57 protein-coding genes (2 of these 57 cut by a window edge) are annotated in these 57,671 nt (G+C 35.4%); 43 read left to right on the top strand and 14 right to left on the bottom strand.

Annotated features, from left to right (window positions below):
- From I0Q91_RS05015 to I0Q91_RS04940, 16 genes are all read left to right on the top strand, one after another.
- Positions 1 to 433, top strand: the 3' portion of a protein-coding gene (locus tag I0Q91_RS05015; RefSeq protein ID WP_270453299.1) for a DUF4652 domain-containing protein. Its footprint begins 197 nt before the window's first position; the window shows 433 of its 630 coding nt (coding positions 198–630); its start codon lies off the left edge, out of view; the stop codon is at positions 431 to 433.
- Positions 434 to 453: 20 nt separating this feature from the next.
- Positions 454 to 1,815, top strand: coding sequence for an MATE family efflux transporter (locus I0Q91_RS05010; protein WP_270453298.1), 1,362 nt, complete (start codon positions 454 to 456; stop codon positions 1,813 to 1,815).
- 13 nt (positions 1,816 to 1,828) lie between these two features.
- Complete coding sequence (locus I0Q91_RS05005; RefSeq protein ID WP_270453297.1) at positions 1,829 to 2,617, top strand: inositol monophosphatase family protein; 789 nt, start codon at positions 1,829 to 1,831, stop codon at positions 2,615 to 2,617.
- A 78-nt stretch (positions 2,618 to 2,695) separates the two neighbouring features.
- Positions 2,696 to 2,935, top strand: coding sequence for an AbrB/MazE/SpoVT family DNA-binding domain-containing protein (locus I0Q91_RS05000; RefSeq protein ID WP_270453296.1), 240 nt, complete (start codon positions 2,696 to 2,698; stop codon positions 2,933 to 2,935).
- A gap of 148 nt (positions 2,936 to 3,083) precedes the next feature.
- Positions 3,084 to 4,643, top strand: coding sequence for a permease family protein (locus I0Q91_RS04995; RefSeq protein ID WP_270453294.1), 1,560 nt, complete (start codon positions 3,084 to 3,086; stop codon positions 4,641 to 4,643).
- A 109-nt stretch (positions 4,644 to 4,752) separates the two neighbouring features.
- Complete coding sequence (locus I0Q91_RS04990) at positions 4,753 to 5,199, top strand: deoxycytidylate deaminase (RefSeq protein ID WP_270453293.1); 447 nt, start codon at positions 4,753 to 4,755, stop codon at positions 5,197 to 5,199.
- 18 nt (positions 5,200 to 5,217) lie between these two features.
- Positions 5,218 to 5,709: a phosphatidylglycerophosphatase A family protein gene (locus I0Q91_RS04985; RefSeq protein ID WP_270453291.1), complete on the top strand. Its 492-nt coding sequence runs from the start codon at positions 5,218 to 5,220 to the stop codon at positions 5,707 to 5,709.
- Between the two features lie 4 nt (positions 5,710 to 5,713).
- Positions 5,714 to 6,322: a molybdenum cofactor guanylyltransferase gene (mobA, locus tag I0Q91_RS04980; RefSeq protein WP_270453289.1), complete on the top strand. Its 609-nt coding sequence runs from the start codon at positions 5,714 to 5,716 to the stop codon at positions 6,320 to 6,322.
- Position 6,323: 1 nt separating this feature from the next.
- Complete coding sequence (gene mobB, locus I0Q91_RS04975; protein WP_270453288.1) at positions 6,324 to 6,827, top strand: molybdopterin-guanine dinucleotide biosynthesis protein B; 504 nt, start codon at positions 6,324 to 6,326, stop codon at positions 6,825 to 6,827.
- Between the two features lie 267 nt (positions 6,828 to 7,094).
- Positions 7,095 to 8,090 carry an ornithine cyclodeaminase, nickel-pincer nucleotide-dependent gene (locus I0Q91_RS04970; protein ID WP_270453287.1) on the top strand — a complete coding sequence of 332 codons (996 nt, stop codon included), beginning with the start codon at positions 7,095 to 7,097 and terminating at the stop codon, positions 8,088 to 8,090.
- Positions 8,091 to 8,116: 26 nt separating this feature from the next.
- On the top strand, positions 8,117 to 8,311 hold the full coding sequence (locus I0Q91_RS04965) for a PspC domain-containing protein (RefSeq protein WP_270453285.1): 195 nt from the start codon (positions 8,117 to 8,119) through the stop codon (positions 8,309 to 8,311).
- Between the two features lie 27 nt (positions 8,312 to 8,338).
- Positions 8,339 to 9,001: a hypothetical protein gene (locus I0Q91_RS04960; RefSeq protein WP_270453284.1), complete on the top strand. Its 663-nt coding sequence runs from the start codon at positions 8,339 to 8,341 to the stop codon at positions 8,999 to 9,001.
- Entirely contained in the window at positions 8,964 to 9,359 is a 396-nt protein-coding gene (locus tag I0Q91_RS04955) for a GerW family sporulation protein (RefSeq protein ID WP_270453283.1), read from the top strand. Before I0Q91_RS04960 ends, I0Q91_RS04955 begins: the two co-directional genes overlap by 38 nt.
- 127 nt (positions 9,360 to 9,486) lie before the next feature.
- Positions 9,487 to 11,541 (top strand): methyl-accepting chemotaxis protein, encoded by a 2,055-nt coding sequence (locus I0Q91_RS04950; protein WP_270453282.1) that lies wholly within the window; start codon positions 9,487 to 9,489, stop codon positions 11,539 to 11,541.
- A gap of 129 nt (positions 11,542 to 11,670) precedes the next feature.
- Positions 11,671 to 12,018 carry a metalloregulator ArsR/SmtB family transcription factor gene (locus I0Q91_RS04945; RefSeq protein WP_270453281.1) on the top strand — a complete coding sequence of 116 codons (348 nt, stop codon included), beginning with the start codon at positions 11,671 to 11,673 and terminating at the stop codon, positions 12,016 to 12,018.
- 14 nt (positions 12,019 to 12,032) lie between these two features.
- Positions 12,033 to 12,179, top strand: coding sequence for a hypothetical protein (locus tag I0Q91_RS04940; protein WP_270453279.1), 147 nt, complete (start codon positions 12,033 to 12,035; stop codon positions 12,177 to 12,179).
- 14 nt (positions 12,180 to 12,193) lie between these two features.
- Here the strand turns inward: I0Q91_RS04940 and aroB are convergent, their stop codons facing one another.
- From aroB to I0Q91_RS04900, 8 genes are all read right to left on the bottom strand, one after another.
- A complete protein-coding gene (aroB, locus tag I0Q91_RS04935) occupies positions 12,194 to 13,288 on the bottom strand; it encodes a 3-dehydroquinate synthase (RefSeq protein WP_270453277.1) in 1,095 nt (364 codons plus the stop codon).
- 14 nt (positions 13,289 to 13,302) lie between these two features.
- Positions 13,303 to 14,508 (bottom strand): chorismate synthase, encoded by a 1,206-nt coding sequence (gene aroC, locus I0Q91_RS04930; RefSeq protein ID WP_270453275.1) that lies wholly within the window; start codon positions 14,506 to 14,508, stop codon positions 13,303 to 13,305.
- Entirely contained in the window at positions 14,501 to 15,343 is an 843-nt protein-coding gene (locus I0Q91_RS04925) for a prephenate dehydrogenase (protein WP_270453274.1), read from the bottom strand. Before I0Q91_RS04925 ends, aroC begins: the two co-directional genes overlap by 8 nt.
- A 1-nt stretch (position 15,344) precedes the next feature.
- On the bottom strand, positions 15,345 to 16,367 hold the full coding sequence (gene aroF, locus I0Q91_RS04920; protein ID WP_270453273.1) for a 3-deoxy-7-phosphoheptulonate synthase: 1,023 nt from the start codon (positions 16,365 to 16,367) through the stop codon (positions 15,345 to 15,347).
- A 19-nt stretch (positions 16,368 to 16,386) separates the two neighbouring features.
- Entirely contained in the window at positions 16,387 to 17,673 is a 1,287-nt protein-coding gene (gene aroA / locus I0Q91_RS04915) for a 3-phosphoshikimate 1-carboxyvinyltransferase (RefSeq protein ID WP_270453272.1), read from the bottom strand.
- Between the two features lie 277 nt (positions 17,674 to 17,950).
- Positions 17,951 to 18,889, bottom strand: a complete 939-nt coding sequence (locus I0Q91_RS04910) for an ABC transporter ATP-binding protein (RefSeq protein ID WP_270453269.1) — start codon at positions 18,887 to 18,889, stop codon at positions 17,951 to 17,953.
- Positions 18,873 to 19,388, bottom strand: a complete 516-nt coding sequence (locus tag I0Q91_RS04905; RefSeq protein ID WP_270453268.1) for a hypothetical protein — start codon at positions 19,386 to 19,388, stop codon at positions 18,873 to 18,875. Before I0Q91_RS04905 ends, I0Q91_RS04910 begins: the two co-directional genes overlap by 17 nt.
- On the bottom strand, positions 19,381 to 20,382 hold the full coding sequence (locus I0Q91_RS04900; RefSeq protein ID WP_270453267.1) for an ABC transporter permease: 1,002 nt from the start codon (positions 20,380 to 20,382) through the stop codon (positions 19,381 to 19,383). Before I0Q91_RS04900 ends, I0Q91_RS04905 begins: the two co-directional genes overlap by 8 nt.
- Before the next feature lie 572 nt (positions 20,383 to 20,954).
- Between I0Q91_RS04900 and I0Q91_RS04895 the strand changes: the two genes are divergently transcribed.
- From I0Q91_RS04895 to I0Q91_RS04875, 5 genes are all read left to right on the top strand, one after another.
- Positions 20,955 to 21,482, top strand: a complete 528-nt coding sequence (locus I0Q91_RS04895) for a hypothetical protein (RefSeq protein ID WP_270453265.1) — start codon at positions 20,955 to 20,957, stop codon at positions 21,480 to 21,482.
- A gap of 205 nt (positions 21,483 to 21,687) precedes the next feature.
- A complete protein-coding gene (locus I0Q91_RS04890; protein ID WP_270453264.1) occupies positions 21,688 to 22,362 on the top strand; it encodes a hypothetical protein in 675 nt (224 codons plus the stop codon).
- A complete protein-coding gene (locus I0Q91_RS04885) occupies positions 22,362 to 22,952 on the top strand; it encodes a DNA-3-methyladenine glycosylase (protein WP_270453263.1) in 591 nt (196 codons plus the stop codon). The genes I0Q91_RS04890 and I0Q91_RS04885 overlap by 1 nt, the downstream gene beginning before the upstream one ends.
- 17 nt (positions 22,953 to 22,969) lie before the next feature.
- Positions 22,970 to 24,196, top strand: a complete 1,227-nt coding sequence (locus I0Q91_RS04880) for a sensor domain-containing diguanylate cyclase (protein WP_270453262.1) — start codon at positions 22,970 to 22,972, stop codon at positions 24,194 to 24,196.
- A gap of 16 nt (positions 24,197 to 24,212) precedes the next feature.
- Complete coding sequence (locus I0Q91_RS04875; RefSeq protein ID WP_270453261.1) at positions 24,213 to 25,100, top strand: patatin-like phospholipase family protein; 888 nt, start codon at positions 24,213 to 24,215, stop codon at positions 25,098 to 25,100.
- Here the strand turns inward: I0Q91_RS04875 and I0Q91_RS04870 are convergent.
- Entirely contained in the window at positions 25,074 to 26,033 is a 960-nt protein-coding gene (locus I0Q91_RS04870; RefSeq protein ID WP_270453260.1) for an alpha/beta fold hydrolase, read from the bottom strand. The genes I0Q91_RS04875 and I0Q91_RS04870 overlap by 27 nt on opposite strands.
- 147 nt (positions 26,034 to 26,180) lie before the next feature.
- Here I0Q91_RS04870 and I0Q91_RS04865 point away from each other — a divergent pair, with 147 nt between their 5' ends.
- The 5 genes from I0Q91_RS04865 (at position 26,181) to I0Q91_RS04845 (ending at position 31,823) form a co-directional block, all read left to right on the top strand.
- On the top strand, positions 26,181 to 27,881 hold the full coding sequence (locus I0Q91_RS04865; protein WP_270453259.1) for a 2-oxoacid:acceptor oxidoreductase subunit alpha: 1,701 nt from the start codon (positions 26,181 to 26,183) through the stop codon (positions 27,879 to 27,881).
- Positions 27,874 to 28,725, top strand: a complete 852-nt coding sequence (locus I0Q91_RS04860) for a thiamine pyrophosphate-dependent enzyme (protein ID WP_270453257.1) — start codon at positions 27,874 to 27,876, stop codon at positions 28,723 to 28,725. Before I0Q91_RS04865 ends, I0Q91_RS04860 begins: the two co-directional genes overlap by 8 nt.
- A gap of 14 nt (positions 28,726 to 28,739) precedes the next feature.
- Positions 28,740 to 30,440 (top strand): thiamine pyrophosphate-binding protein, encoded by a 1,701-nt coding sequence (locus I0Q91_RS04855; RefSeq protein WP_270453256.1) that lies wholly within the window; start codon positions 28,740 to 28,742, stop codon positions 30,438 to 30,440.
- 91 nt (positions 30,441 to 30,531) lie between these two features.
- Positions 30,532 to 31,632: a cyclic di-GMP phosphodiesterase gene (locus tag I0Q91_RS04850; protein WP_270453255.1), complete on the top strand. Its 1,101-nt coding sequence runs from the start codon at positions 30,532 to 30,534 to the stop codon at positions 31,630 to 31,632.
- Positions 31,633 to 31,652: 20 nt separating this feature from the next.
- Positions 31,653 to 31,823, top strand: coding sequence for a hypothetical protein (locus I0Q91_RS04845; RefSeq protein WP_270453253.1), 171 nt, complete (start codon positions 31,653 to 31,655; stop codon positions 31,821 to 31,823).
- A gap of 21 nt (positions 31,824 to 31,844) precedes the next feature.
- Here I0Q91_RS04845 and I0Q91_RS04840 read toward each other — a convergent pair whose 3' ends face one another.
- From I0Q91_RS04840 to I0Q91_RS04825, 4 genes are all read right to left on the bottom strand, one after another.
- Complete coding sequence (locus I0Q91_RS04840; protein ID WP_270453408.1) at positions 31,845 to 32,981, bottom strand: MFS transporter; 1,137 nt, start codon at positions 32,979 to 32,981, stop codon at positions 31,845 to 31,847.
- A 165-nt stretch (positions 32,982 to 33,146) separates the two neighbouring features.
- Complete coding sequence (locus I0Q91_RS04835) at positions 33,147 to 33,359, bottom strand: hypothetical protein (RefSeq protein ID WP_270453252.1); 213 nt, start codon at positions 33,357 to 33,359, stop codon at positions 33,147 to 33,149.
- Between the two features lie 137 nt (positions 33,360 to 33,496).
- Positions 33,497 to 34,699 (bottom strand): coenzyme F420-0:L-glutamate ligase, encoded by a 1,203-nt coding sequence (locus I0Q91_RS04830; RefSeq protein WP_270453250.1) that lies wholly within the window; start codon positions 34,697 to 34,699, stop codon positions 33,497 to 33,499.
- 10 nt (positions 34,700 to 34,709) lie between these two features.
- On the bottom strand, positions 34,710 to 35,615 hold the full coding sequence (locus I0Q91_RS04825; RefSeq protein WP_270453248.1) for a TraB/GumN family protein: 906 nt from the start codon (positions 35,613 to 35,615) through the stop codon (positions 34,710 to 34,712).
- Between the two features lie 132 nt (positions 35,616 to 35,747).
- Here I0Q91_RS04825 and I0Q91_RS04820 point away from each other — a divergent pair, with 132 nt between their 5' ends.
- The 10 genes from I0Q91_RS04820 (at position 35,748) to I0Q91_RS04775 (ending at position 46,299) form a co-directional block, all read left to right on the top strand.
- Positions 35,748 to 37,103, top strand: coding sequence for a hypothetical protein (locus tag I0Q91_RS04820; protein WP_270453247.1), 1,356 nt, complete (start codon positions 35,748 to 35,750; stop codon positions 37,101 to 37,103).
- An 11-nt stretch (positions 37,104 to 37,114) separates the two neighbouring features.
- Positions 37,115 to 38,245 carry a DUF362 domain-containing protein gene (locus tag I0Q91_RS04815; RefSeq protein ID WP_270453246.1) on the top strand — a complete coding sequence of 377 codons (1,131 nt, stop codon included), beginning with the start codon at positions 37,115 to 37,117 and terminating at the stop codon, positions 38,243 to 38,245.
- A 120-nt stretch (positions 38,246 to 38,365) separates the two neighbouring features.
- Positions 38,366 to 40,987, top strand: coding sequence for a diguanylate cyclase (locus I0Q91_RS04810; protein WP_270453245.1), 2,622 nt, complete (start codon positions 38,366 to 38,368; stop codon positions 40,985 to 40,987).
- 322 nt (positions 40,988 to 41,309) lie between these two features.
- The gene (locus tag I0Q91_RS04805; RefSeq protein ID WP_270453244.1) at positions 41,310 to 42,665 is read left to right on the top strand and encodes an MATE family efflux transporter; all 1,356 of its coding nucleotides are present in this window, start codon (positions 41,310 to 41,312) and stop codon (positions 42,663 to 42,665) included.
- A 150-nt stretch (positions 42,666 to 42,815) separates the two neighbouring features.
- Positions 42,816 to 43,121 (top strand): NifB/NifX family molybdenum-iron cluster-binding protein, encoded by a 306-nt coding sequence (locus I0Q91_RS04800; protein ID WP_270453242.1) that lies wholly within the window; start codon positions 42,816 to 42,818, stop codon positions 43,119 to 43,121.
- A 23-nt stretch (positions 43,122 to 43,144) separates the two neighbouring features.
- Positions 43,145 to 43,474 carry a NifB/NifX family molybdenum-iron cluster-binding protein gene (locus tag I0Q91_RS04795; protein WP_270453240.1) on the top strand — a complete coding sequence of 110 codons (330 nt, stop codon included), beginning with the start codon at positions 43,145 to 43,147 and terminating at the stop codon, positions 43,472 to 43,474.
- A 31-nt stretch (positions 43,475 to 43,505) separates the two neighbouring features.
- Positions 43,506 to 43,778: a DUF5320 domain-containing protein gene (locus tag I0Q91_RS04790; RefSeq protein ID WP_270453238.1), complete on the top strand. Its 273-nt coding sequence runs from the start codon at positions 43,506 to 43,508 to the stop codon at positions 43,776 to 43,778.
- Between the two features lie 107 nt (positions 43,779 to 43,885).
- Positions 43,886 to 45,619 (top strand): nucleotide-binding protein, encoded by a 1,734-nt coding sequence (locus tag I0Q91_RS04785; RefSeq protein WP_270453236.1) that lies wholly within the window; start codon positions 43,886 to 43,888, stop codon positions 45,617 to 45,619.
- 21 nt (positions 45,620 to 45,640) lie between these two features.
- Positions 45,641 to 45,988 (top strand): DUF134 domain-containing protein, encoded by a 348-nt coding sequence (locus tag I0Q91_RS04780; protein WP_270453234.1) that lies wholly within the window; start codon positions 45,641 to 45,643, stop codon positions 45,986 to 45,988.
- 2 nt (positions 45,989 to 45,990) lie between these two features.
- Positions 45,991 to 46,299, top strand: coding sequence for an MTH1187 family thiamine-binding protein (locus I0Q91_RS04775; protein WP_270453232.1), 309 nt, complete (start codon positions 45,991 to 45,993; stop codon positions 46,297 to 46,299).
- A 16-nt stretch (positions 46,300 to 46,315) separates the two neighbouring features.
- Here the strand turns inward: I0Q91_RS04775 and I0Q91_RS04770 are convergent, their stop codons facing one another.
- On the bottom strand, positions 46,316 to 46,819 hold the full coding sequence (locus I0Q91_RS04770; RefSeq protein WP_270453231.1) for a hypothetical protein: 504 nt from the start codon (positions 46,817 to 46,819) through the stop codon (positions 46,316 to 46,318).
- A 240-nt stretch (positions 46,820 to 47,059) separates the two neighbouring features.
- Between I0Q91_RS04770 and I0Q91_RS04765 the strand changes: the two genes are divergently transcribed.
- From I0Q91_RS04765 to I0Q91_RS04735, 7 genes are all read left to right on the top strand, one after another.
- On the top strand, positions 47,060 to 48,583 hold the full coding sequence (locus I0Q91_RS04765) for a glutathione ABC transporter substrate-binding protein (RefSeq protein ID WP_270453230.1): 1,524 nt from the start codon (positions 47,060 to 47,062) through the stop codon (positions 48,581 to 48,583).
- A 153-nt stretch (positions 48,584 to 48,736) separates the two neighbouring features.
- Complete coding sequence (locus I0Q91_RS04760; protein WP_270453229.1) at positions 48,737 to 49,147, top strand: FMN-binding protein; 411 nt, start codon at positions 48,737 to 48,739, stop codon at positions 49,145 to 49,147.
- A 100-nt stretch (positions 49,148 to 49,247) separates the two neighbouring features.
- Positions 49,248 to 51,893, top strand: a complete 2,646-nt coding sequence (locus I0Q91_RS04755) for a sigma 54-interacting transcriptional regulator (RefSeq protein ID WP_270453227.1) — start codon at positions 49,248 to 49,250, stop codon at positions 51,891 to 51,893.
- Between the two features lie 476 nt (positions 51,894 to 52,369).
- Entirely contained in the window at positions 52,370 to 53,377 is a 1,008-nt protein-coding gene (locus I0Q91_RS04750) for a hypothetical protein (RefSeq protein WP_270453226.1), read from the top strand.
- A 190-nt stretch (positions 53,378 to 53,567) separates the two neighbouring features.
- The gene (locus I0Q91_RS04745; protein WP_270453225.1) at positions 53,568 to 54,569 is read left to right on the top strand and encodes a hypothetical protein; all 1,002 of its coding nucleotides are present in this window, start codon (positions 53,568 to 53,570) and stop codon (positions 54,567 to 54,569) included.
- Between the two features lie 219 nt (positions 54,570 to 54,788).
- Complete coding sequence (locus I0Q91_RS04740) at positions 54,789 to 55,835, top strand: SAM-dependent methyltransferase (protein WP_270453223.1); 1,047 nt, start codon at positions 54,789 to 54,791, stop codon at positions 55,833 to 55,835.
- Positions 55,836 to 56,042: 207 nt separating this feature from the next.
- Positions 56,043 to 57,671 carry the 5' portion of a glycoside hydrolase family 3 C-terminal domain-containing protein gene (locus I0Q91_RS04735; RefSeq protein WP_270453221.1) on the top strand. The gene runs 714 nt beyond the window's last position, so 1,629 of the gene's 2,343 nt are visible here — the first part of the coding sequence; its start codon is at positions 56,043 to 56,045; the stop codon falls past the right edge of the window.

Below are 57,671 nucleotides of genomic sequence, written 5' to 3'. Positions count from 1 at the left end.
AATGCCATCAGAACCGATAATATCTCCTGCTGGCAATAAGCTGGCCTTTATCGCTCCTTTTCAATGGGAGACTGTTGGCTCGATTTATATATATGATTATGAATCTAATTCTTTAAATGAACTATTAAGTGCTGATCAGATTGAAGCCCAGAACAGTCCAAAGGGTATCTGGTGGTATAATGATGATTATTTACTTGCTATTATTGGCTATGCCTATGGAACTGTTTCAGTTGGTGGGGATCTTTTCTTAGTTGAGATAGAGACTGGAAACCCGAGAAGGGTTATTGGTCTGACAGAGTATCAGGAAGTTAAATCAATTAGTCTTGATGATCAATATATCTATCTTGAGATAGCTGAATTTGATGAAAATTTTAATGAGTATCAGATAATTGAGGATAGAATTAATCGTAATAGACTTGATGATGTGATTTAATTTTTGAAAGGATTGATATTTTGAAATCACCTATCGATAATAAACAGGAAATAATTGGACAACCTATTTTGCCAACATTATTAAAATTATCCTGGCCAATTATAATAGGTCAGGGGATGCATTTGATGTATCAATTAGCTGACACATTCTGGGTAGGCAGGCTAGGCCCAGAATATCTAGCTGCTATTTCTCTTTCTTTTCCGCTATTATTTATAGTTTATTCTATGGGAGCTGGATTTTCTGTGGCAGGTGTGGCTTTAGTCTCTCAATATACCGGGGCTGAGCGGCCTAAAATGGCCAGTAAAGCAACCGGGCAGATATTTGTTCTGGCAATTTTAATATCTATAGTTTTTACTGCAGCTGGTTTATATTTTAGCGAGGATATGTTTATTTTGATCGGGGCAGAAGAGGAGGTTTTGCCTCTTGCTTTAGAATATTTTAGAATTTATGTTTCTGGTATTCCAATAATCTTTATCTATTATATCTTTTCATCGGTTTTAGAAGGTATTGGGGACACAATAACCCCGATGAAAATTAAAATTTTTACTGTTGTTTTAAATATTATATTAGATCCCTTTCTGATATTTGGCTGGAGTTTCTTTCCAGAGTTAGGGATCGGCGGTGCAGCTCTGGCTACTGTTTTATCCAGGCTGGCTGCTGGTATAGTTGGGATTTATATTATGTTCTGGGATCTTTCAGCTATTAAATTAAAGCTTAGAGATTTTTATCCTGATCTGGCAATGATTAAAAAGATTGTAAAAATAGGTACTCCTGCTGCATTAGGAGATTCAGCAATGGCGATTGCTTTGACTGTGATGACAGCTATTGTTGCTGAGTTTGGAACATTGACCCTGGCAGCCTGGGGGATAGCCAATAGGATTACTGCTGTGATCAGAATGCCTGCCTTTGGAATGGGCAGGGCTACTGGGATTATGGTCGGCCAACATTTAGGGGCTAAACAACCCTCTGAAGCTAATAAAGTATCCTGGCTGGGAACAGCTGTAACCTTTGGTACAATGTTAATTGTTGCTATTATATTTTTATTTGTTTCTCCAGGTCTTGTCAGTTTATTTACAGAAGACAGCGCTGTTATAAGTATTGGCGCTGAATATCTTAGAATTTCTGCCTTTGCCTTTGCCTTTTTAGGAGCTCAGATAGTTTTAAGTGGTGCTTTAAATGGGGCCGGGAAAACTATACCTCAGACTTTTTTCAGACTTTTGACACTCTGGGTATTTCAAATACCTTTATCTTATATATTTGCCAATCAATTTGGTTTTGGCAGGCAGGGTGTCTGGTGGGGGATTTTTGTTGCTAAAGTTATTGGTCTATTAATCTTAATGGGCTGGTTTAAGAAAGGGACCTGGCAGACCAGGGAGATATAAAGGAGCTGAAAATATGAATGATTTACAGAAGGAATTAGAAACTGCTTCAAAAGCTGCAAGACAGGCTGGAAAATTAATTGTCAGCAAAATTGATAAGAGACCTGAACGCTGGCAGAAGGCTCCAGGTGATTTTGTTAGTTCAGTTGACCTGTCAGCTGAAGAGATTGTAGGGGAGAGAATTAAAGAGGCTTTTCCAGATGATGGTATTATGTCTGAGGAAGATTTGAATTTTGGTCTGGAGAAAAAAAGATTCTGGATTCTCGATCCCCTTGATGGCACAATGAATTATCTCAGAAAGATTCCTTTTTTTTCAGTATCACTGGCTTTATTTAAAAATCATGAGGTTATATTAGGAGTTGTATATGACCCCTACCATGATAATTTATTTACAGCAGTTAAAAATGGTGGTGCATTCTTAAATGGCAAGCAGATATCAGTCGGTGACACTTCTAATCTAGTAGAATGTTGTATAGCCACTGAATATATAGGATATCTTGATTCAGTAAAAAAGCGGAGGCTGCTGGGAAGGTTAGGAGAGTTTTTTGGTAATATAAGAATGATCGGCTCTCAAGCCCTTGATCTGGCCTATACAGCAGCTGGACAGATAGATATTGCCTTTTTGCCCCGTTCTAATGCCTGGGATATGGCTGCAGGTTCTATCCTTGTAAAAGAAGCTGGAGGAACTGTCTGGGCTCCAGGGGGTTATTCCTGTTTAAAAAGTGGTCAGATAATCGCAGGTAATGAAAAACTTGTTAAAGAGTTTGTAAATGAAATCTTAGAAAAGAAATATCAGTTGTCCTGATTGTATTTTAAAATTAAATGTTGTATAATTAATGTAACGAATAGAAAAATTTATTTTTTAGGGGGGATTTATATTACCATGAAAGCAACTGGAATAGTTAGAAAAATTGATGAATTAGGTAGAGTTGTGATTCCTAAAGAGCTAAGAGAAACTATGGATATCAATAAGAAAGATCCAATGGAAGTCTTTGTTGATGAGGATAAGATTATATTAACTAAATATAAGGAGTCCTGTACATTCTGTCAGAGCCAGGAGGATATTGTTGAATTCTCAGATAAGCCGGTCTGCAAAAAATGTATTAAAGAATTAACTGAGTAAGCTTTAAGCCCCGAAAGGGGCTTTTTATTTTTATTTAATATTAAAAATATTATTTAAATTTTTAACCCTTTTATGCAGGAAATTTTTAAAATATGGCGAATAATAGTTCATAAGGAGTTTTTAATAAAAAATACATAGGAGGTAGAAGATGAAAAAAGAAATTAATTATCCCTGGTTTAAGAAGGAAGACATTGACGGCTTTTTTGCTCTTTTTCAGAACAACCTGGCAAACTTTGCAGTGATAGCAATTTCTATGTTAGGAATGGGTTTTCCTGCTTCAATAGTTTTTGGCAGGGTTATCCCTGGAGCTGCAATTGCAGTTTTATTTGGTAATTTTTATTATGCGAGAATGGCAAGAAGGTTAGCTGAAGAAGAAGGAAGAGAGGATGTAACGGCACTTTCTTATGGTATATCTACGCCAGTTATGTTTATTTACTTATTTGGAATCTTAGGCACAGCCTTAACTTTCAGTGACGGTGATCCTGAAATGGCCTGGCGGATTGGAACAGCTGCAGCCTTTTTAGGTGGGGCAATTGAAGCTTTAGGTAGTATTATAGGCCCCTGGATTAGAAGAAATTTGCCTAGAGCTGCCATGTTAGGGGCTTTAGCCGGTGTTGCCTTTACTTTTATTGGTGGTGAATTATTCTTTACAACTTATGAAATGCCAATAGTTGGTCTTTTAGTTATGGGTATAATAATAATTGGTCTTGTAGCTAAAAAGAAGATGCCATTTAATATTCCTACATCATTATTTGCAATTATTATTGGTACAGTCCTTGCTTACTTATTTGGAGCTGTAGAGATTTCAGCTATTAGAGAAGGATTAGATCAGCTCGGGTTTTATCCTCCAATGCCGACAGGAGCACCTTTAACTGGACTAGGTTACTTATTTGGAGGGACTGCTGGTTTACTTGCTGTTGTAATACCGATTCAGATATATAACTTAATTGAAACTATGAATAATGTTGAAGCGATGGCAGCCTGTGGTGATGATTACAGTGTAAGGGAAGCCCAGCTTGCTGATGGTTTTGGAACTATGATCGGTGCATTTTTCGGTGGGGTTTTTCCAACGACTGTTTATATTGCTTCTACTGGGGCCAAACATATGGAAGCTGGCCGGGGATATAGTATTTTAAATGGTATTGTATTTTTCCTTGCAGCTTCATTAGGTGTAATTGGTTTTGTCGCAGAAATTATTCCATTACCAGTTATTGCTCCAATCTTAGTTTTTGTTGGTATTACAATGGTCGGACAGGCTTTTGTTTCCAGCCCTCCTAGACATGCACCGGCAGTAGTTATTGCCATGTTTCCTTATCTTTCAGATTTTATAGCAACTAGATTTCAGAGTTTAGACCCTGAAGGTTTTGCTGAAGTTTTTCCTGCTGCTGAAGCACTGGGCCAGGGGCCGATGTTTACTGGTCTAATCTGGGGTGCATTTGCGGTCTTTGTAATTGATAGAAAATGGAATAAAGCAGTAATTACAGCTTTATTCGGTTTTGGTCTATCTGCCTTTGGTTTTATGCATGCGCCTCAAATTCAGTTACAGATAACCAGTGAATTTGCTCTTGGTTATCTTGTCCTGGCTGTGGTTATTTATTTATTCAGTATTTATTATAAGAAGTATCCTGAATTAACTGAACCTAAACCTATTTTCTGTGAAATTAATCGAGATGAGCTTGAAAATTTATCAAAAGAAGAAGTTAAATAAAAGATTTAAAAAGCCTGTCCCTTAAGTGGACAGGCTTTTTTTGTTGCAATAATAGAATAAATAATGGTATTATAATAACAGGATTTATAATATTGAGGGAGTGAGTTTAATGGATAGACCGGATTGGGATGAATATTTTATGGAGATGGCTGAACTTGCTGCTAAAAGGGCTACTTGCTTAAGAAGAAAAGTTGGGGCCGTTTTAGTTAAAAATAAAAAGGTGCTTGCTACTGGTTACAATGGAGCACCAATGAATATAGAACACTGTGAATCTACTGGTTGCTTGCGTGAAAAAATGGAAGTTCCAAGTGGTGAAAGACATGAGATCTGTAGAGGTGTTCATGCGGAACAGAACCTGGTAGCTCAGGCAGCTATCCACGGTGTTAAAACTGAGAATTCTATAGTTTATTGTACTCATCAACCCTGCATTATCTGTACAAAGATATTGATTAATGCTGGAGTAAAAAAGATTTATTTTAAAAATTCTTATTCTGATAAGTTTGCTGAAAATTTGTTGAAGAAATCAAATATTGAGTTTATTAAATATAATAATTAATCAGGAAGGGGTGTTAGAATGAATGATTCAATGAAGGAATTATATGATAAGTCGATTGAAGTTTTAGAGAACCGGGGTGTTACTATTAATGATATTGCAAAATTAGTTAAGTCTTTACAAGAACCTTTTGATCCGGATATTTCATTAGAGACCTGTTATAAAAATGTTGATGCTGTTTTAAAGAAACGGGAGGTGGCACATGCTATCTTAACAGGTGTAGCACTTGATGAACTGGCTGAGAAAAAGCAGCTGCCGGAACCACTTCAGAGCATTGTTGAAACTGATGAAGGTCTTTATGGTATAGACGAGATAATTCCACTGTCAATAGTCAATCTATATGGAACAATTGGTTTAACAAGTTATGGTTATCTTGATAAAGAAAAAATTGGAATAATTAAGGAGCTTGATACTAAAAAAGATGGAGAGGTAAATACTTTTTTAGATGATCTTGTTGCTGGAATAGCTTCTGCTGCTGCCAGTCGTTATGCCCATGGAGAAGGGACTGAATAGCTAGATGACAGTCTTTATATTGGCAGGAGGTGAGAGCTCCAGGATGGGGGAATATGATAAGCCTCATCTGGAGTTTTATCAGGATAAGACTATCTTAGGTTTTATTATAAATAACTTGAAGTCTGATTTTAATCTTAAAGTGGTCGCTAAAAACAGGGATGAGTTTAGTGATTATGATGTTGAAGTATTAACTGATCTTAAAGATGCTGGACCTTTAGGTGGGATATATACTGGGTTAGAAATGACTGAATCTAAATATAATTTTTTTATGGGCTGTGATATGCCCTTTATTAATAAAACTTTAATTAGATGGATGTTTAATAGAGCAAAAATGTCAGATAAAGATGGGCTGGTCCCAGTTGATGGCAATTTTTATGAGCCGCTTTTTGCTATTTATCGAAAAAGCTGTCTTGAATCGGTTGAAAAAGTAATACTGGAAGATAGATGGCCTATAATTAGTTTTTATGAATATATTAATCTTGAATTTATTCAAAAAAATAAATTAAGAGAAATGAGCTCCTTTAATAATATATTTTTTAATATAAATACTTATGAAGATTATTTAAAAGCAAAGAATGAGATATTACCAGAATACATAAAAATGGAGGATTAATATGATACCAATAATTTCGATAGTTGGAAAAAGTGATAGTGGGAAGACGAATTTTTTGGAAGTTATTATTCCTAAATTAAAGGAGAAAGGCTTAAGAGTTGGAACTATTAAGCATGATGTTCATGGTTTTGATATTGATAAACCAGGGAAGGATACCTGGCGCCATAAACAGGCAGGTGCTGATCTGGTTTTGATTTCTTCCCCTTATAAGATATCATTGATTAAAGATGTTGATAAAGATAGTGAACTAGATGAACTCAGGGAAAAATATATTGATGATGTTGATCTTATTTTAACAGAGGGCTATAAGTCTGGCGATAAAGCAAAGATAGAAATTTTCAGGCCGGCCAAACATGGTGAAAAGCTATGTGATCCTAAAGTAGATGATATTTTAACAACTGTGATTAATGAGGAAAAAGATGATTCTGAGGAATACTTTTCAGAGTCAGAGGTTGAGAGAGTAGCTGAAGTTATAATTGATTATTATAATAATTTCAAAAAATAACTTGACAGTATTAAATTTTTATAATATAATTTGATTTAACATTCTAATATGGTAAAGACTATGAGCAGAATCCCATCTGTGAGTCGCAGGCTGAACTAATAGTAAGCTGAGCCGGTTTTCTTCCGTTATAGAGATAGATTATAGCTGATAGCTGTAATTGAAAGAGTGGTTTTTATAATTAGGATGGTACCACGGGTGATAATCTCGTTCCTTAGGGGCGGGATTTTTGTGTTTATATAGATAAAAAAATTTTAGGAGGTAATATTTATGTTATTAAGAGAAGAGAGTATTGAGAAGGAAGTTGAACTGAAAGAAGCGCCAGCAGATGGTGTTTTTCCAGAAGGGTTTTATGTTACAACAAATTTACCAACTTATGTCTATTATAATAACTCCTGGTTAAAGGTTGATTGGAGTGAGATGGACTGTGGAATAGCAATTGAAAATGGACAGGCAATCTCTAAATCGATTAACGATGTTGATGCAGGAGATTTGATAGTGGTCGGCGAATATGGTATTGAGACAGTTTCTAAAGAAGTAAAAGAGGAGCAAGAAGGTTTTGGATTCATGACCAGTGCTACTTCTTCTGAAAGGCCAAAGAATAAGTTAATTAAAGAGCTTGCAGCTGAGATGGAGAAAATCAGGAATGAAGGTGGAAAGATACTGGTTGTGGCAGGACCTGCAATTATTCATACAGATGCAGCAGGGGAGCTAGCTGATTTAATTAAGAAAGGTTATATTAATGTTTTATTTGCCGGTAATGCGCTTGCTACACATGATATAGAAGCAGCTATTTATAATACATCACTGGATTGTCCTTTATCTGAAGAAGGCATAAAAGGGACTGGCCATGGCTTTCATCTTCAGGCTATAAATAAAATTAGACTGGCTGGTTCGATCAAAGATGCTGTAGAAGAGGGGATATTAAATAGTGGAATTATGTATGAAATTATAAAGAATGATGTGGATTATGTTCTGGCTGGATCAATTAGAGATGATGGTCCATTGCCTGATGTTGTAACTGATGCTATTGAAGCTCAGAATTTAATGAGAGAAAAACTTGAGGGAGTTGAATTAGTTCTGATGCTGGCAACTATGCTCCATTCTATTGCAACAGGCAATCTAATGAGTGCAGAGATTAAATCAGTCTGTGTTGATATTAATCCAGCTACTATTACTAAATTAGCCGATAGAGGAACAGCTCAATCTGTTGGAATGGTAACAGATGTTGAACTATTTTTAAAAACTTTAAATACATTTTTATAATTTAATATTTAAAGAGGGGGTAAATAATGGAGGAAAGAAAAAAACTTTATAGGTCTATTGATGAAAGAATTTTAGGTGGTGTTTGTGGTGGAATTGCTGAATACTTTAAGGTTGACCCAGTTTTAGTAAGAATTATCTTTATTGTCCTGTTTTTTGGTGCAGGATCAGGTCTGCTGGCATATCTTGTTGCCTGGATAATAGTTCCTGAAGAACCCAGATAGATAAATTTTAGGATATGAGGGGATTGCATGTTTAATATAATTTTACTGTTACTGTTTATATTATTAACTTTCTTGATACTAGTTTTTATTGCACCAATAAGTTACAGGATTATATTTGATTATGCTGAAGGGAATAAATTTTATAAAATAAAACTTTATTTTTTAGGGATAAAAGTATATACATTTGAAGATAAATCAGGTAAAATAGAAGTTGAAAAAAGTAAAAAAGAAAAAATTAAAGATAAAGTGGATGAAGCTAAAAGAGATGAAGTAAAAAATGGAAACAGATTTTTCTCGATTATTTCATTTATCAGAGAAAATGATCTCAAAAAATATCTAGGAGAAGCCTGGATTTTAATTAAGTCTATACTTTCCCAGGTGCTGCCAAGAGATTACCAGATTAGTTTAAAAGTAGGATTTGAGGATCCTTATCACACCGGAAATTTAGCAGCTTTCTATTATAGTCTGGATGGTTTAATAAGAAGGGACCGGATTCAACTTGATTTAATATGGAACAGGGAGGTGATTGCTGCTCAGGGTTACCTTTATGGTAGATTTATGCTGGCTTCTATCTGTTTTTACCTTATCAGGTTTATTAGAAAGACAGGTCTTTATAAAGAATTATTTAAAAAAATAAGGGGGAAATTCAAAAATGGCTATGACTCAAAACGTTCTAGAAACAATGTATAGTAAACTGGATAAATTTTTGAAGACGGAGACAGTTATCGGCGAACCTATGGAACTTGGGGAGATTAAACTCATTCCAATTGTAACTGCTTCCTTTGGAATGGGTGGAGGTATAGGCGAAGAAAATAAAGAAAGCGGTAAAAGTGAAGGTGGTGGAGGTGGCCTGGGTTGCAGAATTTCACCAGATGCGATCTTAGTTATTAAGGGGAATGAGGTTGAATTAGTTAATTTAGACGGAAAAGGATCTTTAGATAAACTTTTTGAAGTTATGCCTGAATTAATTGGAAAAGTTGAAGGGATAGCTAAAGGCTCAAAGGGCGAAGAAGATGATGCTAGTGAAAAAGAAGAAGAGAATAAATAATTAAATATTTTATAATAGCCCTGGAAACAGGGCTATATATTTGACTTATGAGTTGTAGTTATAATAAAATAGCAATAGAGTTTTATTTAATTCTACATAATTATTTGATTTATGAGGAGGAAGAAGTATGGAAGAAAAGTTGGATAAGGAAAAAGAAAAAACAAAAGGAAAAGCTGAACAAAATAAGCAGGCAGGATTTCTAAGCTGGAAGAAAAATCTTAATTTTAGGGTAATGGTTGTAATGGCTATAATTTTGATTGCAGCTTTTGCTGTTTTAGGGTTTGTTGTGGATAATACTGTTTCAGAGCAAATTCAGGACCTTGCTCAACAGAGGAATATGGAGTCGGCCAGGGCAGTTGATGGAGAAATTAATGCTTTATTTGATGGTTTAATTAATGATCTTAAAGTATATGCTGATGAGGAGGGAGATAATTTAAGTAATGACTTTACTTTTAGATATGTAGTTGCCTCAGATTATACCGGGGACAACGAGGAAATTGAGACATTATATTTTGCCATGCCAGATGGTGAAATTTTCTCCCATCCTGAAAGAGATATTGATTTTTCTATTGAGGATAACTGGTATGACCAGGCCGTTGAGACAGAAGATATCTATTGGACAGAGAGAATGAGTTTATCTAATGAAGAAGAGGATGTCATTAGATTTTCATTCCCGGTTTATGAAGATGAGGATAATGAAGAATTAATAGGTGTTCTGGCTGCCGATATATCTCTCAGTAATCTTGTTGAGATTGTAACTGATAGAGATATTGGTGAAGAGGGTATTGCTTATGTTGTTGATAGGACAGGTAGAGTTGTTGCTTACCCGGATAGTGATATTCAGACTCAGGGATTAAATATAGTTGAAGAAAATGATTTAGAGGCTTTATTATCAGGTGAGGCTGGAAATATTGAATATGAAGATCAGGACGGTATTACCCAGGTGGCTTCTTATATGCCACTGGAGCCTTTAGAGGGTGCAGTTGTTGTTAGAGAACCATCTGAAATAGTTTATATGGCTGCAGGTGAGGTTAGAACACAGATTATTATGGTTGCAGCTGTGGCGGTATTAATTTCAATTTTTGGTCTATATTTCTTCTTTAGTTCACAGATTATTAAACCTTTAAATAATTTAAGCAGTCAGATTAAAAAAGTTGCTGAAGGTGACTTAAAGGTTAACATAAAGACAAAGCGAGAAGATGTAATTGGAGGTATTTCAAAATCATTTAATGTAATGATTGGTGAATTAAGAGGTTTAATAACAAGCATTAATGATTCTGCTGAAGGGGTTAATGCTTCAGCTAATAATCTTGAACAGGCTTCCAACCAAATGGGAGAGGTCTCAGAACAGGTTACAGTTTCAATTGAAGAGGTTGCTGTTGGTGCAGATGACCAGGCCGTTAATGTAGATAAGGTTAATAATCAGATGCAGAATTTAGATACCGCCTTAAATAAGCTGGCCGAATCTAATTCCAGGGTCCAGAGCTTATCTGAAGAGATGGAAAAAGAATCGAGCCAGGGTCAGGATGAGATGGTTAAAGTCGGCAAGCAGATGAATCTGATCAGGAATTCTATTGAAGAGGTCTCAGGTCAAATTAATGAATTAGAAGGGATTTCTTCAGAGATTGATTCCATCCTGGAGATAATTAATAATATAGCCAAACAGACTAACTTACTGGCTCTAAATGCTGCAATTGAAGCTGCCAGAGCCGGGGAAGCAGGTCGAGGTTTTTCAGTTGTTGCTGATGAGATTAGAGAACTAGCTGAAGAATCCAGTGAATCTGCAGGTAAAATAGGTGAGTTGATTGCAGAGATACAGGTAGAGACTGAGAGTGCCAGCAAGAAAATGGCCAATAGTACTGATCAGGTTAAGACAGGTGAAGAAGTTGTGCAATCAGCTGATCAGGCATTTGCTGAAATAAATGAATCTATTCAGAGAGTAAGCAAGGGAATACGCGAGGCTAATGAACTTGTTCAAAGAGCAAGCAAAAATAGTAATGAGATAGTCAATAATATTGAGAATATAGCAAGTATTTCTGAGGAGACCTCAGCAAGTGCTGAAGAAGTTGCAGCTGCCAGTGAAGAGCAGACAGCTTCAGTTGAAGAGATAATCTCTAGCTCTGAAGATTTAAATAATATGGCTACAGAGTTAGAAGAATTGATAAGAAAATTTGATTTTTAAGTTAAGCGGATCTAATAATGCCCTGGCGATATAGCCAGGGTATTTTTTACTTGAATTTTTTAATTAAAGTGATATAATCATATTAGTTAATGAATTGATATATTAGTTTATTTATATGGAAGATTGGAGGTGCAGGTAATCAAGAATAAAAAGGTATATGAGATGCAGGCAGAGATCTGCAAGGTGCTGGCAAATGCCAAAAGGATTGAAATTATATATCTCCTAAAAGAAGGGGAAAAGCATGTAAATGAGCTGGCAGAGGCAATGGACATCAGTAAAGCCAGTGTTTCACAGCATCTTTCCCTGCTTAAGGAAAAGGGTGTTGTTTCAAGTAAAAAAGAGGGCTTGAATGTTTTTTATACTATAAATAATCAGAGATTTATTGAGGCCTGCAACCTAATGCGGGAGATAATGGTGGATCAGTTAAATGAATTAGTTAGTTCATCTAAGGAAATATTATCAGTAGAAGAGGAATAGAGGAGGATGATAATATGGCAAAATACAAGTATCTCTGTCAGTGTTGCGGTGAGGATTACATTGTCTATGTTGAAACAAAGGATGGAGAAAAACCTAGTTGTCCTCATTGTGGGGAAGATTGTTTTGGTAATTGCAAAGAAATAGGAAAAGTTGAAGAATAATATTTAACCCCTGATTATTCAGGGGCTTTTTTTATGATTTCTTTTAAATACTTTTTATGCCAGTCAGAAGTTATGATAGTATCGCCTAATGAATTAGGGATTGCCAGAAATATTTTATTATTTTTAACCTTTTTATCAGTCTGCATTTTAGTAATAAGGCTTTTAAAGCTTATAGATGCTGGCAGGTTTACAGGCAGGTTAAAGCTGGTTAATAATTTCTTTAATCTATTAATTTCAGCCAGTTTGATATAACCCAGTTTTTTGGCCAGATAGCTTTCATAGACCATACCGATTGCAATTGCTTCACCATGGGTATATTCATTATAACCGGTCAGAGCCTCAACTGCATGACCAACAGTATGGCCTAGATTTAATCTGGCCCTGACACCCTTTTCTTTTTCATCCTGATTGACGATATTGCTTTTGATCTGACAGCAGATATAGACGAGCTTTATGAGCACTTCAGGTTTGATTTCTTTGATTTCTCCAATATTATTTTCTATATAATCAAAGAGGTCTTTATTAAAACCAAGCCCGTATTTAATAACTTCTGCCAGGCCAGTATTGTAATCTCTGGCTTTTAAGGTCTTAAGAAGGTTTATATCAATTATTACTATCTCGGGTTGATAAAAGGCTCCGATTATGTTTTTTGCCTCAGGGTGATTGATAGCTACTTTACCGCCAACACTGCTATCGACCTGGGCCAGGAGACTGGTTGGTATCTGGATAAAATTAATCCCTCGCATAAAAGTAGCTGCAGCCATTCCGGCTAAATCTCCAACTACTCCACCACCAAGGGCAATAATAGATGAATTGCGATCAAATCTTGACTTTAAAAGAAGATCATAGATTTTATTTAACTCAGCATTGTTTTTACTTTTTTCTCCAGGTTCTATAATATGGCTCTGAACCTGATAATCTTCTTTTTCCAGGGACTTTTTTAAGCTGTTACCATAAAGGGGATATACATTCTGATCAGAAATAATTAAAATCTTTTTGCCGATATTTAAATTAGAAGCGATTATCTGGCCGGCATTATTGAGTATTTGATTATCAATGATGATATCATAACTATCTTTATCAAGATTTACTTTTAATGTATTGGTCAAGGGATCACCTCTTTTTAATAGTTTTTAATCTGTTTTAGATAACTGTTGTAATTATTTTTAATTTCTTTGATTGAATCTCCGCCAAACTTTTTGGAGAATGCTCTTGCCATTACGATTGCAGTCACTGCCTCAGCAACTATAGAGGCTGAGGGAACAGCACAATTGTCAGATCTCTCCTTAGCAGCTTCAACCTGAGTTTTATTATCTAAATTGACTGTTTTTAATGGTTTAGACAGAGTTGGGATTGGCTTCATTGGCAGCCTTATTATTAATTCTTCTCCTGTTGAAATACCGCCTTCCAGGCCACCTGAATTATTTGTCTTTCGATAAAATTTATTATTTTTATCGTCATAGAAGATCTCATCGTGGACCTGGGAGCCAGGCCTTTCGGCAAGTTTAAAGCCACCTCCAAATTCGATGCCCTTTATTGCCTGGATTGCAACTAATTCAGCTGCCAGCTGACCTTCTAGCTTTAAATCATTATGAGTATGGCTGCCAAGTCCAGGAGGTAGTCCTGTTACAATAATTTCACAGATTCCTCCAACTGAGTCTCCTGCTTCTTTCCACCTGTCAATTAAGTTGATCATTTCAGCAGTTGCCTGGTCTGAACCGGCTCTGACCGGGCTTTCATCTACCTGGGCGAAATATTCTTTGATCTCTGTAATTGAATTAATATTGTTTTCTGCTTTAACTTTCTGCCAGGTCGGTGACTTTACTGTTCCTATTCCTGTAACATGGCTAAAGATTTCAACTTCAAATTCTCCGAGAAATTCCCTGGCAATACTGCCGACAGCTGTTCTGATTGCTGTTTCTCTGGCACTTGCCCTCTCTAAGACATTTCTTAGATCAGAATGGTTGAATTTAATACCACCAGGTAAATCGGCGTGGCCAGGACGAGGTTCGGCAACTCTTCTGGCTTTAATTTTCTCCTGGTTGCCTTTATTTGAAACAGTCATAATCTCTTCCCAGTTGGTCCAGTCTTTATTTTTAATATTCATTGCCAGAGGAGAACCAAGGGTTATGCCTTCTCTAAGGCCTGAGGTTATATTGATCTTATCTTTTTCGATATCCATCCTGCCGCCCCGGCCATGGCCCTGCTGACGTCTTTTAAGTTGTTTATTGATATTATTTATATTAATTTTTAGGCCTGCCGGGAGATCTTTAATAATGGCAGTGATTTCCGGTCCATGGGATTCTCCTGCTGTGAAATATTCAAACATCTTTTAAATTCTCCTCACTTTCTTTTAACCAGTCCTGATACTGGTTTAATCTTGCAATATATTTATCGATAAAATAAATTAAATTTTCGCTATTACTTTTAAAGATTTCCTCCCAGAGTTCTTTGGAACTGGAGGCAAGTCTAGTCATATCTTTGTAACCATTGCCGCTGATTGCAAGCATCTCAGAGCTGTTTTCTTCGTCAGCTATTATTTCAGCCAGGATATAGGCAAGTAGCTGGGACAGATGGCTAACTCCAGCCAGATATTGATCATGGCTTTCAGGTTCTAATTCGATAATGTTCATCTTTAAACCTTTAAGGAATTCTTTAAGGCGATTGATTATAGTTTCAGGATAACTGGTATCAGCTGACCTGGTTATAATAAATGGCTTTTCAGTAAAGAGATTTGATTGAGAATATCGGGCTCCTGATTGTTCCAGGCCTGCCATAGGATGGCCTCCTAGAAACCAGGTGTTCTTTAGATTGTTTAATTTACTTCCCTGCTTAACTATTTCAGCCTTGGTGCTGCCGGTATCGATTATTATTTTACTGGAAGTTTGACCTTTAAGCAGAGGATAGAGCCTATTGAGGTATTCCTTTATAATATTTACTGGTGTAGCCAGGATAATTAATTGATATTCATCTAATTCCAGATCATTTAAATTTTTAGTGCTGAAATCGATCAGGTTATTTTTTAGAGAATAGTCTAAGTTATTTCGGTCCTTGTCGATTCCAGTAATTTTAATCTCTGGATAATTGGTTTTGATAGCACCGGCCAGGGATGCTCCAATAAGGCCGGTGCCAATGATTAAGATATTCTTTATATTAAATTCCATTTTAATTATCTTCTCGGTTGATTGCCCTGCTGATTAAATCGATCTCTTCCATTAGCATTTTAAAGTTCTCTGGTTTTAATGACTGCTGGCCATCTGAAAGGGCCTCACCAGGGTTAGGATGGACTTCGATGATAAGACCATCTGCTCCGGCAGCAATTCCAGCCCGGGCCATCGGGATGACCAGATCCCATTTGCCTGTGCCATGACTTGGATCTACAATCACAGGGAGATGACTGATCTGCTGAACTAGCGGGATAGAACTTAGATCCAGTGTATTTCTGGTTCTTTCGCCAAATGTTCTAATGCCTCGCTCGCAGAGAATAACTTCTTTATTGCCCTCAGACATGATATATTCAGCAGCTAATAGCCATTCTTTGATTGTAGCTGACATACCCCGCTTTAACATAACCGGTTTACTGGCTTTGCCGACTGCTGAAAGTAGAGGATAGTTTTGCATATTTCTGGCGCCTATCTGGAAAATATCTGTATACTCTTCGACAACATCAAGGTGCTGGATATCCATTAACTCTGTGACAATTTTTAGGCCAGTTTCCTCTCTGGCTTTGGCCAGTAATTTTAAGCCTTCTTCTCCCAGCCCCTGGAATGAATAGGGGGAGGTTCTCGGCTTGAAGGCACCACCTCTTAAAATTTCTGCCCCTGCTTCCTTAACAATTCTTGCAGTTTCAAGGATCTGTTCTTCACTTTCAACGGCACAGGGACCGGCCATAATTACCGGTTTTTTGCCGCCAATTTTAACACCATCTATGTCGATAACAGTCTTATCTGGTTTGAAATCTCTACCGGTTAACTTAAATGGCTCAACTATTATAACGACTTTTTCAACTGATTTATAGGTTAGAAGCTGGCTTTTAAGATTTTCTTTTTTGCCATTGGCACCAACAACGCCAATAATTGTCTTTTCAACGCCTTCAGATAAATGGGTCTCATAACCTTCATCTTTAATTATATTACAGATCTTATTTACATCATCTTTGCTGCTATTACTTTTCATTACAACAATCATTTTATCAGTCTCCTTTTATTTAAAGATTATTAATTAATTTTTCAAAGTCAGGAAAGGATATATCTATCGATTCGCTATTATTAACTATGATACCATTTCTGGCAATCAGACCGGAAATGGCCATTGTCATGCCTATTCTATGGTCACCAAAACTATCAACTTCAATACCACCTTTAAGCTCTGTATTTCCTTTGATTTTCATACCGTTAGGGTATTCCTCTATCTCTGCTCCTAATTTTTTTAGCTCAGAGCTGATAGCTTTAATTCTATCAGTTTCTTTTACCCTTAATTCTGCGGCATCTTTAATAATTGTATCACCGTCTGCCTGGGTTGCCAGTAGAGCCAGCAGTGGTATCTCATCGATTAATCTAGGGACCAGACTGCCGGATATCTCTATTGCCTTTAGGTTACTTGAACAGGCTTCTATATCTGCCAGAGGTTCACCTGAACTAACTCTTTTATTTTTGATAGTAAGTTCGGCTCCCATCATCTTTAAGGCATCAAGGACACCGGTTCTGGTCTGATTGATACCGACATCTTTAATTAAGATTCTGCTATTTTCTGTGATTAAGCCTGCAGCAATTATAAAGGCTGCTGATGAGATATCTCCTGGGATATTAATATCCAGGGGCTTTAATTCTGGCTGACCTGAACTATTTAATTTAATGGTATTATCATTAATTTCAATATCGACACCTGCTGCTTTCAGCATCTTTTCTGTATGATCTCTGGACTGGGCTGGCTCATTAACATATGTAATCCCTTTAGTTGATAGGCCGGCCAGGAGTATTGAGGATTTAACCTGGGCACTGGCTACTGGACTATTATAATTAATGCTGGCTAGATTACCACCTCTGATACTTAGAGGGGCTAAGCCCTGCTGGCGGCTCCAGATTTCTGCTCCCATTTTACTTAATGGGGTAATAATTCGATCCATCGGCCTTGAATTTAAAGATCGGTCACCGGTTAGGACTGAATAGAATGGCCTGCCTGCTAAAAGCCCTGAAAGCAAGCGCATGGTGGTACCAGAATTACCACAATCAAGGATATCAGCTGGCTCCTTTAGACCATTTAAACCGACTCCATTTACGATATAGGTGCCAGAATTATCTCTGGTTATATCAACTCCTAATTTTTCCATGCATTTTAAGGTTGAAAAACAGTCTTCACCCTCTAATAGACCTGAGACTCTGCTCTGACCACTGGCAATCCCTGCCAGCATTAATGACCGGTGTGAGATTGATTTATCGCCTGGAACAGAAACTTTAGTATTAATATTACTTTTATTTGCTATTTTTAATTTCATAAAAACCCTCCTAAATAAGAAAAAGCCCCCCTATAACAGGGCGACTTAAGTCGCGGTACCACCTATTTTTTAGATCTTTAAAGATCATCTCTGTGAGGAAGCTAGCACTTCCCTATCGGATAACGACGATAGACGGCCTTTGCTTACTGGTTTCAGCTGGCAGCTCAGGGGTGTATTTCAGCAATTTAATGCTTACTTGGGTCCCTTCAAAGCTTTTAGTATACTAAATTGTTGAACTTAGTATAGCAGCCTATTATACTTTTGTCAAGAGGTAATTTTAGAATTTTAATTTTTTATTTTCTTTTGACAATTCAATAAAGACCTGGTGGAGCGATGCTTCTTCTGTCTGAATTGATAAAATTGAATAATTAGATTTTAAGCTGTCGATTAAATTGCCTGTCATTTCATAATCTAAGGGCAGGGAGATGCTTGCTGAATTATTTTTAATTTCTATTACTGCCTCTTCAGGCAGGCTGGATTTTAAATTATCGACTGACTGCTGATTGAGTCTGATCTTAATTTTGATATTTTTGTTGCCATAGTATGACTTTAGCCAGGCAGGGGTTGTAATTGTTATTATTTCACCATTGTTGATAAAGGCTATCCGGTCGCAGAGTCGTTCGACTTCTTCCATGAAATGGGAGCTTAAAAAGACTGTTTTATTTTCTTTTTTAAAACCTTCAATAGCCTGATGAATGATCTCAATTGAAGCAGGATCCAGGCCACTGGTTGGCTCATCAAGAATTAAGAGTTCCGGGTCGGCTATAATTGCCCTGGCGATTAATAATCTCTGTTTCATCCCTTTTGAATAATTTTTAACATATAAATCTCTGGCATCAACTAGCTGGAAAAATTCTAATAACTGGTTAATTTTTTCTGGCTGGACATTATAAAGGCTGGCAAAGAATTCTAAGTTTTCCTGGCCAGTTAGATGCTGATAGAGATTGTTTTCTTCAAAAACTACTCCGATTTTTCCTCTGATATTATTATCTAACTCTGTTGAATTGGTTCCAAAAACCTGACTGCTACCAGAAGTTGGATTTAATAGGCCAAGGAGGATTCTCATGGTTGTTGTTTTGCCAGCACCATTAGGACCTAAAAAGCCAAAAATCTCTCCCTGGTTTACTGTCAGGTTGATTCCATTTAAGGCTGTAATATCTTTATATTTTTTTCTTAGATCATTAATTACAATTGGAGGGTTATTCAATTCCAGCACCAGGATCATCTTCTTCTATAACTGATCGATCCCAGACCAGATAGAGTTGACCATTATCTTCAATTACATAGGTTTCTGTATCAACTTCTCGACTCTGATTTGTTCCTAAAAATCTAAATTCCATCTTATATTCAACTTTAGCCTCATAGGCCTGTTGATATTGATCTTCAGAAATATAGTTATTAAATTTTGAGGGGAGGCTATCAATATTATCTATTTCTATGATTTTGATTTCTGATAGTTTTAGTTGATAGCGATCTGTATTATCCTGCTGAAAATTGACATATTCTTCTTCGGTTAAATTTTCTTGAATTCCTGGGTGGAGGAGCTGATAAACTTCCTGAAATTCCTGTTCCTGATAATGATTATATACAGTGTTGATAAATTCTTTTAGATCTTCTGAATCATTGAGCTCGGCCTGAATCCTTCCAGTTGAAATGAAAAGGGCGGAAAGGATTAATAGAATTATTATTAGATTTTTTGATAAGTTTTTATTCATTATAATACACCTCATTATATGAGTAGATTAGAACTGGTACTAGAATTACTATAAATATTGAGATAAAAAACAGGTTATAAATAATATTATCTAACTGGAGTCCATTGATAAAATAGTAGGCCGGGGTAAGTCGACCTATTAATTCAAATGTTGGAGAAATAGTTGCCAGTAATCCCGGGAAAACTATTAAAAAATAGATAATTGTAGCCATTGATCTGGCAGCAGATTGACTCTTAGATCTCAGGCCAATTATACTGCCTATGATATTAAAGATTAAGGCACCTGCTATGATCACTGGAGCAGTCAGTAACAGGCTATAAATAGTCAGGCTGCTCTCAAGAAATATATTGGCTATAAGGATTATAATTGCTGTTATTATGGCCAGGATTGTCCCGGAAATAATTTTGCTACTTAGAAATAATATATTTGAAATTGGAGCTATATAAATGCCCTCCAGGGTTTTATTATCTTTTTCTTCGGCTAGATCTCCTGAAATAACAACTATTCCGATCATGGCCACAGTCACTGCCAGCCAGAGAGAGATGAGATCATTGAATGGTGATTGACTATCTATTAGTTCAATATTGAGCTCAAAGGGCATTGTATAATCCATTGTTGAAATTATAATTTCATTGATATACTGTTCTAAAATTAGTATTTCTGTTGGATCAAGATTATTAAGGTAGAGATTAAACCGATTGTCAGATTGAAATTTCAAGATTCCATCGATTCTATTGAGGTTATCTCTGGCAGTTTCTTCATCCTGGAATTCTATAAAATTTATTTCCTGATAGTTAGAGTTATCAATTTCGATAGGATTATTTTCAGTAATCAGACCTATATCATACTGGATCTGGAAGATACCGGTTTCGATTAAAAGAAAAAAGATAGAGGCTAGAACCGGCAGTATAACCACAATAAGAATGGTTTTATTTCTAAAGAAATATAATAGATCTTTTTTAATTAATGAAATTATTATTCTTAAATTAGCCATTAGACCACCCTTAAATGAACAAATAAAAAGGAGAGAATAAATCCCTCCTTTTTATTCGAGATTAAATTGAGTTTGAAATTATGGAGTAGTTCTATTTAGATAATAGATTACCAACCAGATAACTAATGCTGCTCCTAATAATTCTAACATTTAAACCACTCCTTTCATAATTAATTGTCTTCAGTTAGCTTCTAATTCAAGATAATTTTGAAAACTCCTTTAATTTATCAGGTTAAATTCTTTTCTAATTTTATTATATAATATTTTAGAGAAAAATTCTAATCTATTTTTTCAGTTTTATTTTAGATGTGATATTTATTTAGTAAATATTAAATAGAAGTAAGGGTTAGTTAATTTCGGGTATGGGTTGGTACTGGGTTGGTACTGGGTTGGTACTGGGTTGGTACTGGGTTGGTACCGGGGAGGTATTGGAGGAGAGTTAAATATAAAATTTTCTTGAAATGTAGTTATTTTTTAGAGGAGATTGGGTTTTAATATCTAATATATATAGTAAGATAAAAAAAGAAATACAAGGCCAGTTTCATAAAAATATTTGAAATGGAGTGATAAAAATGCAAAAATTACTGATTTTCGATGAAGTCTATGAATTGATGAAAACCACAAAATTCAAGTTAGGATTTTATCAACTTTTTGATCTGATGGAGCCTGAATTGGTTGAAAAACAGATCCATTTCAATGATTTTCTTAATGCTGTCACAGAGTTTATAGATTTTGATAAAGTTATTCAGCTTAAAAAAGATAGTAAAGATAAAAAATATGTGCTTGTTAAATTTGAAGATAAAGAACATACTTCATATATTAGAGAGAAGAGACTGGCTAATTATAAATTAAAGGAACTATATTATGACGTTTGTACTATTCTTAATTCCTGTCAGGAGATAATCCATGCTAATATCGATAGTTTTGAGGAATATTTAAGGGAAAATGAAAGTATGGATTTAGACTTATCAGGTGTGGATGATCTGTTTATGAAGAATTATCAACTTTTAAATAAAATTAAAAAATCAGATTTAGTTGATCTTGATTTGAAGACTGAAAATAAAGATCAGCTAATTAATAGCCTGATTAAAAAGAAATAGGATTAATTAAAACAGATAACCTTTAAAGGCTGCAGTTATTTACTGCAGTCTATTTTCTTAAAATTTATATTATCTGGAGTTAAAATAAAGAAGAATCTATAATTTCGATGGGCTGAGGGTATTAGAGTAGAAATTAGTTAATAGATATTATATAATATTATGATAGAGGCTATAATTTATAATAAGTGGAAGGTGAAATATTATAATGAAGAAATTTAGACAGGCTTTAATTTTTACTTTTATAATAGTTCTAGTTTTTAGTTTTTCATTATTTGCTGAAGAAAATGTAGAAACTGAAGAGAATGTTGAAACTGAAGAGTACTATGCAAGCTGGGAAGATCACAGAATTGAACTGGCCGGGGAGTTTTTTATAGTTGATGAATATTATTTTAATGAGGTCTTTACTGATGAGGAGAGAGAAGAATTTAGCCTTCAAGTTTCCAGAAGGCTGACAGATGATGTGATGGCTGAAAGATATAGCGATGAAGATATAGAGTTTTTAGATGCTTACCGGGGTAATGAGGTTAACTTAGAGGAGATACTTGAAATTTCAGAGCGTTTTACAGTGATTGGCTTCAGGGCTGAAAGAGGTTTTGAGAGAGATAATGCCCATGAGAAGGTTACTGTTGATATTAATGAAGTTGTCAATATTGCTGAAGGTAGAATAATGTCTGAACCGAGATCTTATACAATGTTGATCAGTGATATTGATCTTCTCGATTATAGTAATGCCAGGGTTTTGCCTAATGGAGAAGTTTTTGCAGCCTATATTCTCCCGAAGATTGAATCAGAATTTTTGACTGTTGAGTTTAGGTCTGTCTTTGCCAATTCCTTTATACCTTTAAGGGCTACTCTGGAGCAGCGAGGGATTGTGGAATAATGGTATTGAAAGAGGATTTTTATGCCAGAGATGGCCTTACGCTGGCAAGGGATTTACTTGGCCGTTATCTGGTTAGAGAGAGCGGGCAGGGTCAGGTTATTACTAAGATTGTTGAGACTGAGGCCTATATTGGCCCGGAAGATAAAGCCTGTCATGCTTATGATAATAGGCGGACTAAAAGAACAGAGGTTATGTTTGGCCGACCTGGCCTGGCTTATGTTTATCTGGTTTATGGAATCCATAATTGTTTTAATATTGTTGCTGCCAGTGAGGGCAAGCCAGAGGCTGTTCTGATCAGGGCTGTTGAGCCTGTTAAGGGACTGGATTTTTTAAGAGAAAATAGAGCTATTGGCAAAAGACCAGATAGGGAGTTAACAAATGGCCCTGGAAAGTTAACAGAGGCTCTGAATATAAATAGAGATTATAATGGTATTTCTCTGACTGGTGGTAGGGATTTATACCTAACTTCAGGGATTGAGGTCAGTGAGTCGGTGATTCAATCTGGACCTAGAATTAATATTGATTATGCAGAGGAGTATAAAGATAAAAACTGGAGATTTTTTATTGACTCAGATTTTATCTCAGGTTAATAGAATGGAGAGTTAAAATGTCAGATCTAAGAAAGGATTTAAGTTCAGCTAAATATTATGAATATATGGATAATATTCCTATTGGGATAGCCATCATCAATGGCAGAGGAGAATTTTTAGAGGTAAATAAATCTATTATTGAAACAACTGGTTATTCAAAAGAAATGATTTTAAATAAGAAGATTCATGATCTTAGTGTTAATCTTTCAAAAGATGAGATTAATATTTCACTGGAGAAGGCGATTATTTTTGATGAATATCAGATAGAAAGTAAAGTCAGATGTAAAGATGGTTCAATAATTGATGTTGAGGTTGAATTGGTGCAGGTTGCAGATGATGAAATATTATTGCAGGTTAAAGATATAACCCAGAGGAAACAGGTTTCAAGGGCAGTTCATAAGCAGTGGGCCTATTTTAAAGAGTTATTTGAGGGTTCTATTGAGGCTATTTCTCTTTTAGATGATAGTGGCAGGATAATAATGGTTAATAAAAGTTTTGAAGAGGCTTTTGGCTATAAAGCTCAGGATATTGAGGGCAGATTTCTTGATGATATTATTGTGCCAGCAGACAAAGTGGCTGAAGCCGGTCAGATGACCAGGGAGGTTATTGATAAACAGAAGAAGGTTATTGTTGAAGATAAAAGAAAAAGGGCTGATGGGGAATTAATCGATGTTGCTATTAAGAGTTTTCCAATAGTTCAGGAGGATGAGCTTCTTGGTCTGTATGCTATTTATCAGGATATTACAGATAGGAAAGAGGAAGAGGAAAAGATTAAGTATCTTTCATATCATGATCAGATGACTGGACTTTATAATCGGAGATATTTTGAAAATAAGCTTAAAGAATTAGATGAAGCTGGAGTTATGCCTGTAAGTATTCTGGTGGCAGATTTAGATAAATTAAAGCCAATTAATGATAAGTATGGCCATTTTGAAGGTGATAGGTATATCAAAGCTGCTGCAGAGGTTTTTAAATCGATAACTAGAGGTGATGATGTAGTAGCCAGGATTGGTGGAGATGAATTTGCGATTATTTTACCTGGGATGACCTGTTATCAGGCTGAAAAGGTTACTAAAAGAATTGATAATGAATGTCAGCAGGATCGTTGCCATGGCTTTAATATTGAGATTTCAATAGGCTGTGCTACAAAGTGTAATAAAGACGAAAGCCTGGTTGATGTTTTTAAGTTAGCTGATGTATCGATGTATAAGAATAAAGAAAGCTCGAATAGAGTATCTTCTTAAAAAAGGAGGCAAATCAGTGACTGAGAAGAGGAATTATTTAATAATATTTTTAATCTGTTTATTTATTTTGCTGCCTTTTTTCTCTGGAACAATTCATGCAGATAGTGAGGAATTAGGAGAAATTGAAGAAGATAAGAAGGTTGCTTTAGTGCTTGGTGGCGGAGCAGCCTGGGGTATTGCTCATATCGGGGTTATTGATGTTTTAGTAAATGAGGGCCTGGAGTTTGATATTATCACTGGAACTTCAGCAGGTTCAATTATTGGGGCTTTTCATGCAGATGGTTATTCTGTTGATGAATTAATTGATGAGATATCAACTTTAGGTTTTACTGATTTTTTATATCCATCATTTGATGGACTTGGGTTTTTTAGTCTTAATAGAATAGAAAGCTATTTTAATGATAAATTATCTGCAGAAAATATTGAAGATTTACCTATTGATTTTGCTGTCTCTACGACAAATATTGATACTGGAGAACCGGCAGTATTTTCTGAGGGTCCTCTGGCTAAATTAATAACAGCCAGCTCTGCTGTACCAATTATGTTTGGCCCTGTTAAATATGATGGCTACTGGCTGGCTGATGGTGGGCTGGTTGATAACCTACCTGTAAAAGCAGCTAGAGAACTGGGAGCAGATATAATTATTGCTGTTGATGTAGGAGCTAATTTTCGTTTTACCAGAAAGCCTGAAGGTAGAATCGAATACGGAAATAGAGTCTTTAATATTATGAGAAAGGCTAGCTATTCCCCTTCTGGAGTGGATATTTTGATTGCCCCGGAATTGGATAATTTTAGTGGAACAGATTTTAATAATTATTCAGAGATTATTGGAGTTGGCCAGAGAGCTGCTGAAGAGAAATTGCCTGAAATTAGAGAATTACTTGGTATTGAGCCAGTCGATTAAAATTGAATTTACTCTGTCTGGATGGCTTTCCATTGGAAAATGGGAAGCTTTTTCAATATAAACTAATTTTGCATTATCATGGATATCATAAAGTCTCTGGCCCTCCTCAGGGGGAGTTGAGATACTTTTATCTTCTTCCCCCCATATTAATAGGATCGGGAGATTTATATCTGTAAATTTTGATTCTGGCAGGTCCTGAAATGTACTGGCAATATCTATCAGAACATCTTCAGTTCCTGGAATTTGCAAAGGTTTTATTAGCATTTCCAGATCATGATCCAGAATATTTTCGCCATAAATGAAGGCTAATAATCTTGCAAATACTGGCTCACTAAATAAAATATTTCTAATTAATGGTTTTGCTAATTGCTGGAGTGGCTCTATTTCTAATAATACTGTATCGAATCTTTCTTCAACATTTAATGCCCCTGCAATTAAGATTAATGAATTTACTCTAGATTGATTATAATAGGCAGTAGCAGCTGCTGTGCCTCCGCCATAAGAGTGGCCAATGAGATGCCAGTCTTTATTTTGCTCGACTATCTCTTCTGATTCTAATTTAGCCAGGAGGTTCCAGATTCTTTCAGCCTGCAGTAACTGGGAATGATTTAGGCCCTTTACCCTGTCAGTATAGCCAAAACCAGGGAGATCCAGGGCGATAACCTGATATCCGGCATTTTTTAGATCTTTTACATTGTTTCGCCAGGAGTAGGTTGAGCCGGCAAAACCATGTAAAAGTAATACTTTGCCCCTGATTTCTTCTGCTGGCTCCCAGAGTCGGTAGTGATAATTTATATTATCGACTTCTAGAAACTGGCTTTCAGGAAATGGTGCAGGGTTAAAATTTTTCTCGCTGGCATTTAGACCATTACCCTGGAGGCCCGATATTAAAATTATTAAAAATAAGAATGTAATTAGCTTTTTGAATTTCATTATAATCAACCTTTATTGATTTTAGTTAATTATACTTCTTTGAGTCGGTTATATCAATCATATTTCTGATAAATAAAAGGTAAATTTAGATTTATCTAGAACTATTAGAATAAGAATTAAAAATCAAAATACTGGAGGTAATTAATTGTGGACCTAAACCTAGTATTAGCTGGAGAAGCAGGCCAGGGTTTAAAGACTTTAGAAGCTCTGGTCGGGAAGGCATTATTTAGAGCAGGGTTTAATATATTTAGCAATAAAGATTATATGTCCAGAGTTCGTGGTGGTCACAATTTTATGTCAATAAGATTTGGTGATAGGCCTCTACAGGCACCCAGGCAGGAGATTGATATTCTAGTTGCCTTAAATGATGAGAGTATCGAAAAACATCAGCATAAAGTTTCAGAAGATGGTTTTATTCTTTATGATGGCAAATTTGATGATGATAGATTTATTGATATTTATGCCAGCGAAATGGCAAAAAGAATAAATCCTAAGGCTAAGAATTCTGTTTATGCCGGGGCTGTCTGGAAACTTCTTGATTTACCAATTGCTATTTTAAATGATCTAATTGGAGAAAAGTTTGCTGATGATGATATTGTCTATGATAATCATCAGTTGCTTGAGGTTGGCTATAATGCTATTGATGATGAAAAGTATATTGATTATAATAAATCATTCCTTGACGGAAAAGATAATCAGGAGATTTATATTAATGGAAATCAGGCAGTTGGACTGGGAGCAGCTGCTGCCGGGGTTAAATTTTATTCAGCATATCCGATGACTCCATCAACTGGAATCTTAAATTTCCTGGCCCAGAATCAGAAGGATTTTGGTATAGCTGTTGAACAGGCTGAAGATGAAATTGGTGCGATTAACATGGCCCTGGGAGCCTCTTATTCAGGTGTTAGAGCTATGACTGGCTCCTCTGGAGGAGGATTTTCACTAATGGTTGAAGCGCTGGGTTATGCAGGGGTTGGTGAGATTCCCTTGGTTGTTGCTGAGGTTCAGAGACCAGGGCCGGCAACAGGCCTCCCAACCAGAACTGGTCAGGCAGATCTATTATTTGCAATAAATGCATCCCAGGATGAATTTCCTTTGATTGTATTGGCCCCAACTGATCAGGAGGATGCCTTTTATCAATCATTTAGAGCCTTTAATCTTGCTGACAAATATCAATTGCCAGTTATTATTTTAAGCGATCAGTTTCTTGCTGATTCTTCTAAGAATATTCCTGAATATAAGCTAGATAATTTAGAAATTAAAAGAAATTTTGTTGATAGTGATAAAGTTTCGCCTAAAAGTTATAGAAGATACCACTTTACCGAAGATGGGATTTCACCCAGGGCTTATCCTGGACAATTGGCTGATAATGTTGTTTTAGTCGATAGCCATGAACATGATGAGAATGGATTTGTAACTGAAGATATTGAGCTCAGGAATAAGATGATGATTAAAAGATTTAAAAAGCTGGATAAATTTATTGCTGAAGATAGACTGGAACCAGAATATATTGGTCCTGAAGAACCTGATAATTTAATAGTCTGCTGGGGATCGACAGCAGGGCCTTTAAAAGAGGCACTAGAAATTATTCAGAAAAGAGATGAGAATATCGGTCTCTTAATATTTAAAGATATCTGGCCCCTGCCAGTTGAGAAATTAAAATCATTATCCAATCTAGCAGGAAAAATTATATCTATTGAATCTAATTTCTCTGGTCAGCTGGCTAAATTAATCCAGCAGGAGACAACAATTAAAGTTGATTATAAGATATTAAAATATGATGGTCGTCCCTTTGCAGCAAAGGAGCTTGCTGAAAGATATTTTAATGAGGTGATAAATCATGGCTAAAACTGATATATATGAAGCAGATAGAGATACTACCTGGTGCCCAGGTTGTGGTAATTTTCCATTAAGAAAGGCTCTAGCTGAAGCTCTGGCAGGTCTGGAATTAAAACCAGAAAATGCTGCAGTGATAACTGGAATCGGCCAGGCAGCGAAACTGCCCCATTATTTTCGGACCAATGGTTATAATGGTCTGCATGGAAGAGCTCTTCCTCCGGCCGTGGCTGCTAAATTAAGTAATCCAGAGCTAACAGTAATTGCAGCTACTGGAGATGGTGATGGTTATGGTGAAGGTGGTAATCATTTGATTCATACAATTAGAAGAAACCCTGATATAGCTCATTTTGTCCATAATAATCAGATTTATGGTCTAACTAAAGGACAGGCTTCACCAACAACCTATCCAGGAATTGAGACTGAGGTTCAACCTGAGGGAGTTACTTCTGAGCCCTTTAATCCAATAAGTTTTGCTGTGGGTATGGGGGCAAGTTTTATTGCCAGGAGCTTTGTTGGTGATAGGGATCATCTGGTTAAAATGATGCAGGCTGCAATAAGGCATAAAGGGTATGCTCTGCTAGATATTCTTCAACCCTGTGTATCTTTTAATAAAGTTAATACCTATCAATGGTATAGCGAGAGGGTTTATCAATTAGAAGATGATTACGATAATACTGATATTAATGCTGCATTTAAGAAATCCAGAGAATGGGGAGATAAGATTCCAATTGGAATTATTTATCAGCAGAAAAAGCCAGTTTTTAGAGAAAGTTTTCCTCATTTAAGTGATAGTATAGATGTTGATGGACCTGATAAGGCTAAAGTTAAAAATTTAATTGATAACTTTTCATAAGGAGGCATGATAGGATGGATCCCTGGAAGGTAATTGTTGAGATGTTTAAGAGTCAGGGGATTGAATATGTTTTTGGGCTTGGTGATACCTATATAAATATGTATGCTGATGAGCTAGATGGTATTGAGGCTATTAATCTCCGGCATGAAAGTTCGACTCCTTTTATGGCTATGGCCTATAGTAGACTGACTGGTAATATCGGTGTCTGTTCTGGAGCCCCGGGGCCAGGGGTTGCTAATTTAATTCCAGGAGTTTTAGAAGCTTACTCTGGTTCTATTCCAATGGTGATTCCATGTTTATCTGCCAGTAGAGAGACAAAGGGCAAAGGAGAGTTTCAGGAGACTGATCAGGTTAAAATGATGGAGCCAGTAACTAAATGGTCAGTTCAGGTGCCTTCAGCTGAGAGGATTCCATGGTTTTTAAAAGAGGCATTTAAAATAGCCCAGTCAGGAAGGCCAGGCCCTGTCTACCTTGATATACCAGCTGATGTTGCCGGGTCTGGTCCATTATCCCAAAAAGAGGATTATGGTATTGACTATCCAGAAGGATTTACAAAAATAGAAACTTTTAAACCTATGGCCTCAGCAAATAAATTAAAAGAGGCTAAGAAAATGATAATAAAGGCTAAAAAGCCTGTTATAGTTGCCGGTAATGGAGCTATTTTATCCAGGGCATTTAAAGAGTTTGCTACTTTTATTGAAGAGAATCAGATTCCTTTTTTAACGACTCCAGGAGGAAGGGGAATTTATCCTGAAAATAGTGAGTTAGCCTTAGGTGTATCTGGCCGGTATCGCTCGGAACCAGCTAGAAAATATTATCAGATGTCAGATTTATTGATAATTATTGGAAGTAGCAATGAGGCTTTTCAGACTGGTTGGTGGGAACATTTACCTGGCAATGCAGAGATTATTCAATTTGATATAGATTTGACACAGCCAGGCAGGGCTGGCAGGGCCTGGGAACCAGATTTATTTTTGCCTGGAGATATTAAATCTAATTTAAGAGAACTAAATAATAACTTTAGTGAGTTGGAAATAGATAAAGACTTTAGCCAGGCAAGGCTTGAAATTGTAAAAGATCTGAAAGGGAAATACTTTCAAAAAATAAAAAATGATATAGAAAAAGATTCAGAGTCTTTGAGGGCCAGGGAAGTAATCTATAAAGCCTGCCAGACTTTTAATGATAGTACAATCCTGGTAAATGAGAATGGCGGACAGGATACCTGGTCATACAGTTATCCTTATTATCAGGTAAAAAGTCTTCTCGGTAATATTCCTGTTGCAGAGCAGACCTGTATGGGAATGGGAGTTGTAGGAGCTATTGGTGCTAAATTAACAAGCCCGGATCGGCCAGTACTCTCGATTTGTGGTGATGGAGCTTTTCAGATGTATTTGCAGGAGATGGCTACTGCCTGCCAGTACAACTTAGGTTTAACCTGGCTGGTTTTAAATAATAATGGCCTTGGCTGGATCCGTTCAAAGCAAAAAAATGCAGGTATTAAGACAGATACAACCGATTATAAAAGCCAGCCTGATCTAACAAAAGTGGCTCAGGCCTATGGCTGTTATGCTGAAACTATTAATAAAAAAGAGGAGATTATACCTGCGTTAGAATCTGCAATTTCTGCCAATAAAAATAATATTCCAGCGGTGCTAAATTGTAGGATTGAATATTGGCCTAATATGAATCATTTAGATGATAAGTTAAAATTCTAAAACAGGAGCTTAGTAGGGCAGGATATATTTATCTTATCGATAATAGTATAAATATAGCGGTAAAAAATATAGGCCAGTAGGGGGTAATTAAATGACAGAAATTAAGACAAATGACACCCGGAGGAAAAATATAAGAGTTGATGAACTTGAACCAGGAATGAAAATTGCAGGAGATATTGAGTTTGATTTTGGCGGGATCTTAATCCCTGCTGGAACGATATTAGATAAAAGAAAGATTAATAAGTTAAAGAAGCTAGGCACAAAGTATGTATATATTTTTGATGAAGATGCTGATTCTATCAAAGAAAATTATGATAGAATTAGTAATACAGTTGAAAATTATAATAGAAGCCTGAGTAAAGCAGGCCGCTTATATAAGCGGTTTAGAAATGAAGAGGAAATAGAATATGAAGAGATTAAAGAATTAACCTTTGAAGTTACAACTCTGGGAGACGACCAGGATATGATAGATCTTCTTACAAAGGTTAAAAATAGAGATGTAGATTTATTTTCTCACTCTATTAATGTAGGTATTTTAGCAAATTTATTTGGAGAATGGCTAGGTCTTGAAGAAGAGAGGCTTCACCATCTGACACAGGCCGGACTGCTTCATGACGTTGGTAAATTGCAAATACCAGATAAAATATTAGAAAAACCTGGAGCTTTAACTGATGAAGAAGAGGATATTTTAAATGACCATCCTGTATTTGGCTTTAAAATGACAGAAAAGATTGAGGGCATGACTAAAGAGATTGCCAGAGGGGTATTAAGCCATCATGAGAAATATGATGGCACAGGTTACCCCCTGGGTACTAAAGGGAAAAGCATACCTGTTTTTGGAAGGATTCTTGCGATAGTTAATCAATTTGATATTTTAATATCAGGTTACAAGGATCAGACTAAAATTTCACCATTTCAGGCTATTAAAATTTTTAGGGAAGATAGTTTTGGTGTTTTTGATTATGAACTTCTAACAACTTTTTTAGATAAGATTCCGTATTATTTTATTAATGAGAAAGTTGTATTATCAGATGGTCGGGAAGCCAAAGTAGTTTTTATAAACCCTAAAAATCCAGATAGGCCAATTATAGAGGTTGATGATAATTATATAGATCTATATAATAATGACGATTTAAATATAATTAGATTACTTCAGTCAAGCTCTAAAGAGCTGGAATTGGATAATATTTAACCATATAAGGGGGTAAAATAATGGCTAAATGTAGAAATTGTCACGGAGATGGGGTTGTTGATTGTGCTAAATGTAAAGGTGAAGGTGAATTTAGATCAGGCAAAAATAAAGAGGGCATCACCTGTCCAAATTGCAAGGGTTCTGGAGATGTAAAATGCTCAGTTTGTAATGGGACTGGCTTTAGAAAATAATACTTATAAATAAGCTCACCTTTAGGCTCTGGCTTTTGCTGGAGCCTCTTTTTTATTGAGATAATAGAAATAGATTATTCCTGCTGAGATGGAAATAAAGCTCCCAATTAAATAAAGGCTGTCACCGCCTAAATGGTCATAAACTACTCCGCCTAATAAACTTCCTGCAACAGTGCTAAGAGCTATTGTTGAAGCATAAAGGTTCTGACCGGTAGCCTGAAAATCAATACCTACAAGGCTGGAGATATGCCTGACTGCAGTGACATGGAATAAAGCAAAGGTCAGGCTGTGAAACAACTGTGTCAATACTAAAATAGAGATTGATGGGAAGAAACCAATTAATCCCCAGCGAATAGAAAAGCTTATTGCAGAAATTAATAAGATAAATTTTAGATCGAACTTTTTAAAGAAAAATGTTGATTTTTGAAATACAATCAACTCACTTCCGGCACCTAAAAGTAAAGCTATCCCTAATAGGGTTTCTCCTCCTCCTAGAGATTTAAAGAAAATTGGATAATAAGTAAAATTAGCAATTAAAGGAACCTGGAGGAAAAAAGTAAAAAGCAGAAATTTAAATAACTTTTGATTTTTTAAAATCAACTTAAAATCTGTTATCTTAGCTATTTTTACTGAACGTCCACCCTCTGGTAATTTAAAGATATTGATTAGAGCAATTAACATCACCAATGCTCCTAGAAAGAATATATTTCTGGCTGAAGTCTTTTCAATCATGAAACCAACAGGAATAACTGCTACCATATAGCCAATTGAGCCCCAGCTTCTGAAACGACCGTATTGGTCAGAATCATCTTTTAAATGGTTTAAAACTAAAGCATCTGATAATGATACTATTGGTGCTTCAAAAATTATGAACAATATATAAATTATAAAAATAATCCAGTAGACCTCTGATTGGGGAAAGGCTAATAGAGATAGAATAGTTCCAAAAACTACAAGTTTTAGGATTTGTTTTGTAGCACCAAAATAGTCAGCTGCTAATCCCCAGATTGGAAGAATCAGAATTGAAATGGCTCTGGCTGTTGAGACCATATAACCGATTTGACTTGCTGATATTCCAATTCCATCAAGATAAATATTCCCATAGGATATTACAGCTATATATAAATAATATATAAAAAAGAATGATTTGAATAGAATAATAATCAGGCCTTTCTTATTTAATTGAGTTATTAAAGACCAATAGATTGATTATAATAGAAAACACTTAATAAATCAAGAAAAAACCCACCTCTTCTACAAGAGGTGGGTCCCACATTTCTTAAAGCAACAATATTAACTTAACTAAATCTTTTACAGAATCTATTACATAGCAATGGCAGAGCTATTAACGGATGCATACATATCTGCTTCGTAATCTAACTCAAATCCAAAATCATCTTCAATTGGATCCTCATCCATTTCTTCCATTTCCTCAAGCTCTTCTTCATCAACACCACAGGCGGCGGCAGAAAATACAACTAATGCCAATACCAATCCTAATATTATGGCTTTTTGCATTTTAGTCATCTTTAACATTTTGAGCCCCTCCCTTTTATTATTATTTCATCTTAATTCAATTACATTATAACGGGAGGATGTGATAAAAATGTGCACAATTATTAAGATAAGATTTAATTCATTATGATGCAATTATAAATCCTGGATCAGGGGTATTAGTTAGAAGCTAAATTATCAAAGTAGCCCTGGATTAAGACGACTGGAGTACCTTTATCGCCACTTCCACTAATTAGGTCAGACAGGCTTCCTAATAAATCTGTTAACTGTCTGGGAGTTGTTCCCTGTGCTCTAATATCTCCAATTAAATCATTATCTTTTCCTCCGATCTCATCTTTCATTGCATCCAGAAGCTCTTCCCCTGCTAGTTCCTTTAAATCATTATCAGCTAAATATTTTAACTTAACTTCATTTGGAGTTCCTTTAAGTCCATCAGTATAACCTGGGGAGACGACAGGGTCTGCAAGTTCCCAGATCTTACCTGTAGGGTCTTTATAAGCCCCATCTCCATAAACCATCACTTCAACCTGAACTCCAGTCTCTTTATGTATTCTCTGTTGTATTTTATTAACAAATTCCTTAGCATCTCTCGGGAATAATTTCAATCTTTCACCAGTAGCTTTATTAGAGCCAAGCAATCCATAATCAATATTATAACCTCTGTTATCCACTGGTTGATTACAGATCTCATCGAGTCCGAGAACTTTTGTATCATTATTTTCTAAAATAGCCTTTGTCTCTGCTCTAGTATGGATGTCGGCAGTGATTATTTCTCTGGTATAGTTAAGAATAACAGCAGGATCATTAGCCAGAATAAACTCAATACTGGCATTACTTTCAGATTGAACAATTTCTTTATATAATTTCAAATAATTAATTCCGGTATATGGATGCTTGTAATCTCCGAAATTCTTTAAGTAATCTTCTTCTGTTAAAACATCATTATAAGGATTAATATTCAGCTCTCTTATTTTAGCTGGATCAAATAAAGGGTTGCCGACTTCATCCCTGGGATAACTTAATTGCATGTAGATATCAAAGCCAGCTCTGGCTATTCCTTTCAATATCATCGAAAATCTATTTCTACTTAAGATAGGGAATACAATACCAATACCATCTTTACCTGAAAATTTTTCTTTAATTTCACAGGCAATATCATCAACAGTGATATAATTTCCCTGGGATCTGGCCAGGACCGATTCAGTAATAGCAATTACACCTTTATCATTAAATTCAAAATCATTTTCCTTCTGGGCTGAGAGTAATGACTCTACAACAATTTCAACTAAATTGTCTCCTTCTTTAATTATTGGAGTTCTAATTCCCCGGGCTATTGTTCCTGTAGTCCTCACAAAAATCATCTCCTAAAAATTATAGTTGTTCAGTTTCAAAGCCTGCATTTTCAAATAGATAGAGGAGACCCTCATTATTGATAATATGGCCGCTACCTACAACGACAAAAGGTTTATCATAATCAGGCAGTAACTCCAAAATACCTTCTTTCATATTAGAATCTCTTTCATCAAAAACTTTCTGATAATATTCTTCAATATCAGGATTTTCTTCTCTATTTGCAAAAAGGAATTCATAGATAGGTTCCACTTCACCTTCATGCCATTTGTCAACTAGTTCAACCAGGGTATCGGCCTGATAATCTAAATCTGCCAGGGTATCCTTAAGTACTGCAACCTGAAGGTCTATATCCATAGTGCTGATCATATCCATCTGTTCTTCAAAAGTTTCCAGTTCAAATAATTTAATATCCTGTTCTTCAGCTTGCTGAATCATATGCAAATCTACACCTTCTGCTGACTCAAAACCAATCTCCTGGAATATAATATCAGAGATCACCTGGCTGGCATACCAGGGCTTAAATAGGTTAACCTGGGATTCAGCCAATCCAAAATCACCAGTTAATTCAATAATCTTTTCATATGTATCCTCATCAAGAACATCTTCTAATCGGGTTTCATCATGGAATAAACCATTTTCCTGAACATATTGCTGGATTAATTGCTGATCTAACTCCCTTAAATCCAATTCGACAGCAAGGAGATCACTATTATTTAAAGCATTATAAATTTCATCACTTAATGGATAACTGCCCTGTGGCATAAAATGAAGAGATCCCATTAAATAAAATTCGCCTTCCTCACCAGATATCTCCCATAAAAAATTGTCACCTTCAAGTTGGGCTGTTCCTGTACTTAAAAGAACAATAAATATTGCTAACAAAACAATCTGGAATAATTTTTTAAAATAATACGGTTTTTTCATTAGCATCGCCTCCGTGAATATTATACATTAAATAATTATGAGTTTAAAGAGAAAGATTTTTATTATATTATTGTAATAAAGTCCATTCTATTATAAAATACTGATTAGTACTTAAAAATTGTGGTGATTATAATGGGAAAAAATAATAAAGATCAAAAAGTTAATTATAAAAGACTTTTAAAGTTCTTTGTGCCTTTAGCTGTAACTCCTTTCTTTATAACATCGATACATACATTAATGAATGCGGCAATTGCCAGATTACCCTATCCTGAATTAAGTATAGCAGTTTTTACAATTGTAAAAGGTATTTCTAATGCTATTAAAGCTCCGACTAGGATGTTTATGCAGATATCAGTATCTATGGTTGACAGTAGAAAGAGCTATATAACTGCCTCAAAACTTGTCTGGTCTCTCTGTGCCCTATTCTTTTTATTTTTAATAATTATAGCCTATACTCCATTTGGTGGCTGGTTTTTAATCAATATCATGGGCTTAAGAGACCCAGATACTATCAGGTTTACTTTATTGGGACTTAGAATAACATCTTTTTTACCGATTGTTGAAACTTTGAGAAATTTTCATAGAGGGCTGGTCATAAGTCATGAAAGAACAAGGATAGTAACTGCAGGTACGGCTGTGAGACTCATGGCAATCTCTTTATTTTTATTTCTAGCAGTAAGGCTTCAACTCTTTTCTGGTGTAGTTACAGCCAGCCTGGCCTGGACATTAGGAATTGGAATTGAAGCTTTAGTGGTAACCTTTGGAGTTATCTATTATTATAAATCTCCATTAAAAGCAGCTGATCTGCTGCCAGCAAAAAATGACACTGTTCTTAAAATAAGTCATATAATGAGCTTTTTTATTCCCCTGGCGGCTATGCGCTATCTCAGGTCTTTTATTCAGCCATTAATCCAGAGTGGCATAGCTAGAAGTCAGGCTGATCCTACCCTGGCCCTGGCAGCATTTGGTGTGGCCTACGGCCTTATGATGATAATAGTAGAGACGATGAGAAACCTTCATCAATGCTCACTGGTTTATGTTAAGCCAGATCGGGAAACAGATTTAGAAGAGGAAAACTGGCAAACTGTTAAAAGATTTTGCCTGGCAACAGGAATTATTTTAACAGTAATAAGTTTTCTCATAGCACTTTCCCCAATCGGATATTATATACTCCGATATATCATTGGTGTTTCAGAAGAAGTGGCTAATTTAGGTAGACATGTTTTGATCTCATTAAGTTTTCTTCCCTTTATAAGGGCAGTTAGAGAGGTTTACTGGGGTCAACTAATGAATAATAAGACAACCAGGCTAATTGGTTATGGGAAAGCTGTTAATTTTGGTTCAGTATTTCTTTCTCTATTTATTTTTATTGTCCCCTTTAATTTAGCTGCAATTATTTCACCTGCAATTATAGGGGCTATTGCTTTTAGTATTGGTCAGGGTATGGAGACTCTCTTAATCTGGAAATATTCCAGACTGGAGTATTAGGAGGATACAAAATGACAGACGAATTACTATTTTACAGGCAGACTGATTATAATATTAAAGATTTAGAAAATATAGTTGATGATATTTTTAAAAAAAATCAACTTAAGGATAAATTAGATGAGAAAAAAGTTCTTCTAAAGGTTAATCTATTGATGGGTAAATCACCTGATGAAGCTATAACGACTAATCCAGATTTTGTTATTGCTGTTGCCAGGACTATTAAAAAATATGGTGGCCAGCCATATCTTGCAGATAGCCCAGGTGGTCCTTTTAACAAAACCTCATTAAAATTTGCCTATTCGAAAAGCGGTTATATAGAGCCGGCTGAGGCTGGTGAATATGATTTAAATTATAATTCAGAATATTTTAACCTTGAGAGCCTGGAAGGGTATCGGGCTAAATCTTTTAAAATTTGTAGCTTTGTTAAGGAAGCAGATTTAATTATTAATTTGCCTAAATTAAAGACCCATGGCCTGACATTATATACAGGGGCCATTAAAAATTTATTTGGCCTGGTCCCAGGAATAACTAAAGCAGAATATCACTTAAAACTTCAGAAGATAAATGATTTCTGTCATATGTTACTAGACCTGCATGAAGTTATAACTCCTGATTTAACAATAATGGATGGAATTTTAGGGATGGAAGGTGATGGCCCTTCAAGTGGAGTGGCCAGGAAATTTAATACTGTTTTTGCCAGTAGCAATGCAATCGATATGGATATCGTGATATCCTATCTTTTAAGAAAGGATAAATATAAAAATGATCCCTGGCCAGAAGCTATAAGTGAGAGAGGTCTTGCAATAGATTTTGATAAAGGGATTATACCAGACTGGGTTTTAGAAAATTTTCAGGATGTAAAAACCCCAAAGGTTGATAAAGCTTCTAATTTAATTGATCGTCGCCTGCCAGAACCTATCAGCAAATTTATAGAAAAATTTATTAGACCAGAGCCAATAATCCTTGATAATTGTATTGCCTGCGGTATCTGTGCTAAAAATTGCCCGGCAAAAGTAATAACAATTAAAAATAAAGCAGAGATTGACCTATCAGGCTGTATCCGCTGTTTTTGCTGTCAGGAACTCTGCCCCCATAATGCTGTAGAGATTAAATACCCTTTGCTAGGCAAACTCCTTTTTTAATTAATGTCGAATACCCTCGCAAAAAATAGTAATAAAATACTATACTTTTGCAGGAGTTTGCAGAGTTAACTTGAACTATTTAAGTGAGAGGTTTAATGGAAAACCCAGGGAGGTATATAGATGCTTAATCACGAAAAACTTAGCAATAATAAAATAAAAGATAGGATAATCAAAGAAAATTTACTTAACTCCCTGCCTGATCCTTTATTCATTATTGACAAAGATGGCAATATTATTGACTGTTTTGTCGGCAGTCCCCAGGACTTAAAAGTGCCGATTGAAAGATTATATGGAAATAATCTTAAAGCGTTCTTATCTAAAGAAAAACTGGCAGAAGCAATGGGCTTAATTGAGAAAATAATTAAAGATAAAAATAAAGATAGAGATAACTATTATAAATTTAAATTCAAAATTAATAATAATGGGATCATAGATTATTATGAGAGCAATCTCCTCCATTATATCGGCGATAAAATTATAGCAATTGTAAGGAATGTTACTGAACAAAAAAAGCTTGAGATAGAATTAAAGAAACAGAAGAATCTCTATCAGAAAATATTTAATCTTGCTCCTGTTGGAATTATGATAGCAGATAATAATGCAGATATCATTGATGTCAATAAACAGCTGGCTGATATAAATAAAGCAGCTCCAGAAGATTTTATAGGCAAAAATGTTTTAGATTCAATGGTAGATAAAAAGAATCTAAATCGTGCCAGAAATAATCTTGAGAAAATATTTGCCGGTGAAACAATCAATACAGAAATAAAGGATAAAGATAGTCAGGGGAATGAGATTTATATTCACTTAATTGAAACAGCAATTAATTTTGAAGATGATAAAAAAGGTTTTATATCACTGCAGACAGATATAACTGATAGGAAAAAGAGAGAGGCAGTTCTAGAATTTAACGAATATCTGATTCAGAATGCAGCAATAGCAATTTTTAGAGTTAGCCCTCAGGGGATTATTGAAAATGTTAATAATAAAGCTTCGGAAATTTTAGGTTACAAAAAGCAGGATTTAATCGGTAAAAAAATATCTGACATCTCAGAAAGTCTTAACGAGGATGAGCTGCAAAAAAACTGGGAATCTATTAAAGCAAAGAAATTTACAAAGATAGAGACTGAAGTATTAACAGCTGATAGGGAAAGTCTGCCTGTTGAAATAACAAGCCATTACCTTAAGTACAAGGGAAGAGAATATGAGATAGCTTATCTTCAGGATATATCTGAAAGAGTAAAGGCTGAGGATAACCTTAGAAAACAGAAAGATATCGTTAAGCAGCTTCATCAGACTGCCTTAAGCCTGAGTCAATGTGAAACAGAAGAAGAAATATTAATCAACACAATTGAAGCAGCAGAAAATATTCTTGACTTTAATATTTGTGATATAAGTTTAGTTGAAAATGACAAAATAGTAACAGAAATAACTTCAGATGCAGCTTCAGTAAATAAAGACTTGACCATACCGGTTACTGAAGGATTGGCCGGGAAGACTTATCGCCGGAGGCAGAGCTTTCTTGTTAATGACCTAAATAAAGATAAAGATGCAACCCCGGTAAACCCTGAGTTTCGATCTGCCATAAGTATACCTATCAAAGATTTTGGTGTTTTCCAGGCAGTTGCAACTAGAAAAGATGCTTTTAGCGAAGAGGATTTAGATCTGGCTGAAATACTGATCTCCCATATGGCAACTGCCCTTGAACAGGTTAAATATAAAAACGAAATTGAATATAAAAGCTTCCATGATGATTTGACAGATACCTACAATAGAAGATTTTTTGAAGAAGAGATCAAGAGAATAGATACTGAAAGGCAGCTTCCAATTTCCATAATAATGACAGATTTGAATGGCCTAAAAATCATAAATGATAGCCATGGCCATGAGTTTGGCGATAGGTTACTTAAAGAAGCAGCCAACATTATTAAAGAATCATTGAGGCAGGAAGATATTCTGGCCAGATTCGGTGGCGATGAATTTGCAATTCTGCTCCCGGCGACTTCAAGGTCAGAATCTGAAAAAATAGTTGAAAGAATCAAATCAAAGTGTCAGGAGACTCTAAATAATAAATTGCCAATTTCTTTAGGAGTTGGGGTAGCTACCAAAGATGATCCAGATGAAGAGATTACTCATACCTTAAAAAGAGCAGATAATAATATGTATCAGAATAAGCTTTTAGCCAGCCGGAGCACTAAAAATAAGATAGTAACCAGCCTTTTAAACACATTAAGAACAAAAAGTGATGAAACAGAAGAACACAGCCAGAGAATGATAGATCTCTCTGAAAAACTGGGGAAAAGCCTTGGCCTATCAGGTACTGAACTTAATAAACTTTCACTGCTGGCCAGCCTCCATGATATTGGAAAGACTTCAATTAGCGAGGAAGTATTAAATAAACCAGGTAGCCTGACTGAAGAAGAATGGGAACTTATCCGGGAACATCCTGAAAGAGGCTATCGGATTGCAACAGCAACTGAAGAATTTGCGATCATAGCCAGAGAGATCCTCTGCCATCATGAGCGCTGGGATGGCAGGGGTTATCCCAATAAGCTTAAAGGCAAAGAAATCCCCTATTTATCGAGGATTATAGCGATTGTAGATGCCTATGATGTGATGACCAATGAAAGACCATATAGCAGGGCTATTTCAAAAGAAAAAGCCCTGGAGGAAATTGAGGCTGAGGCAGGAAAACAGTTTGATCCAGAGATTGTTGCTGAATTTCTTGAAATCCTAGCTTAATTGTTCTGACTGATTAACCAGGTGTCAGGTTATTAACTGGCTCCTGGTTTTAATATTCTGGTAACCTGGAGCTATACCTGACGTATACCTGATAGTTACCACCTCCGTTATCTTTATATTAATTTTAAAACTATATTTTAATATCAGGCAGGAAACTAAATTATTTTAAAGAATACTCATATTAAGTATACGATAATTTATAATTTTTTAAAGCAGAGGCATTTGCAATATCAATAAAATAATTGAAAATAGAATTTAAACAGATATTTTGTATAAATTGCAACGACTAATCTGTTAAAATAAGTTCCAGGGGGAAACAATATTGAAAGACAACAGCAGATCTAATAGAATGGGGACAGAACCGGTAGTTCCATTATTATTGAGGTTATCAATCCCCTCAATAATTGGGATGTCTGTCCAATCACTATATAACATCATAGATTCAATCTATATCGGCAGAATTAGTACAGAAGCCCTTTCAGCTTTATCGCTGGCCTTTCCAATCCAGATGGTTCTAATAGCTGTAGCAGTCGGAACCGGTGTCGGTACCAGCTCACTTATCTCAAGGCTGCTTGGCGAGGGCAACCAGGAAAGGGCCAATATCGTTGCAGCACATGTCGTTCTAGCTACAATTTTTTTCGGAATCTTAATTGGAACCCTTGGCTATTTTTTCTCTGAAGATATTTTCAGATTTATCACCGACGATCCAGAATTAATCCGCTTAGGCGAGGAATACATCAGGGTCATAATGCTTGGTTCCTTTGCCATGTTCTTTCCAGTTGTTGCCAGTGATATCTTAAGAGGAGAGGGCAACACCTTTGTGCCAATGCTAACTCTGGTCCTGGGAGCAGTTCTAAATATAATTTTAGATCCCTTCTTAATCTTTGGAATAGGCTTCTTTCCGAGATTAGAAGTTGCCGGAGCAGCCTATGCAACTATAATCTCAAGATTTATTGGCGGAATCTTTATAGCCTATTTGATCTTTAAAGGCCATAATCAGGTGGATATCAAATATAAAGGCTTTAAATTTGATTTTAAAATAATCCAGGATGTTTATAAAGTAGGTTTGCCGGCCATGGTCATGCAACTTCTGGCCAGTATCATGATCTTTGGCGCCAATACAATAGTCGGCATGTATAATACTGTTGCAATAGCAGTATTAGGCATTTATTTTAGATTGCAGTCCTTTGTCTTTATGCCTGTCTTTGGCCTGGCCCAGGGCTTTATGCCAATAGTCGGTTATAATTTTGGCCATAATAAGCCAGATCGAATGATGAAGACAATTAAATTTGGAATTCTAATAGCCTTCGGCTTTACAACAGCAGGCCTAATCATCTTTCAAATCTTTACAGCACCATTGATTCAACTATTTAATGACGACCCAGAGTTATTAAAGATAGGTGTAACAGCTTTAAGAAGAATAAGTATCGCCTTTCCAATCATAGGACCGGCAATTATCGGTTCAACGACATTCCAGGCAATTGGTAAAGGCCTGCCCAGTTTAATAATTTCATTTTCCAGGCAGATTATTTTATTACTTCCGATTATGTATCTTCTAGGAAGAGTAGCTGGCCTGGACTATCTCTGGCTGGCATTTCCAATCTCTGAAGGTATGGTCTTTGTAGTAATGGTTATCTGGTTAAAACGGACATTAAATAATGCAGTAGCTAATATGTAATTAAAAATAATATATTACCTATTATTCAGTCAGATTAATTTCTGGCTGTTTTTTATGATTAGTTATTGACATATGCTCACTAAAGGGTTATAATAGTTTTGAGCATAAGTCAATAACTTTTAATCTTTAGATGTTAAGGAGGTGGTTGGAATGACTGCAATAACATCTTCAAACAAAGGTTTAGAGTCAGAAATTGATAAAAAGTTTGGCCGGTGCAAATTTATATTAATCTATAATCCAGAGACAGAAGAAGTTACATCTTATGAAAATGAATTTTTAAAGCAGAATAGCGGGGTAGGGGTTAAGACAGCTGAATTTATTGCAGATAAAGGGGTTAAAAAAGTTTTGACATTTAAAGTTGGGCCAAAAGCTGCACAGGTTCTTGATAAAGCTGGGATTGAGACAGTTACAGGTTTAAAAGGTCAGGTAAAAGAAAATATTGATAAATATATTTAATTTATTATTGGGGGGATTAATTTATGAAATTAGCAATATCAACAGAGAATAATCAGGTGGCCGGTCATTTTGGAAGATGTGCTGAATATACAATCGCTGAAATAATCGACAATGAAGTGATTAGTAAAGAGACTATCGAAAACCCAGGCCATCAACCTGGATTTTTACCAGGATTTTTAGCAGACAAAGGTGTCAATTGCATAATATCAGGCGGAATGGGAAGAAAGGCAGCTAATCTTTTTGCAGAGAGTAATATAGAGACAGTTGTTGGTGTAAAGGGTAATATAGATAATGTGATAGATAAGTTTTTAAGTAATGATTTAGATGCCAGTAATGATCTCTGTGATCATTAAAATATAAATACCTTGAAAGGAGGTGACAATTATGCCAGGTGGAGACAGAACAGGTCCAGTAGGTGCAGGCCCAATGACAGGAAGAGGAGTCGGTTATTGCAATGGTTTTAACCGCCCAGGTGGTTTTAAAGTTAGTGCTGGCATGGGCAGAGGCCGGAGAAATATGAATAATAGAGCCGGTAGACCAGCCTATCAAATTAGAGAGGACTTTTCAGATGAGATAGATAAAGATGCTGAGATAGCAGAATTAAAAAATCAATTAAAAAATATTGAAATAAAACTGGATCAGTTAACCAGTGAATAAATTTTCTAATGCCGGCGGAGTAAGCTGAATCTCTGCCGGTATTTACATATATATGGAACCGTCAAAAATATTAGGAAAGCAAGAATTTTAAAAGGAGGAGTTCTTAAATGTATGATATAGCAATTGGAAGTGGTAAAGGTGGAACTGGCAAGACTTTTATTGCAACAAATCTGGCAGTAATCTTTCAAGAGATTATCCAGGAAAAGATAAAATATCTTGATTGTGATGTTGAAGGGGCCAATGGCCATCTATTTTTTGATGGTAATAGAAAAAACGAAAAGATTATTATTAAGAGTGTTAGAGGGATAGATTATGATAAATGCATACTCTGCGGTGATTGTGTTAAAGCCTGTCAGTATAATGCCCTGGCTAAAGTAGGAGGAGAAATCCTTTATTTTAATGAACTCTGCCATACCTGTGGGGCCTGTGGATTAGTCTGTCAGCAGGAAGCAATTATTGAAGGCGATAGAGAGATTGGGGAGATAATTAATCAGACTGGAAAGATAGATCTTTTTTATGGCAACCTAAAGACTGGTGAGAGTGGAATGAGCCCGAGGTTAATTAATAAAGTTAAAGAGAAAGCAGGTCAGGGAATCAATATATATGATGCCCCTCCAGGGACGACCTGCCCGGTGGTGGAGACTTTTAAAGGTTCCGATCTGGCTCTCCTGGTAACAGATCCAACACCTTTTGGTCTTAATGACTTAAAGCTAGCAGTTAAAATGACCAGAAAATTAGGTCTGGAGCCAGTAGTTATAGTTAACAGAGCAACCTATAAAGATACTAAATTAAAGGAGTACTGTCAGAAAGAAGATTTAAAGATTGTTGGTGAGATTCCTGATCGGAGAGAATTGGCTGAAATTTATTCTAATGGTGAACTGGCGGTTGAAAAGAGCCAGGAATATAAAGAAATATTTAAAAATATTGCTAATAATATTATTAATCATCTAGAACCAGTAGAAACGAAAGAGTTAGTTGTAGTTAGTGGTAAAGGCGGCACAGGCAAGACATCTGTAACTGCCAGTCTGGCAGCCCTGGCAGAAAATATAGTGGTAGCTGATTGTGATGTAGATGCAGCAGATCTGCACCTTCTCTTAAATCCTGATATTCAATCTGAAGGAGCCTTTTCTGGAGGTAATCTGGCTGAAATAGATCAGACTAAATGTACAGGCTGTGGTCTCTGTTATCAGGCCTGTAGATTTTCAGCAATCATTAAAGATGGTGAGCATTATAGTGTTGACCCACTCTCCTGTGAGGGTTGTGGAGTTTGTGATATAGTCTGTCAGGATGGGGAAGTCTTCCTTAAGGAGGCTGTTAATGGCAGGTGGTTTACATCAAAGACCAGGTTTGGACTGATGGCCCATGCTGAACTAGGAATAGCTGAAGAGAACTCAGGTAAATTAGTCACCCTGGTTAAAGATAAAGCCCGGGAATTGGCCAATAAGAAGAATAACCAGATAAATATAATTGACGGTTCACCTGGGACAGGCTGTCCAGTTACTGCCTCACTGACAGGGGCTGATTATGCCCTTATAGTCACTGAACCTTCAGTATCTGGAATCCATGACCTGGCTAGAGTGATTGATCTAATTAAGTTTTTAGAGATTCCCGCTGGGATTCTAGTCAATAAAGCAGATATAAATTATATTAAATCTAAAGAGATTGAAGAATTAGCAGTTAAAGAAGGTATTGATTTTTTTGGAGAATTACCTTATGATGAAGATGTAGTAGTTGCCCAGACAGAAGCTTTAACAATTATTGAATACAGGCCAGATAGCCAGGTTTCTAAAGTGTTGTTCGAAGTCTGGAAGAAAATAAATAATATCATAAAAAGCGATTAAATTTTATAGGAGTTGAAAATTATGCCAAGACCGCCTAAGATAAGAAAAATTCAGAGTAAACCTGAGAGAACTTATTTTAAACCTCCTGGGATTCCTATGCAGGAATTAGAAGAACTGATCATCAGTTTCGAAGAGATGGAAACAATCAGGCTCAGCGATTATAAGGGTTTAAGTCAGCAGGAAGGGGCTGATAAGATGGAGGTATCAAGGCCAACCTATCAGAGAATCCTAGTCAATGCTCGCAAGAAGGTTGCAGAAGCTCTGACTGAGGGAAAGGCTATTAGAATTGAAGGTGGAACTTATCAGGTTGCAAAAAAAGGCAGAGGGCGAAAAAGAAACCGCCAAAAATGTCCTAAAGGAGAGTGTTAATTATGCCAATAGCTGAAGTTACAGTCGTCCCATTAGGGACAGAGGATACCAGTCTTAGCAGCTATGTTGCTGATTGTCAGAAGGTTTTAGAACAGGAATCAGAGATTGAGTATCAATTAACACCTATGGGCACAATTATAGAAGGTGAATTAGATAAGATATTTGAAGTTGTAAAAAAACTTCATCAGGTGCCCTTTGAAGCCGGGGCCTTAAGAGTCTCAACCAGTTTGAAAATTGATGATAGGAGAGATAAAGATGCTTCGATGAGTCAAAAACTGGATTCAGTGAACAAAAAACTGCAAAAAGATTAAACTATAAACTCAAAAATTATTGTTCCGGGAGATATCGTTTAATTATATAATAGGCAAGATAGGCTCCTAGATATCCACCAATAAATGAGATGGCCGTCATAATAATAAATGGGATAATAAGTTCTAACACGCTAAAGCCATATCCGCCAGCAAGGTAATAGGTCATCAATAATGAATTAAGGGTGCCAAATAAACTAAAAGACCCAGTAACTAATCTTAATTTCCAGCCCTTGAACTCATCGAGAAATAACCAGCTAATTAATTCAGTCATTAATCCTGCTGAAATTATGGCAAGGCCCATTAAGATTGAAATTAAAGACATTACACCTGCTAGAACGGCAGTTACACCAAAAATAATGCCATTTCTCTTTAATTTATAAACAGGGAAATATAACATGAAACTTGAAAAGACTGTAACACCAACAAATTTTGACCCAGGTATCGGAAAAAGATTGGCGATTAGATAAAATACCCAGCCAAAGACAAAGGTAAGAGCTACAGTTATTGCAATTATTGTCATATCTTTAACTTTATATTTTATTGAGACCCTCCTAATAATTAAGCTGTAAGTAAATTTTAATATATTAATTTTCCAATTGCAATTCAAAATTTAATAGAAATAATAAACCCTGGCTGTTAAGGTTTTATGGCCAGGTTTCTTTATTTGAACAAAGTTGAGTACTGTGATATAGTATAAATACAAATAAAGCATATTAAATTAGTAAAGTTTATTTAAAAAATTATAAAGGAGAAGAATGAGTTGAAGCGTATACCTTTAATATTAATTATAGCAGTAACACTTATATTTACAGGATTTGCCCTTACAGAAGAAGCTATTAGTGCTGAAGAATTAGTTGTAGCTCAGGAAGATAGCCCAGTCTCCCTTGATCCCCATGCTGCAAATGATGGTCCATCAATAAAAGTCTGGACCCAGATGCATGATAATTTAATTCAACTTAATGAAGACATGGAAATAGTTCCTGGTCTGGCTCATGACTGGGAGCAGATTGATGAATTGACCTGGGAATTTAAACTTAATGAAGGAGTGCTTTTTCATAATGGCCAGGAATTAACTGCTGAAGATGTCAAATTTAGTCTGGAAAGATTAATTGATCCTGAGGTTTCAGCACCAGGAGCATTTATTGTAGATTTCATTGAATCTGTTGAGATAATCGATGAATATACAGTTCAGATATCAACTGATGAACCCTTTGCTCCAATTCTTAATCACCTGGCTCATCCAGTTGCTGTAATTTTAAATCAGCAAGCAGTAGAAGAAGCTGGTGATGATTATGGTACTCTTGAGGTTGTTGGTACAGGGCCATTTCAGTTTGTTGAATGGTCGACAGGAGATTATATTTTATTAGAAAGATTTGATGATTACTTTGGTGAAAATGCAGGTGCTGAAACTTTAAGAATAAGGCCAATTGTTGAAGATACTGTTAGATCAATCGAGTTAGAGACCGGTGGCGTTGATATTGCCTACAGTATAGCTCCACCTGATGAGTCTAGATTGCGAGAAATGGAGACAATCATTTTAAGTCCATATGAATCTCTATCATCATTGTATGTTGGAATCAATGCAGAAAAAGAGCCCCTTGATGATGTTAGGGTAAGACAGGCTATTAATTATGCTGTTAATTCTGATGATATACTAGAATTTATCTATGGCGGCCAGGGTGTTAGATCAACTGGACCTTTATCTCCCAATATCTTTGCCCATAATCCAGATTTATATCAGTATGATTTTGATCCAGAAAAAGCTATTGAACTATTAGAAGAAGCTGGCTATGAAGATGGTTTTAGCTTAAGACTTTTAACAACAGATGACCCTTTATTTCAACAATCATCAGAAATAGTACAGAATAATTTAAGTCAAATAGGTATTGATGTTTCTGTAGAAACTAGATCTTTAGGTGACTTTTTAGATGCAACAGCTGAGGGAGAACATGACTTATTTGTTTTAACCTGGGGGACCATTACCGGTGATGCAGATTATGGTTTATATCCACTTTTTCATAGCAGTCAATTTGGTGCACCTGGTAATAGAACATTTTATGCCAATGACAGGGTAGATGAACTTCTTGAAGAAGGAAGAACTGTCGCTGACCAGGATAGACGTCAGGAAGTATATTATGAAGCTCAGGAAATAATAGTAGAAGAGGCCCCCTGGGTCTTTATTTTAAATCCATCAAGATTAATTGGAATCGGACCAGATGCAGAAGGTTTTATTCCCCATCCAATGGTAGCCCATGATTTAAGTAGAGTTAGACTAAACAGATAGAAAATATAAATATTTATATAGAATTAAAATTGGCTGGCCCTAATAAAAAGGCCAGCCTTAAATTTATCTTGACAGCATTTGATAAATAGGTTAATCTTTAATTAATGAATTAATTTTTTATGGTTTAAAATTATAGGCAGGAGTGATTGCTGTATGAACAGGAAGATCAGAAAGATTTTAACGGTTGTTATCTTTATTTTAGTAATTGTATCAATTGGAATTTTTTATCTTTCAAGAGGATTAAATGAAGGCCAGAATATGATAGTCGATCCAATTCCACAGACAGCTCTGGAAGATCTTCCTGATGGTAGCTATAGAGGGCAGCATGATTTTAGGCGCTGGTCCAATGAAGTAGAGGTTATAATTCAGGATAATGAAATTATCGGGATTAACGTAATTGAAGATATGAGATTTGTGAAGGATGATGTCCGGGAAGAGCTTATTACCAGGGTTAAAAATAATCAAACAACAGATATTGATGTAATTACTGGGTCAACAGTTACAAGTAAGGCCTATCTTCAGGCAATTACAACTGCTATTAACCTTGGAGTGGCCGGACAGTAATAAAAAAATTAAAAGCTTATCAACTTAAACACCAGCTTAAAAATTAAGCTGGTTTTCGCTTTTTATTTTAAATGTGATAAAATTATAACAGGTGATTAAAATGATTGAATTCAATTCTAATACTAAAAAACAGATTATATATACCCAGGAAGGTAATTGTCGGGAATGTTATGCCTGCCTCAGGAACTGTCCGGTTAAAGCTATAAAAGTTAGTGATGGCCAGGCTGAGATAATTCAAGATAGGTGCTTAAGTTGTGGCACATGCCTTCATCATTGTTATCGAAATGTTAAATATAGTTATAATTTTTCTGATGAGATAGAAGTATTGGCTAAAAGTAATGAACTCATAGCAGCCCTGGCACCTAGTTTTGCCAGTCAGGAGGCTGCACCTGATGGTAAAGATTGGCCAGATTATCTTAAAGCAAAGGGCTTTAGTGGTTTGATAGAAGTAGGCTCAGCCGCTGATTATCTAGTTAAATTATATTATCAGTTCTGGCAGGAAGAAGCTGATAAAAAAGATTTCTGGCTAAGTTCTACCTGTCCTGTGGTTGTTAGTTGGGCAAATAAATATCTGTCAGTATTAGAAGACCACCTGATACCTTTACCATCTCCAATGGGATTGTTAGCTGAAATCTGGTCCGAGTCAAAATATAGCGGAAATTTTAAATTAGTATTTATTGGCCCCTGCCATGCCAAAAAGGCAGAGTTATCGGCAAGAGAAGATAATCCACCAGTATTGACTTTTTCTGAATTAGAAGAACTGGATTTGAAAGCCTCAAAGGATTTTAGATATATTAAATTAATTGATAGAGATAAACTTCTCAAGGATCGAGAGTTTTCAATGAGTGGTGGTTTAAAAAGATCATTAATTAAAGCTGGGTTTAGAGAAGAAAAAATTTATACAGTTGAAGGAGAAAATGAACTAAATAAACTATTCTCTTATCTTGAAGAGGGTGGTAAGCTTAAAGAAAAACCGGTTTTATTTGATCTTTTATATTGCCAGGGCTGTATAAGTTCAATGGAATTATCTAATAATCCTTTACCATTAAAAGAGGAAAATTTAAGAAAGAATAATCATTTAAATATTTCAGATGATATTGACCGGGAATACCTTGAAATTGCTTCTGGCAATTATAAAAATTATTTAATAGAATTTGATGAAAAGATTGAGACACTTTCAGAGCCGAACGAAGATGAGATTAGAGAAGTCTTAAAGAGAACAGGAAAAGAAGATATAGAAGATGAGCTAAACTGTGGGGCCTGTGGCTATCCAACCTGTTATGATAAGGCCAGAGCTACTTTGAAAGGCCTGGCTGAAGAAAATATGTGTCTGCCTTATTTATTATCAGAGAAAAGAAAAGAGATTGATATAATAAATCAGAATAATCGTCAGCTTGATTTTTTAATTAATTCTTCTGTAGATGGGCTGGCAATAGTTGATTCAACTGGAGAAATCATTAAAGTGAATGAGGCATACCTTGAAATGTTAGGTCAGCCTAAAGAAGATATAGTTGGAGTTAATGCAGATGAATTACAGGAAAAAAGAATAGTTTATCCAGCTATTTCATCATTGACTTTTAAAGAAGGCCGGGACCTGACAATTATTCAGCAGACTTCAACTGGCAAAAAACTCCTGACAACAGCCCGACCAATTTATAATGAAGATGACAGGATAGAGAGAATAATTGTTAATGCAAGAGATATTCATAGCTTAAATTTAGATGTAGGTGATAATAAAGATAGAAAGTTAAAATTATATTTATCTGAAGATAATGGTTCTTCAGAAATAAAAGAGGGGCCTGGAGACCTTATCTGGAAATCGGAAGAGATGGATAATATTATTAATTTATCAAGAAAGATAGCCTATTCTGATTCATCAGTCTTAATTGTTGGGGAGTCCGGAACAGGTAAGGAGGTTATTGCTTCCTATATTCATGATTTATCAGATAGAGAAGGCAATATGGTTAAGATTAACTGTGCAGCTATTCCAGATAATCTTCTAGAATCAGAGTTATTTGGTTATGAAACAGGAGCCTTTACCGGCGCAAGGTCAGAAGGGAAAAAAGGCCTGATTGAAAAAGCTGACGGAGGCACTTTATTTCTTGATGAAATAGCAGAGCTGCCTTTGCAAATGCAGACAAAACTATTACAGGTTATTCAGGAAAAAGAAGTTGCTAGAATTGGAAGTCTGGAAAAGAAAAAAATTGATTTTAGACTTATAACAGCAACTAATAGGGATATTAAAAACCTGGTTGCTTCTGGAGATTTTAGGGAAGATCTTTATTACAGGCTGAATGTAGTATTTATTGAGATTCCACCTTTAAGAAAGAGAAAACAGGATATATTACCGATGGTTAATTTTTACCTGGAAAAATATATGGATAAATATAATAAAAATTTAAGTCTATCTGGAGAAGCAGAGGATTTCTTAATTAATTATAGCTGGCCAGGAAATGTACGGGAGTTAATAAATCTGATAGAAAGGGTTGTTGTTATATCAGATGGAGGAGAGGTTTGTAAAAAAGAATTGAAAGAACTTTCGAAAGTAACTGAGGAAATCAATGAAGAAGATAATATAGCTGTAAATAAGATAATTCCATTAAAAGAGGCTGTTGTGGAAGTCGAGAAAAAGATATTAGATATGGCAAAAGAGAAAGATATGTCAACTTACCAGATGGCAGATTTATTAGGTGTAAATCAATCAACAATTGTAAGAAAACTTAACAAATACTTTTCTGACAATTAATTAAAATAAAAATGAAGGACTGGCAATGCAGTGGCGCATTATTTAATGCGCCACTGCATTTTTATTTTAATTGTGAATTAGTTAATAAAAAATCAACAAGAATGAATATTAATGCTTCTTTTTAATAAGTATTCTTATCTACTAGCTAAAATCACTATTTTTAAAAGGAATATTGTGAAAACAATATCTATAATTTTCTGAATACTTTATTGGTTTAAACGGCAAATCAATGCGTTCATGCATCATTAAAGCTAAAATAAAATTTGTTTAATTATCTTCAGAGATAAAAATAAAAAATAATAATATATATAATTGTTGATATCAAGGGAATCATAAAAAAATATAAGATAAAGCAAATTAACAAAGTGGTTCTGGCATGGAATCTGCAACTATATATAAATAGAAATAAAATAATATTTTTTGCTGAATAATATGAACGTGTTCACAAACACATTAATATCTCTGGAGGGATGTAAATGATTTTATTTAAGACAGGTTTTCTTACATTGAATTTATTCACATTAATTTTATTAGCATCATTTTTCGTTGGTTTTACAAAGATTCACCCATCATTTTATGGACTAATATTATTTATAATTTATATTGGCTTTCTATATAAAACAAAAGAAGATTGGAATATTTTAAATAATAAAGAACCAGGAGAAAAATTATTTGACTTAAAAGATCTTTATAATTTTTTCTCTGTTGTTGTTGGTGGTCTGGTAACATTCTTTTTAGCACAGGAGTTAGGTCTAACAGTAGTTTTGGCGTCAGGATTAGTTGGTGTTATTAGTCATTTAGTATTGCCAAAATATGAAGTGCCAATTTTTTGTGGTTCTTTTGTTGGAATGGCTTCAGCCTCACTTTTACCAGGTTATAGTTATTTAGCGTTTGCTGGCATTATAGCTGGGATAGTCTATGTACTTGGTAAGTTTTCATTTAATGGTTTTGGAGGTAAATTAGGTACAACAGCATTCATTGGTTGTGTGCTAGCTGCTATTTTTACTGGACAGGAATTTGTCGTTAGTTCAATACCCCAGGGTTCTCTGGCAGTCCAGATATTAATATATAGTGTTATTGGTGCTGTTTTAACCTTTGTATTAAATGTTAGACTTAAAAATAGTGCAGTTATAAGTTCTGGTCTGGTAGGTGTGCTGGCTGCGATAATATTACCAGTCATCCATCCTGCTAATGGAGCAACTCTAGCTGTAATGGTTTACTGTGCTTCATTTGCAGGCATGTCAGCAAAGCATAGGATCTCTAATGAACTTCAGATGATTATTGCAGGTATAATTGCTGGATTAATTTTCATATATACATCTCCTTATTTAGGTGGTGCAGGTGGAAAGCTTGGGACAACTGCTTTTGCATCAGTAATAACAGTTAATGGTTTGTCCATAATATTTAATAGATCAACTGTTAAGCTTAGGTCCAGAGTATTATCAAGGCTTCCAGATATGATCAACTTAAAAGAGAGTAGCTAAGAATCTAAATACTAATAATAAAAATTAGATTTTTAAAGCCTAAAGCTGAGTATTAACTTAGTTTTAGGCTTTTTTAAGTTCATTAGATTCATTCCCAATTTTTTATTGCCTTAATAAGAATCATTTGTTATAATAAAGGTAAGCAAATAACTCAACTTTATTTGACTTTGAGATTACTGGAGTGATTTTATTGATATTATTTAAGACAGGATTTCTTATCCTAGACTTTTTTACTATAATAATACTGGCAGTTTTTTTTATAGGTTTAACCAGTCAGTTTTCTTCATTACTGGCTATCGCTTTGATATTAATTCTTGCTGGCTTTTTTTATGAGACAAGAAAAGATTGGTCTAAACTAAATATAAAGGAGACAGAGTTTAGAGCTTATTTTTCAATTGAAGATTTCAATAACTTTATAGCAGTAGTATTTGGGGGCCTGGCAACTTTTGCACTTACTCAAACTCTTGGTTTTTCAGCAGTCCTTGCTTCAGGGTTAATAGGTGTTATAGCGTATATGTTAGTTCCAAAATATGAAGTTCCGGCATTTTGCGGTTCATTTGTTGGGATGGCTTCATATTCATTATTGCCAGGTTATCGCTATCTGATTTTAGCAGGTTTAATTTCAGGAATAGTTTATGTGATTGGAAAATATTCATTTAAAGGATTCGGTGGTAAATTAGGAACAACTGCCTTTATAGGTACTGTTCTGGCAGCAGTTTTTACAGGTCAGAGTTTTTCAGGCGGGTATATTCCTGGAGGGAATATGGTCTATTTATTGATTATATATAGTGTTATTGGTGCGGTATTGACTTATATTCTCCATATTCGGTTTAAATTAAGTGCAGTTTTTAGTTCAGGTATAATCGGGGTTTTAGCAGCATTAATCTTGCCGATATTTCATCCTGCTAATGGAGCAACTCTAGCAGTTATGGCATATTGTGCAACATTTGCAGGTATGTCTTCAAAAGATAGAATATCCAATGAATTTATAATGGCAATCGGGGCGATATTAACTGCATTAATATTTATATTTACTTCCCCTTATTTAAATGGAGCAGGGGGTAAACTAGGTACAATAGCCTTTGCTTCAGTTATAACAATTAAAGGCTTAGCAATTCTTTTGAATAAAATTGTTTACTCTGGTATTTTCAAAGAAAAATATCAGCTTTCAGAAAGCAATCAATCCAGTTGAAAACTCTCCTATATTAATATCGAATGGAAAGAGCCCTTCCTCCTCAGGGAAACTAGGGCTCTTTCTGATTTTTATTATTACTTAATAGAAATAATGTTTATGATTGGCAAAAATCTTTCGAAATAACTTTATATATTTATCGATTTAAAGTATAATAAATATAACCTATAATTATAAGTAAACTAATCATAATTTTATTATTATAAAAGGAGGCTGACAATGAACTTAGATAAAATACTTGCTAAAGGCTGGATTCCAGATCCGCTTTTAAGAATGGCAATAAGATTTAGACTTGCTTCTAAACTCAGAAAACAAAAAATAGAAGATGTAGAAGAAAGAAGTAATCGAAAAAAATTATTCATTGAAGATTTAAAGGATCAGCCAATTGCAATTGAAACAGAGAGGGCAAATGAACAGCATTATGAATTGCCTCCTGAGTTTTTTAAGAAAATTTTAGGTAATAATCTAAAATATAGTTCTGGTTATTGGAGTAAAGATACATCAAAACACGATTTAAGAGGATGTTTAACAAGGGCAGAAGAAGATATGCTAAAACTTAATGCTATTAGAGCTGACCTTCATGATGGCCAGAATGTCCTTGAACTAGGTGCAGGCTGGGGCTCACTAACATTGTATATGGCAGAAAGGATGCCTAAGAGTAGAATAACTTCAATATCTAATTCAGAAAGCCAGATAGAATATATAAAAGAACAGGCAGAAAAAAGAGGTTTAAATAATATAGAAGTTTTCTCAGAAGATATCAATGATTTTCAGCCTGAATTAGAAAAATATGATCGTGTAGTTTCTGTTGAGATGTTCGAGCATATGAGGAATTATCAGAAACTATTTGCTAAAATTTATATGGCTTTAAGACCAGGTGGCAAATTATTTATTCATATTTTTAATCACCATACCTATCCATTTATATATGAGAATAAATCAGAATCTGATTGGATGACCAGACATTTCTTTGCTGGAGGCACAATGCCATCCCAGGATCTATTTAATTATTTTGCAGATGGGCTTGATTTAGAAAATCACTGGGCAGTATCAGGCGAGCATTATAAGAAAACTCTGGAAGCCTGGCTTCAGATGATGGAGAATAATAAAAAAGAAATACAGAAGATATTTATAGACACCTATGGCAGAGATGAAAGTAATAAATGGTGGAATTATTGGAGAACATTCTTTATAGCTTCAGCTGAGTTCTTTGGTTATAAAGAGGGAAATGAATGGTTTATAAGTCATTATCTTTTTAAAAAATAGCATGAAGCCCTATGATATTATATCATAGGGTTTTAGCTCTTTTTAGTTGTTAATTTGTTTCTGGCAGGCTTTTTGATAATTTTATTTATTCTAAATAAAAAGGAAATAAGTAATTAATCGAGAATTGAGTTATAGGAGCAAAAACTTTATAAGATTTTATATAGTTATAATGATTTTTTATTAACAATTATCAGGGGGTTAAAATAAATGAATGATACAAGGATTGAAGAAATAATGGCAGAACTAAGTCTTGAAGATAAAGCTTCTCTCTGTTCAGGGCAGGGATCATGGAATACAAAAGCTATTAAAAAAACCGGGATTCCGGAATTATTGATGACTGATGGTCCCCATGGAGTTAGAAAAGTCAGGGAAGATATCGACGAGCCAGGTATTAAAGATAGCTATAAGGCTACCTGTTATCCGACAGCTTCAGGTCTGGCAGCATCGTGGAATACAGAATTAGTTAATGAAGTTGGATTTGCGTTAGGCCAGGAAGCAAAGGAAATGGATGTGAATATTCTTTTAGGCCCTGGAGCTAATATTAAACGATCGCCTTTAGGTGGAAGAAATTTCGAATATTTTTCTGAAGATCCTTATCTTTCAGGAAAACTTGCGGCTGCTTACATAAAAGGAGTTCAAAGTCAGGGGGTCGGTACATCTTTAAAACATTTTGTTGCTAACAACCAGGAGTTTAGAAGAATGACAATTAATGCAGAAATCCCTGAAAGGGCATTAAGAGAAATTTATTTAAAATCTTTTGAAATAGCAGTCAAAGAGGCCAGCCCCTGGACTTTGATGTCTGCTTATAATAAAGTTAATGGAAAGTATTGCTCTGAACATCCCCGCTTACTTACAGAAATTTTAAGAGAAGAATGGGGTTTTGAGGGTATTGTTATTTCAGACTGGGGAGCAGTTAACGATAGAGTTGATGGACTAAAAGCAGGCTTAGAACTTGAGATGCCAGGAAGTCATGGGATTAGAGATAAAGAGATAGTCTCTGCAGTTAAAAATAATAAATTATCTGAAGAAGTTCTTGATAAGGCTGTCAGAAGGCTTCTTAAAATAATTTTTAAAGCAGAAAATCATGAGAGCCTTGTTGCTGATAAAGCACAGGTAAGCAATTATAATGAGCTTGCTTATAAAGCGGCAACAGAATCAATGGTTTTGCTTAAAAATGAAGATCTGTTACCACTTAATAATCAAAAGAAGATTGCTGTTATTGGTGAGATGGCTAAAAATTTACGCCGTCAGGGTCAGGGAAGCTCACAGGTTAATCCTAGAGAATTAGATAGTTTTTTTGATATCTTCAAAAATAATTTTACTGAGGATACAGAAATAACTTATGATAAAGGTTATTGCCTAGATTGTGTCGAACCAGTAGAGGAGGTAAGTCTTGATAAAGCTAAAGATTATTATCATTTATTAGATGAAGCTAAAGAAAATGCTGCTAATTCTGATGTGGCGATTATTTTTGCAGGTTTGACAGAAGATTTTGAAGCAGAAGGTCAGGATAGAGATAATCTCAGTATCCCAGAAAACCAGGAAGTTTTGATTTATGAAATAGCTTCTGTACAACCCAATACAATTGTAGTTTTAACAAATGGAGCACCAGTTGAAATTCCATGGAAAGATAAAGTTTCTGCTATCTTAGAAGGTTATCTTGGAGGCCAGTCTGCAGCCAGAGCCATTTCTGATATTATTAATGGCAAGGTTAATCCGTCAGGAAAGTTGGCTGAAACATTTCCTGAGACAATAGAAGATACTCCTTCATTCATTAATTTCCCAGGAGAAAGGGATAGAGTTCTTTATGGTGAAGATATTTTTGTTGGCTATAGA

This window comes from Halonatronomonas betaini, from assembly GCF_015666175.1.
GTDB classification, from domain to species: domain Bacteria; phylum Bacillota; class Halanaerobiia; order Halanaerobiales; family Halarsenatibacteraceae; genus Halonatronomonas; species Halonatronomonas betaini.
Note: the sequence above shows the minus strand (reverse complement) of the source record. Positions and strands in the feature narration are given on the sequence as shown.

What these genes read in the sequence shown, in the direction of transcription:
- I0Q91_RS05005 (WP_270453297.1), top strand. Translation starts at nt 1,829, where the DNA reads ATGAATGATTTACAGAAGGAATTAGAAACTGCTTCAAAAGCTGCAAGA.
- I0Q91_RS05000 (WP_270453296.1), top strand. Translation starts at nt 2,696, where the DNA reads ATGAAAGCAACTGGAATAGTTAGAAAAATTGATGAATTAGGTAGAGTT.
- I0Q91_RS04995 (WP_270453294.1), top strand. Translation starts at nt 3,084, where the DNA reads ATGAAAAAAGAAATTAATTATCCCTGGTTTAAGAAGGAAGACATTGAC.
- I0Q91_RS04990 (WP_270453293.1), top strand. Translation starts at nt 4,753, where the DNA reads ATGGATAGACCGGATTGGGATGAATATTTTATGGAGATGGCTGAACTT.
- I0Q91_RS04985 (WP_270453291.1), top strand. Translation starts at nt 5,218, where the DNA reads ATGAATGATTCAATGAAGGAATTATATGATAAGTCGATTGAAGTTTTA.
- mobA (WP_270453289.1), top strand. Translation starts at nt 5,714, where the DNA reads ATGACAGTCTTTATATTGGCAGGAGGTGAGAGCTCCAGGATGGGGGAA.
- mobB (WP_270453288.1), top strand. Translation starts at nt 6,324, where the DNA reads ATGATACCAATAATTTCGATAGTTGGAAAAAGTGATAGTGGGAAGACG.
- I0Q91_RS04970 (WP_270453287.1), top strand. Translation starts at nt 7,095, where the DNA reads ATGTTATTAAGAGAAGAGAGTATTGAGAAGGAAGTTGAACTGAAAGAA.
- I0Q91_RS04965 (WP_270453285.1), top strand. Translation starts at nt 8,117, where the DNA reads ATGGAGGAAAGAAAAAAACTTTATAGGTCTATTGATGAAAGAATTTTA.
- I0Q91_RS04960 (WP_270453284.1), top strand. Translation starts at nt 8,339, where the DNA reads ATGTTTAATATAATTTTACTGTTACTGTTTATATTATTAACTTTCTTG.
- I0Q91_RS04955 (WP_270453283.1), top strand. Translation starts at nt 8,964, where the DNA reads ATGGCTATGACTCAAAACGTTCTAGAAACAATGTATAGTAAACTGGAT.
- I0Q91_RS04950 (WP_270453282.1), top strand. Translation starts at nt 9,487, where the DNA reads ATGGAAGAAAAGTTGGATAAGGAAAAAGAAAAAACAAAAGGAAAAGCT.
- I0Q91_RS04940 (WP_270453279.1), top strand. Translation starts at nt 12,033, where the DNA reads ATGGCAAAATACAAGTATCTCTGTCAGTGTTGCGGTGAGGATTACATT.
- aroC (WP_270453275.1), bottom strand. Translation starts at nt 14,508, where the DNA reads ATGTTTGAATATTTCACAGCAGGAGAATCCCATGGACCGGAAATCACT.
- I0Q91_RS04925 (WP_270453274.1), bottom strand. Translation starts at nt 15,343, where the DNA reads ATGGAATTTAATATAAAGAATATCTTAATCATTGGCACCGGCCTTATT.
- aroF (WP_270453273.1), bottom strand. Translation starts at nt 16,367, where the DNA reads ATGATTGTTGTAATGAAAAGTAATAGCAGCAAAGATGATGTAAATAAG.
- aroA (WP_270453272.1), bottom strand. Translation starts at nt 17,673, where the DNA reads ATGAAATTAAAAATAGCAAATAAAAGTAATATTAATACTAAAGTTTCT.
- I0Q91_RS04905 (WP_270453268.1), bottom strand. Translation starts at nt 19,388, where the DNA reads ATGAATAAAAACTTATCAAAAAATCTAATAATAATTCTATTAATCCTT.
- I0Q91_RS04900 (WP_270453267.1), bottom strand. Translation starts at nt 20,382, where the DNA reads ATGGCTAATTTAAGAATAATAATTTCATTAATTAAAAAAGATCTATTA.
- I0Q91_RS04895 (WP_270453265.1), top strand. Translation starts at nt 20,955, where the DNA reads ATGCAAAAATTACTGATTTTCGATGAAGTCTATGAATTGATGAAAACC.
- I0Q91_RS04890 (WP_270453264.1), top strand. Translation starts at nt 21,688, where the DNA reads ATGAAGAAATTTAGACAGGCTTTAATTTTTACTTTTATAATAGTTCTA.
- I0Q91_RS04885 (WP_270453263.1), top strand. Translation starts at nt 22,362, where the DNA reads ATGGTATTGAAAGAGGATTTTTATGCCAGAGATGGCCTTACGCTGGCA.
- I0Q91_RS04880 (WP_270453262.1), top strand. Translation starts at nt 22,970, where the DNA reads ATGTCAGATCTAAGAAAGGATTTAAGTTCAGCTAAATATTATGAATAT.
- I0Q91_RS04870 (WP_270453260.1), bottom strand. Translation starts at nt 26,033, where the DNA reads ATGAAATTCAAAAAGCTAATTACATTCTTATTTTTAATAATTTTAATA.
- I0Q91_RS04860 (WP_270453257.1), top strand. Translation starts at nt 27,874, where the DNA reads ATGGCTAAAACTGATATATATGAAGCAGATAGAGATACTACCTGGTGC.
- I0Q91_RS04855 (WP_270453256.1), top strand. Translation starts at nt 28,740, where the DNA reads ATGGATCCCTGGAAGGTAATTGTTGAGATGTTTAAGAGTCAGGGGATT.
- I0Q91_RS04850 (WP_270453255.1), top strand. Translation starts at nt 30,532, where the DNA reads ATGACAGAAATTAAGACAAATGACACCCGGAGGAAAAATATAAGAGTT.
- I0Q91_RS04845 (WP_270453253.1), top strand. Translation starts at nt 31,653, where the DNA reads ATGGCTAAATGTAGAAATTGTCACGGAGATGGGGTTGTTGATTGTGCT.
- I0Q91_RS04835 (WP_270453252.1), bottom strand. Translation starts at nt 33,359, where the DNA reads ATGTTAAAGATGACTAAAATGCAAAAAGCCATAATATTAGGATTGGTA.
- I0Q91_RS04830 (WP_270453250.1), bottom strand. Translation starts at nt 34,699, where the DNA reads ATGATTTTTGTGAGGACTACAGGAACAATAGCCCGGGGAATTAGAACT.
- I0Q91_RS04825 (WP_270453248.1), bottom strand. Translation starts at nt 35,615, where the DNA reads ATGAAAAAACCGTATTATTTTAAAAAATTATTCCAGATTGTTTTGTTA.
- I0Q91_RS04820 (WP_270453247.1), top strand. Translation starts at nt 35,748, where the DNA reads ATGGGAAAAAATAATAAAGATCAAAAAGTTAATTATAAAAGACTTTTA.
- I0Q91_RS04815 (WP_270453246.1), top strand. Translation starts at nt 37,115, where the DNA reads ATGACAGACGAATTACTATTTTACAGGCAGACTGATTATAATATTAAA.
- I0Q91_RS04810 (WP_270453245.1), top strand. Translation starts at nt 38,366, where the DNA reads ATGCTTAATCACGAAAAACTTAGCAATAATAAAATAAAAGATAGGATA.
- I0Q91_RS04800 (WP_270453242.1), top strand. Translation starts at nt 42,816, where the DNA reads ATGACTGCAATAACATCTTCAAACAAAGGTTTAGAGTCAGAAATTGAT.
- I0Q91_RS04795 (WP_270453240.1), top strand. Translation starts at nt 43,145, where the DNA reads ATGAAATTAGCAATATCAACAGAGAATAATCAGGTGGCCGGTCATTTT.
- I0Q91_RS04790 (WP_270453238.1), top strand. Translation starts at nt 43,506, where the DNA reads ATGCCAGGTGGAGACAGAACAGGTCCAGTAGGTGCAGGCCCAATGACA.
- I0Q91_RS04785 (WP_270453236.1), top strand. Translation starts at nt 43,886, where the DNA reads ATGTATGATATAGCAATTGGAAGTGGTAAAGGTGGAACTGGCAAGACT.
- I0Q91_RS04780 (WP_270453234.1), top strand. Translation starts at nt 45,641, where the DNA reads ATGCCAAGACCGCCTAAGATAAGAAAAATTCAGAGTAAACCTGAGAGA.
- I0Q91_RS04775 (WP_270453232.1), top strand. Translation starts at nt 45,991, where the DNA reads ATGCCAATAGCTGAAGTTACAGTCGTCCCATTAGGGACAGAGGATACC.
- I0Q91_RS04770 (WP_270453231.1), bottom strand. Translation starts at nt 46,819, where the DNA reads ATGACAATAATTGCAATAACTGTAGCTCTTACCTTTGTCTTTGGCTGG.
- I0Q91_RS04760 (WP_270453229.1), top strand. Translation starts at nt 48,737, where the DNA reads ATGAACAGGAAGATCAGAAAGATTTTAACGGTTGTTATCTTTATTTTA.
- I0Q91_RS04755 (WP_270453227.1), top strand. Translation starts at nt 49,248, where the DNA reads ATGATTGAATTCAATTCTAATACTAAAAAACAGATTATATATACCCAG.
- I0Q91_RS04750 (WP_270453226.1), top strand. Translation starts at nt 52,370, where the DNA reads ATGATTTTATTTAAGACAGGTTTTCTTACATTGAATTTATTCACATTA.
- I0Q91_RS04740 (WP_270453223.1), top strand. Translation starts at nt 54,789, where the DNA reads ATGAACTTAGATAAAATACTTGCTAAAGGCTGGATTCCAGATCCGCTT.